Genomic DNA, 50,355 nt, shown 5'->3' on the forward strand with positions numbered 1-50,355 from the left:
TCCTTCCGGCGAAGAGACCGATCCGTGAGCACCACCAAGATGACGCGCGCTTGGCAGCGCATGCTCTCCGGGCGACGGCTCGACCTGCTCGACCCCTCGCCGCTCGACGTCGAAATCTCCGACATCGCCCACGGACTTGCCCGAGTCGCACGCTGGAACGGCCAAACACGTGGAGACCACGCATTTTCGGTTGCCCAGCATTGCCTGGTGGTCGAGGAGATTTTCCGCCGCTGCAACAATACCGACTGCCAGAGCCAACTGATGACGCTCCTGCATGATGCCCCCGAATACGTCATCGGCGACATGATCTCTCCCTTCAAGTCGGTCGTCGGCGGCGGGTACAAGAGCGTGGAGCATCGCCTCGAGGCGGCGATCCACCTACGGTTCGCGCTACCGGCCCACCCCAGCCGGGAGTTGAAGGCACTGATCAAGAAGGCGGACACCATCGCGGCCTTTTTCGAGGCGACAGTGCTTGCCGGATTTTCGATCGAGGAAGCGCGCAGGTTCTTCGGCCAGCCGCGCGGGATCACCAAGGAGATGCTGCCGCTGGAGCCCATGCCTGCACTTGAGGCACAGTCGCTGTTTCTCAAGCGGTTCGCCGAGCTTGAAGCCGAGCGCCTTCCGGCTGCGCTGCCATGAGCGCCATCATTGTATGTCCGCTGGCAAGCATTGCGGAACTGGCGGTGCGTCACAAGGCGAGCCACCTGATCAGCCTGATCGCCGAGAAGCAGGATTTTCATCGTCCGGGCCTCATTGCAGCCGACCGACATCTCACGCTCAAGATGAACGATATCTCCTTCGCCGGAACCGGAGATCTCGTTGCGCCAGCGGAGGAGCATGTGGAGCGCTTGATCGATTTCGTGCGCCAATGGGACCGGAGGGCGCCGATCGTCATCCATTGCTGGATGGGGGTCTCGCGTTCACCGGCGGCAGCCGCAATTGCCTCGCTGGCGGTCGATCCGGAAGAAGACGACATGGCGCTGGCAATGCGGCTTCGGGCTGCAGCCCCGCATGCCACTCCGAATTCGCGCCTCATCGAGTTCGGCGATCAACTCCTCGGACGGGAGGGCCGGCTGATCAAGGCCATCAAGGCAATCGGGCGAGGCAGAGACACCGACGGGAGGGCTTCGTTCGTGTTGCCGATCCGGATGAAGTCCGACGCTGTTTGACCTCTGATTTCAAGATGTTGCACTAACATCTGACACGATCTCTTCTGCTTCCTTGACCTCTGCAGCATACGCCCCAAATACCGGTCGCGGCGTCAAAGGAGCATCCAGGGACATGGAAGAAGCATCGGATTTCGTGGTCGCAACGCGCGCCGCACTGGCCCAGTTGACCGCCCTCGCCGTCCAGTATTCCTTCTCTATCCTGGGTGCCATCATCTTGCTTGTGGTGGGGTGGGTCGCCTCCGGATTGATCAGTCGCTGGGCCTATCGTGGCCTCTCCCGCATCCACGGTATTGATGCCACACTGGCGCAATTCTTCTCCAACACCATCCGCTATGCGATCCTCGTCATCGTCGTCGTCATGGTGCTCGGCCAGTTCGGGGTGCAGACGGCCTCGATCCTCGCGGCGCTTGGCGCTATCGGTCTTGCCATTGGACTGGCCCTTCAGGGCACGCTGCAGAACATTGCCGCCGGCATCATGCTTCTGGTCCTGCGCCCGTTCCGCGTCGGGGAATATATCGACACCGGTAGCATCAACGGCATCGTGCAGGACATCGGCCTGTTTGCCACGGAACTGAAAACCTATGACGGGCTTTACCGGCTGGCGCCCAACTCGCTTCTCTGGAACGTGCCGGTCACAAACTACAGCCGCCTGTCCACCCGCATGCACGACTTTAAGGTCGGCGTCGCCTACGAGGACGATATCGACAAAGCGATCGCCATCATGCTTGATATCGTGCGCAAGGATGAGCGTGTTTTGGACACGCCGGAGCCGTCTGCCTTCGTCATGGATCTCGGCGACAGCTCGGTGGTGCTTGCACTCCGCTACTGGGCCAACAGCTCCGTCTGGTGGATGACGAGCCGCGACATCACCAAGGCTGTCAAAGAAGCTTTCGACAAGCAGGGCATCACCATCCCCTACCCTCAGGTCACCTACCACGCCCCATCCGGCGAGAGCGGACCTCCGACATTGTTGCAGATGTCGGACGATCCGGATTCGGCGCGAACCTGATGGCGAGGACGCGGCGGAGCGGCTGCGCGAGGTTTCCGCTCCGCCGCCTTTTCTAATGCGACATGGTGGACCGGTGTGCCCAGCCGGTCATTCGTCGTTCGATCCAGGCCATCAACGCATACATAGCGATGCCTTCGACTGCGAGCATCAGCAGCCCCGCGAAGACCAGCGGCACGTTGAACTGGCTCTGCGCCGAACTCATCATATTGCCGAGTCCGTAATTGGAGGCCGCGGTTTCACTGAGGACCGAACCCACGAAGGCGAGCGTGATGGCGATCTTCAGGGACCCGAAGAAATAAGGCATCGACCGCGGGACGCCGACCTTCAGCATGATGTCGATCTTGCGCGCGCCAAGCGCCCGTAAAACATCCTCCGTTTCGGGCTCGATCGTCGCGAGGCCGGTTGCCACGTTCACAACGATCGGGAAGAAGGAAATGAGGAAGGCGGTGATAACAGCCGGGATCGTGCCGATGCCGAACCAGATCACCAAGATCGGCACCACGGCAACCTTTGGGATCGCGTTGAAGCCGATCATCAAGGGATAGAGCCCCGCGTAGATGGTCCTCGACCAGCCGATAAAGAGGCCGATCGCAAGACCCCCGACCACCGCGAGCGCGAAGCCGAGCGTCGTGGTGAACAGCGTCTGCAGCGAATTCTTCCAGATCGGCGACCAGTACTGCAGGATCGCCTGGAATATCCGGCTTGGCGCCGGCAGAATGGTTACCGGCATGGAAAGCGCTACCACCAGCAGTTCCCATGCGAGGAAAAGACCAATCGTATAAAGCCACGGGGCGGCTCTGACCCAATTGATCCTGAGCCGGGGTCTGTCCGGTGTCGGCGGGTCTTGTGCAACAATTGTCATGCCGCCTGCCTCGCCGTTGCAATCTCGCCGTGAAGCTCATGCACGAGGGCATTGAAGTCCTTCTCGTACATCAGTTCAAGGTCGCGCGGACGGGGGAAGGTCACGACGCGCTCACGCAGGATGCGGCCAGGGCGGGCACTCATTACGAAGATCTTGTCCGCCAGGAACGAGGCCTCGCGCAGATCATGAGTGACGAGAACGATCGTGACACCTTGTGCTGCATGGAGGTCGCGAATCACGCACCACAGTTCCTCCCGCGTAAAGGCGTCAAGCGCGCCGAAGGGTTCGTCGAGCATCAGTAGGTCCGGCTCGTGGATCAGCGCACGGCAGAGGTTGGCGCGTTGTTGCATGCCGCCCGAAAGCTGCCACGGGAACTTCGAACCGAAGCCCTTGAGCCCCACAAGTTCCAGCAGGTGTTCGGCCTGCTCCACATATTCCTTCTTGTTCGCACGTAGCCGGTGGCGGTGCTTTTCAACGATCTCAAGCGGCAGGAGCACATTCTCCAGCGTCGTGCGCCATGGCAGCATGGTCGGGTTCTGGAAGGCCATGCCGACGATAGAGACCGGTTTCGTGACCTGCTGCCCGGCGACGATGACAGTGCCCCGCTGCGGGATGTACAGACCGGTCACGAGCTTCATGAGGGTCGACTTACCGCAACCGGAAGGTCCCACGACCGCCGCGAATTCTCCCTTGGCAACGCGCATAGTAAGACCGGACACGGCAAGCGTTCCGTCGGCTCCGCCATAGCGCATGTCGACATCATCGATCGAAACGAGGTGCGACATGGCACTCTCCAATTTAACGGAACTGTCGGGAGGAGAGAGGGCCTCAGGCCCTCCCTCCTGCGGATCAGGGGAGCATCCGCTCTTCCTTTGGAGGCAGGTAGCTCGAATCGAACACCTGGTCGGCCGTGACATTGCCCTTCAGGCCCATGGATACCTTCAGCGTATCGATCGACGCTCCAAGCCGCTCCATGTCGACGCCGCCGAAGCCGTTCTCGGTGACATAGGGGGTCTTGATGTTCATCGAGTTTGCCATATTGAGGCGTTCAAGCTCGATGTCGGAATTTAGCGTCTCATTGCGCGTGAGTACGGCAGCTACGCCCTCCTCCGGATTGGCAACGGCGTCGGCGAAGCCCTTGGCGAGTGCCCTGAGAAAGCCCTCGACGGCCTCCGGGTTCTCAGCGGCGAAGTCGGAATTCACCAGCACAGCGTTGCCATAGAGATTGAGGCCATTTTCGGCCATAAGGATCGTGGCGATATCATCGTCTTCGATGCCCTGCGCCTTGAGGTTCAGGATCACCGAGAAGGCAAAGCCGAAGACGGCGTCTACATCCCCTTGCGCAAGCATCGGCTCGCGAACTGGAAATCCGATGGATTCGATCGTGATGTTGCTGTCGTCGATGCCGGCAACCTCCTTGAACGCTTTCCATTGTGCGAACGCGCCATCCGGTGGCGGCGCGCCGAGCGTCTTACCCTCCAGCGACTTCGGATCCTGCGTCACGCCCAGCGACTCGCGACCCACCACGGCAAAGGTCGGCCGCTCGTAGACCATCATCACGGCCTTGACCTTCTGCGACGGATCTTCGTCGAGGAACTTGATCAGCGAGTTGATATCGCCGAAGCCCATCTGATAGGTGCCGGTGGCCACGCGCGGGATCGCCTCGACTGAGCCATTCCCGCTGTCGATCGTGACATCCAAACCTTCGTCCTTGAAGTAGCCCTTGTCGACGGCCAGCAGGAATCCGGCAGCAGGACCCTCGAACTTCCAGTCGAGCGTGAACTTTACTGAAGTCTCGGCCAAAGCGGGCGTCGAGACCCCCACTGCAACAGCCAGGTTTGCCGCCATCATCAACTTGGTCAAGCTTCTGCGTGTGAACATGTTATTGCTGTTCCCCGTTATTTTTTAAGGACTCCAATCAAACGTGATTTCATCATTCGCGCAAGTCCCGAATGCACAGAAATTCACCAGCGCCAACGAAAGTCCACATTGTGTGCACTGCAGTGATATGAGCGTCACAGTACCCTCGTCTACACCACGCTGTTGCTGCGCGGCGTCGACGCTCGTTCCCTCTGGTCGCTGAATAAACCTGCACGTGTGTCCCTTTCCGAAATGGCAGGCGATCCTTTATAAGCGTCGCGTTCACCGGGGACGACTGCATGGATCTCTTGCTGCTCATCGTAATCGTGCTCGGCGTCGCCTGGCAGCGCAAGACGTCGCAAAGACTGGCGAGGGTCGAGGATGAACTGACGTCCCTGAGGAAACGGCTTGATTTAACCGCGCCCGCAGAACAGCAGGCTCCGTACAATCTCAAGGCGGATGATTCCCGGACGGACGTGAAGGAACATCGAGCAGTACGGCTGGAACCGGCGCCAGTGGAGGCGGCGGCACGTGAGACCGTTGCTCAGGACCATGTGTCAGCGGAGACCGAGGCAGCAACACCGCAGGTCCGGGAAACCTTCGAAAGCAGCCTTGGCGCGCGCTGGACCGTATGGGTCGGTGGGATTGCTCTCGCTCTTGGCGGAATATTCCTTATCCGATACTCGATCGAAAGCGGCCTTCTCGGGCCGGAGGCGCGGCTGTCGCTTGCCGCCGTCTTCGGGCTGTCGCTCTTTCTGCTCGGGGAGGTTGTCCGACGGCGGGCGTTGCCGCAGGTGGCAGCGCGCTACAGCAACGCGATGATCCCCGGTGCGCTGACCGCCGCCGGCGCTGTCACGCTTCTGGGCACAACCTATGCGGCTCATGGCTATTACGAGTTCATGGGAGCCGCCCTCGCCTTTGCCTTGCTCGGGGCGATATCCCTCTCGACCCTTGCCCTTTCCCTCCTTCACGGACAGGGCCTGGCGGCGCTCGGTCTTGCCGCGTCACTGGTTACACCGGCCCTGGTGGCCAGTACCGCCCCCAATGCTGTCGTGCTGTTCGGCTTCCTCGCCATCGTTTGGCTTGCCGTGGCGGCCGCGTCGCGCTTGCGCGGCTGGCTGTTGTTGCCGGCGCTGGCTGATCTGGGGCTCGCCTGTTGGACCATTGCCTATCTGTTCAACACAGATGGCATCGACCCGCTACCGCCGGTGTTTGCGCTGCTCGTCATGATTGCGGGCACGGGCTTCGTCTGGCCGGGGCTAACATATCCCATCGCCGAGGGAGGATGGCGGAACCTGCTCCGCCGGCGGCCACTCGGGATCGGGCTTGCCGTATCGATCGCGACGCTCTTGCCTGCCATCGCCCTGCTCGCCGTATGGGATACGCAGTCGATAGACGCGGCCTTCGCTGCAGCGGGACTGGTCGCGGCATTGGCGTCGCTGGGCGCCGGGCGGCGGTATGCGGTCTGGCCCATCCTTTTGTCCGCCACCGGTGCGGTGACTGTCGTTGGGCTCCTTGCGCTGACACGTCTCAACTACCTCCCGGTCGCGGCAGGAGAGGGAACTGCCGACGCTGCACCAGCCTTCATTGCCGAGATCGCCATCAGCCTCATTCTTGGCGCCATCTTCACCCTTCTCGGCCTGGTTTTCCTCAAGCGCCTCGGCCGGGAGGACGAAAAGCTCAGCGTCATCTGGAGCGTTTTGATGTCCGCTGTCCCGGTGACCCTGGCGACGATCAGTTTCCTCAATTTCGGCATGCTTTCCCGTGACTGGCTGCACGGGCTCCATGGGATCGTGGTCGGCGCTGTCCTCGTTGCCATCGCCAAATGGCAGTTCGCGCAAGACGAGGAAGAGGATCTGAGCAGCCGCCCCGCCAATCTGCTGGTTGTCGGCTCCTTTGCTGCCTTTGCATTTGCGCTGCACGCCGTGACCAATGGCCTGGTGACGACGGTGCTCTTGGCCTTCCTTGGCTTCGCCTATCTCGCCGCAACCCGCTGGCGCCGGTGGCCGGCACTTCCCTGGGCCATGGCCGGAGGCTTGCTGCTGATCTTCGCACGCATTGCCTGGGAGCCCACGATGGTAGGGCCAGAGCAACTCGGCACCACGCCGTTCTGGAACGCGCTTCTTCCCGGATACGGTATCCCGGCGCTCCTTGCCGTGCTGGCGGCATACGAGCTGCGCCATTGGCCGGATCTGCGTATCCGCAACTTTCTGCAAGCACTTGCATCTCTGATGGTGCTGATGACCGTGGCAATCCTGGTGCGACACGCGATGAACGGCGGCGTGCTGGACGACCGCCTGCCGTCTCTCGGCGAGCAGTCGATCTACACCCTGCTGACGATCGGATTCTCGGGTGCCTTGATGACCCTGGACCGCCGCGCGCCTAGCCCGGTCTTCCGCTACGGCTCGATGATCGCTGGCGCCATTGCGACCCTCAACGTCCTGTCCATGCACGTTCTCGCACTGAACCCCTACTTCAGCGGCGAAAGCACGGGCAGATGGCCCCTCGTGAACCTACTACTGATCAGCTATCTCCTGCCGGCGCTCGCTTATGCCAGTCTCGCCGCCTATGCGCGCGACAAACGCCCCCGGCCTTACGTTGCCATGCTGGCAGCATCCGGCGCCGTGCTCGGCTTCCTCTGGGCCACCCTATCCGTTCGCCGGTTCTGGCAGGGGGAAAACATCGCGGACTGGAAAGGCTTTCTTCCGGACGAGACCTATAGCTATTCGGTGGTCTGGCTTCTGATCGGCGTCGTGCTCCTGGTTCTCGGCTCGAGGTTAAACGCGCGCGCCATGAGGCTGGCGTCCGCCGGCCTCGTGATGGTCACCGTGCTGAAGGTCTTCCTGATCGACATGTCAAACCTCGAAGGCATCTTGCGTGCCCTCTCCTTCATCGGCCTTGGGGCGGTGCTGATCGGGATTGGCCTGTTTTACCAGAAGATCCTTGCTCGCGCGCCCCGCCTCGAACCATTCGATCCGCAGCCTCCGCAGGGGCAAGATCGATGATCGCCACAGCCTTTGCGCCCTATGGAGCCTTGGCACGTTCGCTTCTTCCACACGCAACGGAGGGCGATGATGGTTCCCATGATGTGGCTCACCTGCTTCGTGTCTTCCGCAACAGCATGCGCATCCACGCCAGCGAAGGCGGAGACGCAGAGCTCGTGGCGGCAGCAGTGATGCTGCATGACTGCGTGGCCGTTGAGAAGAATTCCCCACTGAGGGCGCAGGCGTCGCGGCTGGCCGCCGAAAAAGCAAAGGCGATCCTGTCGGCGCTCTCGTGGGAGGAGCAAAGAATATCGGCAGTTTCTCATGCGATCATCACGCACAGCTACTCCGCGAGTATTGCGCCGGAGACGCTCGAGGCGAAAATCCTCCAGGATGCCGATCGTCTCGACGCCATCGGCATGATCGGAGCCGCCCGTTGCTTCTATATTGCGGGGCGGATGGGCTCGGGCCTTTATGATCCCTCCGATCCACTGGCCAAGGCCCGACCGCTCGACGACAAGGCATTCGCCATCGATCATTTCGAAACCAAGCTGTTCAAACTGAGCGAGGGCTTTCAAACGGCTACCGGCCGCGCGCTTGCCGAAGCGCGGCATGCGCGTTTGAAACACGTTCTTGATCTGTTTCTTGACGAGATATGAGAGTTTTTTCCCATGCACATAGCCGCTTTGAACCTTTACCCCCTAAAGAGCGGCAGAGGCATTGCGCTGGACGAAGCTGCGGTTGGACCAGAGGGCATTCCTGGCGATCGGCGGATGATGCTCGTTGATCTTGAGGGCAACTTCATCACCCAGCGCGATTTTCCCGTGCTTGCGAGGCTGGATGTACGGCTCGCGGAAGGATCGGTCCGCTTGGCTTTCGATGGAGCAGACGAGATCGTGGTCATGCAGCCTCCGGCTGAACGCCGGACGGATGTCGTTATCTGGAAATCGCCTGTCAGCGCTGCCGTTGCCGATGACGCAATCAACCGCAAGATCACCGGCTGGCTTGGCCGCAAGGCCCGGCTCGTCTTCTTCGACGAACAGTCTCAGCGAGAGGCAAGCCGCGAGTGGGCTGGCGAGGGCACGCCTGTGACTTTCGCAGACGGGTACCAAATCCTCGTCACCACCACCGCCTCGCTCGCCGCTCTTAACGCGGACATGGTGGCCCACGGCGAAGGCGAAGTGGGCATGGATCGCTTCCGACCGAACATCGTGCTCGCCACGAATGAGGCCTGGGCTGAGGATGGGTGGGGAACGATCGAGATCGGCACCCTGATCCTAGATCTGGTGAAGCCATGCACCCGTTGCATCATGACCACGCAAGATCAGCGGACGGGGTCAAGGGAAGTGGCAAGTCCGATGCCGGCGATGGGTCGCATTCGCATGTCGGCTGATCGTCGCGTGCCCGGCCCGCTCTTCGGGTGGAACGCCGTCCCCAGAACCGCAGGCCGGATTTCCGTCGGGGACGACGTGAAAGTGCGCGCGATGAGGGAGGCGCCTTGGGCGATCAAGCGTCGCTGATTTCTGGCTTGCCTCTTCTTCGGGGAGCGCTATGTTCAGCGCCGGTTGTCAGACAACCTGCCAGCTCTCCTAGCCTGCCGACGAATCCGGGTCCGGTAGCCTTCTCAGGGACACATGCCGCATGACATCTCGGGCAACCGGCCTTGCATTTGCTCTTCTGGCAGTAACGATCTTTTCCATTCAGGACGGCGTCTCGAAGCATCTCGCCGACAATTATCCGGCAATCTTCATTGCCATGATGCGGTATTGGGCGTTCGCCGCCTTCGCCATCGTGCTGGCGAGCCGCTCCAGCGGCGGGCTCGTTGCTAACGCCACGACAAGCCGTCCGGTCCTGCAGATCCTGCGCGGCGTCCTGCTTGCGGTGCAGATCGTGGTCGCCATCATGGCCTTCGCGACCGTGGGCCTGTCGCAGAGCCAGGCGGTCTTCCAATCGGCGCCCTTGCTCGTCGCGTTGTTGTCGATGCCTCTCCTGGGCGAGCGCGTGGGATGGCGCCGCTGGACGGCGATCATGATCGGTTTTGTCGGGGTCATCCTGATCCTCAAGCCGGATGCCGGCGGCTTCGACCTCAATACGCTGCTGCCGATGGCAGGTGCGGTGATCTACAGCCTTTACTCTATCACGACCCGGCTCGCGAGCCGGACCGACACCGCCACGACGAGCTTCTTCTACACCGGCGTGGCGGGCGCAGTCGCGATCACCCTTGTCGGACCCTTTTACTGGTCGAGCTTTTCAGGCAACGACGCGTACTGGATGGCCGCTCTTTGTGCTTCCGGCATTGCCGGCCACTACTTTTTGATCCGCGCCTTCGACTATGTCGACGCGGTGATTGTGCAGTCCATGTCCTATCTGCAGCTCGTGCTCGTCACCATGATTGGCGTGTTCATCTATGGTGAAACGCTCGGCTTCAACATGGTCGTCGGCTCCATCATCGTCGTGTGCGCCGGCTTGTTCACGATCTACCGGGAGGCGCGTGCCGGAAAAAAGCTGCTGAAGATGTATCCGAGCGGAGACCTCTGAGCGGCTATCAATCTTAGTGATAGATGCCCTCTACAAAACTGATTTTGGCAATGGCTGGTGGAGCGTTATGGTCGAAACCTCGTGTCATCCCAGGAGGTACCGCCATGACGCAGGCTGCCAAGTCCCCCATGCCATGGCTGATCATCATCGCCGGCTGCCTCATTGCCTTACTGACCTTCGGCCCACGCTCGGCAATGGGGTTCTTCCAGCTCCCCATGCTTTCGGACACTGGCTGGGACCGCTCGACCTTCGGGCTGGCAATGGCTCTTCAAAATCTGTTCTGGGGGTTGAGCCAACCGTTTTTTGGAGCCCTGGCCGATAAATACGGTACCGGGCGCGTGTTGGTGAGCTCTGGCCTGATGTATGCGGCAGGCCTCCTGCTGATGGCGTACGCGGATGCGCCCGTCTGGCTGCATATCGGCGGCGGTGTCCTCGTCGGAATGGCAATCGGCGCCGGCTCGTTCAGCGTGATCCTTTCTGCCTTTGCACGGCACGTAACGCCGGAGCAGAGGTCCATGGCCTTCGGGTTCGGCACGGCCGCCGGTTCCGCTGGAATGTTTCTGTTTGCGCCCTTGAGCCAGGGACTGATCAATGCGCTCGGCTGGTCGGACAGCCTCGTGGCGCTGTCGATCATGATGCTGATCGTGCCGCTGCTCGCCTATCCGTTGCGCGGCAACGCCTCCTCAGGAACCCAGTCCCAGGCAGCATTCAAGCAGACGGTCGGAGAGGCCCTCAGAGAAGCGCTCGGCCATAAGAGCTACGTCCTGCTCACCACCGGCTTCTTCGTCTGCGGGTTCCAGGTGGCCTTCATCACGGCGCATTTTCCGGCCTATCTCGGCGACATCGGAATTGAAGCGAGCTATGCCGTGATTGCAATGGCGCTGATTGGCTTCTTCAACATCATCGGCTCACTCGCAGCCGGCTACATCGGCCAGCGCTATTCGAAACCCTACTTCCTTGCTTACATCTATATCGGCCGGTCAATTGCAGTGACTGCCTTCCTGCTCCTGCCGCAGACGCCTATCTCGGTCGTGATCTTCGCGATGGTCATGGGTCTGCTCTGGCTATCGACGGTTCCGCCAACCAATGCGCTGGTTGCGATCATGTTCGGCACCCGACATCTCGGCCTTCTCGGCGGCCTCGTCTTCCTGTCCCACCAGATCGGCTCCTTCTTGGGCGTTTGGATGGGCGGCTATCTCTACGACCGCTTTGGCTCCTACGATCCGGTATGGTGGCTCGGCGTGGGACTGGGAGTCTTCGCCGCCATCGTGCACTGGCCGATCCGCGAGCAGCCCGTTGAACGGCCTCAGCTTGCGACAGTGCCAGCCTGAGGCTCCGCCTCGGCGCCATTCCGCTGAGCAGCCGCCAGCGCCTTCAACGCCGCCTGGATGAAACCGTCGCGGGCGGTATTTTCCGTGATCCCGCGCGGCTCGTAGATGTGACGGTGCAGGAAGTAACCGGTCAGACGGAACGCGGCTGCCATGCTCTCTGTATCCGCAGCCGCCTTCGCACCCTCGTTCAAGAACGAGGGCAAGGTCAGGAGACGGTCAGCATAAGGCGCCCCCGCGGCACTGGAAACGGCGCGGCCGCTTTTCGGAGATACGTAAACAAGATCCTCGCGGGAGCCCGTTGCCGCGCATTCGGTGAGGTCGAGTCCGTAGCCGAGGTCATCCAAAATCGCCAACTCGAAGCGGATGAGGAGCTCGCCAGCATCCGCCACATCGTCCATTGTTTCGAGGATTACGTCCAGGGCCTCATAGAGATGCGGATGTGGGTCCCGTTCCGGTAGAAGGCGCAGGAGCGCGCCCATCGCCTGTACACCGTAGACGGAGGTCGCCGTTTCCATCAATCGGGCCGCGCGTAATCGCAAGGGCTCAAGCTTGAACTCGCCGAGGTGTTCGTCGAGACGTGCCCGCCACACAACCTCCACCCGGTTTCCCGGCTGCAAGACAGGTTGCATGGCCCGGGACCGGCCCGATCGGACCAGCCCGAGGTGCCTTCCGCGGCTGCGCGTCATCAATTCTGCGATGACGCTATTTTCGCCATGCCGCTTCACGCCGATGATGATCGCTTCGTCCTGCCACTGCATGGAGTGCTTTAGGTTCCTCTCGTTACGGTTCCATCTTAGCCGATAAGCGACTGATCCTGAATCACTCTTGCCGAACTGCAACATCTTTCGACAACGTGGCGAAATGCAGATGGCGTTGGAACAAAATGACCTTCTTCGGAATTGCACCGCCGACATCCCATCGAGGAGCTCTCATGAAGTATCTTCCGTTCGCCCTGCTTGTTCTGGCTTCTCCCGCAGCCGCCCAATCGCCGGACCTGGAGCAGGCCTGCCTTGCCGTCGCTCAGAACTTCCTCCTGACGCCAACAATCAAGACGGGCGTTGTCCAGTCTTTTCCCGAGCTTGATCCGCCAGGAGCGCGTCTGACCTATTCCACCCGCCCTGATCCGCAGCCCACGGATTTCACCAATGAGATCGAATGCCAATTCGGAAGCGCTACGCCCCCCTTCAATCTCACGCGCTTCTGCATTTCCAGTGCCTGCTACTCTGAAAACGAGCAGGAACCGGAGAACCGCCGCCGATACCTTGAGGTGAAGGCGTTGATGGATCGGCAGAATTAACCGTTAAAGGCTGCTTCGAGGAAAGACGCGGCAGCTTCCAGGGCGCGATTATCCTTTCGGGAATTCGAGGCCCATCTCGCGAAAGCGTTCCGGATCGTCTCCCCAGTTCTCCCGGACCTTGACGAAGAGGAACAGGTGGACAGGCTGCTCCAGGATCTGCTGGAGTTCTTTGCGTGACGCCGTCGAGATGGCTTTGATTGCCTCGCCGCCCTTGCCCAAGGCAATCTTCTTCTGGCTTTCACGCTCAACATAGATGACCTGCTCGATGCGAACGGAGCCATCCTTGCGCTCTTCCCATTTCTCGGTCTCGACATGCGAGGCGTAGGGGAGCTCCTGGTGCAGGCGCAGGAAGAGCTTCTCGCGGGTGATCTCGGCGGCCAACTGGCGCATCGGCAAATCGGAGATCTGATCTTCCGGGTAGTACCAAGGCCCTTCCGGCAAGCGCTGGGCCAGGAAGTTCATCAAATCATCGCAGCCTGAACCGGTCGTCGCCGATATCATGAAAGTTTGCTCGAACGAGACCGCCTCGTTTGCGGCAGCGGCCAGCGTCAACAAGTCCTCTGGCTTCACGCGGTCCACCTTGTTCAGGATCAGGATCTTCGGCTGATGAACGTCCTTCAATCCCTCAAGGATGGCTTCAGCATCGCCGCGAATACCCCGCTCGCTATCGACCAGAAGCATGATCAGGTCGGCATCCTTTGCGCCGCCCCAGGCCGACATTACCATCGCGCGGTCGAGCCTGCGGCGCGGCTTGAAGATGCCGGGCGTGTCCATGAAGACGATCTGCGCATTATCATGGATCGCGATGCCGCGGACGATTGCCCGCGTCGTCTGGACCTTATGGCTGACAATCGAGACTTTCGCTCCGACGAGCCGGTTCAACAGCGTCGACTTGCCGGCATTGGTCGCTCCGATGAGGGCCACGAAGCCCGACTTGGTCGGCCCCGCTTCCAGTTCTTCGACCTTGCTTTCGTTGTCTGTCATAGTTCCAATCAACTTTCGACGGTAGGCTTCTGCCATACGCCTTCGCGTTCAAGCATCTTCGCCGCTGCGACCTGTTCCGCCGCGCGCTTGGAGCGTTCGACGCCGGTCTCAGGTGCAACGCCCGTTACCTCGACGGTAACGGTGAAGCGCGGATCATGATCCGGACCCGTCCGATCGTCCACCCTGTAGGACGGCGTCACAGCGAAATTCGCATGGGCCCATTCCTGCAATTCGGTCTTCGCGTCCCGCCGGCCTCCATCGGCGCGGGTGGCACGATCCTTCCAGTGCTGAAGAATGAATGACCTCGCAGTCTCCAATCCGCCATCCAGGTAGAGAGCAGCAATAAGGCTTTCCACCACATCCGCGCGGACGTTCAGCATCCGCTTTCCGGTCAGCTTCTTCACATCGGCGCCGGTGCGGATAAAGTGATGCAACTCCAGCCGATCGGCGACCTCGGCGCAACTTTCAGCACTGACCAACTGATTCAAGCGAACCGATAGCTCCCCTTCGGCGGCGTTCTTGAATGACTTGAACAGCAGTTCGGCGATGCAAAGCCCCAGGACGCGATCACCAAGGAACTCCAGGCGCTCGTAGTTCGGTCCCTTGCCGGAGCCTGCGCTGGAGTGGGTAAAGGCACGGTCCAGCCACTGCTTGTCGGAAAACTCATGGCGAATGATCGACTCGAGCTTCGATCTCTCCTCCGCTGACAGCGCCCTCGGCTTCATTCAATCGACACTCTTGAACATACGCTCCCACCGCATGTTGGCCGGCCAGTTCCAAAACTCGCGGAATGACGTGTCGTTACCAAGGGAGAAGAAGATGACGCTGGCGCGGCCGATCAGGTTTTCTGCTGGCACGAAGCCGACGTCGAAGCGGCTGTCGAGCGAGTTGTCGCGATTGTCGCCCATGAAGAAGTAATGTCCCTCCGGAACAATGAACTCTCTGGTGTTGTCGCCGCGCGAATTCTCGACCTGATCCAGCGTGTCGTAGACGACACCGTTTTCAAGCGTTTCACGGAATACCGGGACATCCGCACCTGGGTCCAGGCGGTAATCGGAGGTGAAGGTGCCATTCGGCTGCTTGGGGACCGCCTCATCGTTCACATAGAGCACACCGTTTCTGACCTGGATACGGTCGCCTGGAAGGCCAATCAAACGCTTGATGTAATCTACATTGGTGTCTGTCGGCAGGCGAAAGACGATGACGTCACCCCGGTCAGGTTCGCTGCCAAACAGACGACCGTCGAAGAGATCCGGCGAGAACGGCAGGGAGTACTTCGAATAACCGTAGCTAAACTTGTTGACGAAGATGTAGTCGCCCACCAGCAGCGTCGGCATCATGGATCCGGATGGGATCGTGAACGGTTGAAAGAAGACCGTGCGGATGACCATGGCCAAAAGCAGCGCCTGGATGATAACTTTGATGTTCTCCCAAAGGGCGCTGTCGTGCTTCTTGTCGGCTCTATCGGACACGTCGGATCTTTCTGCTCGCTCGAACTTGAGGAAGTGCCGCTTTCTCTAGACGCTTCGTCCATCCGCGGCAATGCCTCAATCCGCCACGGGGATGGCTTCGATGATGACGAAGGCCTGGGCGTAGGGATATTCGTCTGTGATGGTTACATGAACGACCGGCTCATGGGCTGCAGGAACCAGGGAGGCCAGGATGGTGGCTGCGCCACCGGTCAACTGCATTGTTGGCTTGCCCCCCGGCAGGTTGACTACACCCATGTCCTTCCAGAACACACCTTGAGCCAAACCCGTGCCGAGTGCTTTGGAGCAGGCTTCCTTCGCCGCGAACCGTTTCGCGTAGGATTCCGCGCGATTGCGGCGGCGATCGGACTTGGCGCGTTCGACGTCGGTAAAGCAGCGTTGCGTGAAGCGCTCACCAAAGCGCTGCAGCGACTTCTCGATCCGGCGGATGTCGATGAGATCGCTCCCCATGCCGATGATCATGGTTCCCTCCTCCCGGGAGGGGTCCCGGCGGCGCGTGTGACAACTGCCCCATGAATGGAGTACTGCACGCCCAAAGGTCAAGCACGGAGCATCCTGATCCGTCACGACTCACATGACGAGCCGTCGATACACCAGTCCGACGTCGATTCTTAATTCGCCTATTCAGAATGTCTTGCGGAACATGCCGCGGTCGATCTGACGCTGGCGATACTCCAGGTCTACCCTGTCAGAAGCACCGTTGAGGTAGGCCAATTCCCGATCTTCAATGCTCTGGCCGCGTAGCGCGCGGGCAATTTTCTTGACCGATCCAAACATCTTGTTCTTCCTTTGCCGATCTGTTGCACCGCAACAAAGTAAGCTCGACGAAGGGGAAAAACCATGGCGCAATGAGCGACCCTGCCTTGCTCGCTGAGCATGACAGAATTCGAACGTTGCCTAGAATTCGGGCACAATCAGTCGTAGACGCGCTTGACGGTCGAGATGCTGTCGAGTTCTTTCAACTGCGTCAGCAACTGGTTCAACTGCCGAAGATCCCAGACCTCAACCTCCAGCCCGATTTCCGAGAAGTCGGTCGCGACGCGTCCCATGTCGAGGGTGTGGATGTTGATGTCGAGCCCCGCGATTGTCTGGGCCACCGTCGCCAATGTTCCCGGTTCGTTGAGCGCATTGATGACTATGCGCGCTGTGAATCGGGATTTATTGGCATCGTCGAGATCCCAGCGAACGTCGATCCATCGCTCAGGCTGATCGTCAAAGCGCTGCAGTGCCGGCGCCTGAATCGGATAGATGGTGATCCCTGCCCCTTCCTCCATGATCCCCACGATACGATCGCCGGGAACTGCGCCGCTTCGAGCGAAGCGAACCTGGGTACTTCCCGATAGACCTCGGATAGGCAGCGGCGCACCCCCTTGGCCCTCCGGCTCCACGTCGCGTGCTTCCGCAGATTGTCCGGGGATGCGGAACATCATGCCCGAAACGCTGCGGACATTGAACCAGCCTTCGTCCGTGGACGGTTTAACAGTAACGCGCTCGTCCTTGTAATCCGGGAAAACGGCGCGCATCACGTCCAGGGACGAGAGTTCGCCACGGCCGACGGACGCGATCGCATCCTCCACATCCTTCTGGCCCAGTCGATGGAGGACCGGTTTCAGACCCTCGCGCGAGAAGACCTTGCCTGCCCTTTCGAACGTCCGCTCCAGAATCCGGTAGCCAAGCCCGGCATATTGTTTGCGGATCGCCATGCGCGTGGCCCGTCGGATCGCAGCACGCGCCTTGCCCGTGACCACGATCTCTTCCCAGGCAGCCGGAGGAACCTGCACCCCTGACCGGATGATCTCCACCTCGTCTCCGTTGTTGAGGCGGGTGACGAGCGGCATGATGCGGCCGTTGATCTTGCAGCCCACTGTCGTATCGCCGATGTTGGTGTGAACGGCGTAGGCGAAGTCGATCGGGGTGGCGCCGCGCGGCAGCGCGATCAACTTGCCCTTGGGCGTAAAGCAGAAGACCTGATCCTGGAAAAGCTCCAGCTTGGTATGTTCGAGGAATTCCTCGGGATTATCGCCTTCCGACAAGGCCTCGATCGTATGCCGCAGCCAGGAATAGGCATTGGATCCCTTTGAGAGCAACTCGCCGCCCTCGCCGCTTTCGCCATCCTTGTAGAGCGCATGCGCGGCAATCCCGTATTCAGCGATCTCATGCATCCGCGTCGTCCGGATCTGCAGCTCAATACGCTGCCGCGACGGACCGACTATCGTCGTATGAATGGAGCGGTAGTCGTTTTGCTTAGGCGTCGATATGTAGTCCTTGAAACGCCCGGGTACGACGCGCCAGCGGGTATGAACGATACCAAGCGCCCGGTAGCAGGCGGGAATGTCGCCGACGACAATACGGAATCCGTAGACGTCCGAAAGCTGTTCGAAAGACAGAGACTTCGACTGCATCTTGCGGAAAACGGAATAAGGTTTCTTCTGACGTCCCTTGACTGCCGCGTCCACAAGACCATTCGCCACGAGCAAGTCTCGCAGTTCATCCTCGATCTTCGTAATCAGCCCGTCATTGCGGGCGGAAAGTTCCGAGAGGCGTTTCGTCACCGTCTCATAAGCTTCGGGATTGAGATAGCGGAACGACAGGTCCTCCAACTCGTCGCGAAGGTCCTGCATACCCATGCGGCCCGCAAGAGGCGCATAGATATCCATCGTTTCTTCCGAGATGCGCGCCCGCTTCTCCGGATTTACGTGCTCCAGCGTGCGCATGTTGTGGAGCCGGTCGGCAAGCTTGACCAGCAGGACGCGGACATCATCGGAAATGGCCAGGAGGAGCTTTCGTAGATTCTCCGCCTGCTTGGCTTTCTTGGTAACGAGATCGAGCCGCTTTAGCTTGGTCAGCCCTTCCACGAGCCTGCCGATATCTTCCCCGAAGAGTTCATCGATCTCTGCGCGTGTTGCGGTGGTGTCTTCGATCGTGTCGTGGAGAAGAGCGACGGCAATCGTCGACTCATCCAGGTGCATGTCTGTGAGAATCGCCGCCACTTCGAGCGGATGAGAAATATAGGGATCGCCGCTCGCCCGCTTCTGCTGCCCGTGCTTCTGCATGGCGTAGACATAGGCCTTGTTGAGCAGAGCCTCGTTGGCATCGGGCTTGTACTTCTGAACCCGCTCAACAAGCTCGTATTGCCGCATCATCCCGGAAAAGTTCCTCGGTTCAAGAACGAAAAAAGGCGCGCCAGTTTCAAACTGGCGCAGCCATCATAGTGCAACGGAACGATCTAGGGCCAGACGATGAAAGATTAGTAATCGTCGCTCTTTTCGGGCGGAACAAGGCCCTCGATGCCTGCCAGGAGTTCCTCTTCCGACATCTGGTCAAAGGTAACCGTTTCGGGCAGGTCATTATCATCTTCGCTGCGGTCCGCGGCTGTAACGGCACCTGCATTGGACGCCAGCAGGGACGCCGGATCGGGCTCCGGCTCATCCACTTCCACATGCTTTTGCAGTGAATGGATGAGATCCTCCTTCAGGTCGTCGGGAGACAGCGTCTCGTCGGCAATCTCGCGAAGCGCGACGACAGGATTCTTATCATTGTCGCGATCGATCGTGATCGACGAACCCTGAGAAATCTGACGTGCGCGATGGCTTGCCAGGAGAACGAGCTCGAACCGGTTGTCGACTTTGTCAATGCAATCTTCTACGGTGACACGGGCCATTGCCTGTCCTTTGCGGTCGTGATGTTCGGGAATCTACAGGCCCGATACAGCCATTGCGGCAGGAATTCAAGTTTTTCCTGCGGAACGCATGCGGTGCGCATAGAATGACGGCCTGTTTCGGCAACCAGACATCAACAGCAAAGTGCGTGGACAAAACAGATGCCCGCGTTAAATGCAGCTACATGAACGTTTCATAATGTAAGGTGGCTGGTGCAGTGTGAGTTCGCATCCGACCCCGATCCGTCGTGGTTGCCGGTGCCAAACCTGCTTAGCAGGCAATAATAAAGTGGGATGGAGGAAAAATGTTTGACCCAAGAGAGAAGATCGCGCTCTTCATAGATGGTGCGAATCTCTACGCTGCTTCGAAAAGCCTTGGCTTCGATATCGATTATCGAAAGCTGCTCAAGGCATTCCAGAAGCGCGGCTATCTCCTCCGCGCTTATTATTACACCGCGCTGATCGAGGACCAGGAATATTCCTCGATCCGCCCACTGATCGACTGGTTAGACTACAACGGCTACAAAGTGGTCACGAAACCAGCAAAAGAGTTCACTGACTCGCTGGGACGCCGCAAGATCAAGGGGAACATGGACATTGAGCTTGCCATCGATGCGATGGAGCAGTCGGAGACGGTAGATCACTTGGTCTTGTTCTCCGGCGACGGCGATTTCAGGACGCTTGTGGAGGCTCTCCAGCGGCGCGGGCGAAAGGTGTCGGTGGTTTCGACAATGGTCAGCCAGCCGCCGATGATCGCTGACGACCTGCGCCGCCAGGCGGACCATTTCATCGACCTGGCCTCGTTAAGGAGTGAGATCGGGCGAGAGCCGTCCGAGCGACCACCGCGCGGCGGAGAGCCTGCCGACAGCAGCGACATGAGGGTGATGAAGGCGAGGCAGTGTCAGCCGACCTTCTCTGCTACCGCAACGGAGGACGAGGATTGATGCTTGCGCGCCCTGAAGACTGCTTCCACGATCAATGCAAGTGGGATGCCTATCCCCATCGGAATGAAGAAGTAGATCACTCGAAATGCAACCAGCGAGCCAATGGAGGCCTGGTCACCCATGACGTGACGGACCGTTGCTTCCAGAACCCCTAATCCCCCAGGGGCGTGGGTGACGATGATGGCAACATTGGCCAGGACATATGCGGTTGCAGCCTTGAGATAGCTCACATCGGCTGCTGCACCCATGACCTCCCGTAGTGCGGCAGCAACAAGCGCGAAATTGATTGTCCCTATCACAACCTGGGCCGCAGCCAAGCGCAGCGTAGGCATCTGGAATGTCCACTTCCGTATCCGCACAGGCGCCCTGGCGAACTTGGCAAGCGCAAGGTAAGCGGCAACGGAAAGCAGGCAAGCGCCACCGATTGCGAGGACGGCGGCCTCACCCAGGCGGAGCACCTCGGCAGCGTCCGAGGGATTGATCAGCATGACGATCCCCGTCAGCGTTGCAAGCCCGAGCGCAACCGTGACTCCGGAGAGTAAAACGATCTTGGCGACATCTTCAGTATCCATACCCCAATGAGCATAGTAGCGGTATCGCAACCCACCGCTGCTCAATCCGGCAAGCCCTACACTTTGCCCGATCGAAAGGCTGATGAAGGATGCCAGCCCGATCTTCGGGTAGCTAAGATCGTTCCCGACATATCGTACGCCGCACCAGTCAAAGCCGGTTAGACAAACGTAGGACGCAAGGGTGAAGGCCAGCGCCGTCACCAGGTTATAGGTCGGGATTTCCGAGACCGAGGCGGTGATATCCGACCAGCTATATTCGCTGAAGATGTTCCAGAGAAGATAGGCTGCAAGGCCCAAACCCAGGACGAGAAGTCCATAGGTCAACAAGGTTTTACGCTTCATAGCCGGCTCGCGTGAGAATGCTGGCATCAACGGCAGGAACGTCGCTTTTGTTCCTCTTCATCAAGATCAACGGACGGTGTCAGACCTGCTGAATGACGCGTCTGAAGGAAGGATCTCTGCGATTGTATCCGGGAGCGGCCCTTAAAAACCGGCTGTTGGTGGGCTTCAGCTCCATCACCTCGTCCAGATGAAAGCGACGCCAACCGGCACCGGTCCCAGCAACCTGCCAAGCGCTGAGGGCAAGATGGTCGTTGCGGTCATAGCCGAGAATATGAGGCTCGATCGTTCGCTCGACATCATGATAGCGGGCAAACAGGACGCGGCGCTCTACGATGGCCTCCCGTATGATCCTTTCCAAACCTTCGCTGTCACTGACCTCTTCCATGGCTCGACAACGAGGCGGCCTGCAGAAGGTTCTCCGAACACGTAGAGAGGGTTATTCTTCAGACCGGAACAGGTCTTCGCTTAGAAGCGGGAGCCGGGCTTCAGTTTTCCTTGAGGAGTCGGCTCTTCTGGCGGTTCCAATCCCGCTCCTTTGCGGCTTCCCGCTTGTCGTGCAGCTTCTTGCCCTTCGCAAGCGCCAGTTCCAGCTTCGCCCTGCCTCGGTCGTTGAAATATATCTTCAATGGGACCAGCGTCATGCCTTCGCGATTGATCCCCGCACGCAGCCGATTGATCTCGCGCTTGTTGAGAAGGAGTTTTCTGCGACGGCGCGGTTCGTGGTTGAAGCGGTTGGCCTGCAGGTATTCCGGCAGATGGGAGTTGATCAGCCAGATCTCCTCGCCCTCGTCCGAAGCGTAGGATTCGGCGATGTTCGCCTTGCCCTCGCGCAGCGACTTCACTTCCGTACCCGTCAGCACGAGTCCGGCTTCGTAGGTGTCCAGGATCTCATAGTTGAAGCGGGCCTTACGGTTCTCCGCGACAACCTTGTTTACCGTCCGCTGGCTGCCTCTGGGGGCCATGGCTTCGTCTATCCTTCGTAAGCTTCTTGTTCGCTCCCCGGCTCCCGGCAGGGTTCTCAGTCATGTAAGGCGGCGAAGTCCGCAAGTGAAGCTCTTGGGGCCTTAGTTCAGCAATCCCGCGTGCCTGAGCGCAGAATCCAGTGCTGCTTCGGTTGCAGGTTCCAGCGCCGAGATCAGCGGCGAACGGACGCTGCGGTTAAGCCCGCGTGTCCTCCAAAGACCATATTTTGCGCCACAGACGCCCGGTTCCAGGAAGATTGCCCTGTGCAGCGGCATCAGCCTGTCCTGGTACTCCAGCGCCTTGGCATAATCCCCCGCAAGGGTCGCCGCCTGGAACTCTGCGCAAAGGCGCGGCGCCACATTGGCGGTTACGGAGATGCATCCAACGCCCCCGTGGGCATTGAAACCAAGGGCAGTCGCATCTTCACCAGAGAGCTGAATGAAGTCCTTGCCGCAAGTGATGCGCTGCTCCGAAACGCGCTCCAGCTTGCCTGTCGCGTCCTTTACCCCCACAATGTTCTTGTGAGCCTTGACCAGCGCGCCCATTGTTTCCGGCGACATGTCGATGACGGACCGCCCAGGGATGTTGTAGATGAAGATCGGCAGCGACACCGCTTGCGCAATTGCGGCGAAATGAGCGAAGAGCCCCTTCTGGGTCGGCTTGTTGTAGTAAGGCGTCACGACCAGCAGCGCATCAGCCCCTGCCTTTTCCGCATGCGTAGCAAGTTCGATGGCCTCGTGGGTGTTGTTGGATCCCGCTCCGGCGATGACCGGGACCCTCTTGGCTGCCACCTGGATGCACAACTCCACGGCGCGCTTGTGTTCCGCATGAGAAAGCGTCGGCGACTCACCCGTCGTTCCAACCGGCACAAGCCCGCTGCTCCCTTCTCCAATCTGCCACTCGATGTGGGACGCAAAGGCTTGCTCGTCGACCTCACCATTGTCTGTAAATGGCGTGACGAGTGCCGGCATCGATCCCTTGAACATGCAAAACTCCTGGCGGGCGGCATCCATGCTTCGGCCGCATTCCGTGAATAAGGTGGCGCACAATAGAGCGGCGGACATGCCACGACAAGCGGATGCTGTCGGGAATTATCCTGATGCCGCCACGCCGAAGTGGCGCATTTTAATGATGTTGATAACGCTTCGTTAATTTCCGAAGCAGCTAATACGAGGTGGGATTGTCTCATATCGCGAGTCGTCGGATGAAGAAGCCCGTGCTGTTGATTACCGCGCTGGCTTTGAGCCTTTCTAGCGGCGTTACCATGGCCGGCCCTCTTCCGGAGAGTGCTGCCCCCCTTCCCTATGTAAAGCCGGATAACCCGACGGCTGCAGCCTTTCCCATGCCGCTTGCTGGTAGCACGTTGCCGCGCACCGGTCGACTGATGGCGGCGCCCGTCGTCAAGGCAGGGCTGGACGCTTTGTCCGACCGGAACGCCAGCCGCGCCAGATCGGTACGTGACGCATTGCCGGAAGGCTCTCTGGATCGTCAAATTCTGAGCTGGGCCCTTGCCACATCCGGATTGCCAGGCGTCTCCTTCCGCGAAATCGTGGCAGCCGAACAGGATCTCGTCGGATGGCCAGACCTGGACCGGCTTCGCGAGCAGGCCGAACGGGCGCTTTTCCTGGAGAATGCGGACCGGCGGACGGTGGAGAGTTTCTTTGCCGGGGAACCGCCCGCGACGGCTGAGGGTCGATTCGCCCTGGCACGCGCGCTCAAAGAGGCAGGAGAAGGTGCCAAGGCGCTCGACATGATCCGCGAGCTCTGGAGATCCCAAGCGCTCGACACGGCGTTGGAGAACCGGGTGCTTGCGCAATTCGGCGATGACTTAGCCGCCTCAGATCACAAGTCGCGCATGGACTACCTCATGTACCGGAGCCGCGTAGCACAAGCGAAGCGTTTTTCCGAATTGGGAGAAGCTCACTCGCTCTACAAAGCGTGGACTGCGGTCCTTCGCGAGGCAAAGAACGCCGATGCCTTGATCAAGGTGGTGGACAAAACTTGGGCCAATGATCCAGCCTATCTGTTCCTCCGGATAGACCGACTGCGCCGGCAGGACAAACACGAGGATGCAGCGGCTCTCCTGAAGAAGGTGCCGCGGGACGCGGACCGTCTGATAAACACATCCGAGTGGTGGGACGAGCGTCGCATCGTCGCGCGCGGTCTCGCAGACGAAGGCAAATACGCGGCCGCTTATGAGATCGTCTCGGCGCATGAGGGGGAGCGACCGACCGAGATCGTCGACGCGGCGTTCCATGCCGGCTGGTACGCGCTGCGGAACCTGAAGGATTTCGAAGCCGCAGAACGTCACTTTCTGCGCATAATCAATGTCGCCAATGGGCCGATCTCGGCATCACGTGGCTGGTACTGGCTTGGTCGAACGGCAGAGGCGGCCGGCGAAGGAGAGACCGCGAGAGGTCAGGCGCGATCGTACTTCGAGAAGGCCGCCACCTATACCGGGAGCTTCTACGGGCAGTTGGCAGCGGCCCGTATCGGGGTCGAAAGACTGAACGTTGCCGCGCCGCTTCCAAGCGAGGCTGACCGACTTCGCTTCTCGAGCAGGGCTCCCGTCAAAGCAATGGCCGTGTTGCAGGCGGCAGGGCACCAGAAGCGTGCGGATGCCCTGATGAAGTCGCTGGCCAAGGAGATCAGCAGCCCCGGCGAACTGGCGCTGCTTGCGTCCGAAGCGGAGAAGCGCGGCGAACACAATCTTGCCCTGCATCTTGGGAAGACCGCCTTTGCCGAAGGCCGGGATGTCGCCGCCCTGGCCTTCCCCACGGGCGTCATCCCTGCAAGCGCCAACATAGCCGGCTCGGGCACCGCACTTGCCTACTCCATTGCCCGCCAGGAAAGCGCCTTCAATCCGGCTGCGGTCTCGCCGGCCAATGCGCGGGGTCTGTTGCAGCTTCTTCCGGGAACGGCAAAAGCCGTGGCAAAGAGACACGGCCTGACCTATGCGCCAGCGCGGCTTACGGAGGATCCGGGCTACAACGCCACACTCGGCGCCCATTACCTCGGCGAGCAGATCGCGTCGTTCGACGGTTCCTATGTCCTCACCTTCATCGCCTATAATGCCGGTCCACGCCGAGTAGGCGAATGGATTGATCGCTACGGCGACCCGCGCGGCAAGAGTATCGATGATGTGGTGGACTGGATCGAGCGGATCCCCTTCCCCGAAACCCGCAGCTACGTTCAGCGGATCATCGAGAACTATCAGGTCTACAAGACGCGACTGGGTCAGAAATCTGACATCGTGGCGGATCTGCGGTTTGGCCGACGATAACGGCTCCGATCTCACCTGAGCCTCCCGGCCCCTCGCCAACTGTCAGAAAATTGCCACAAATCAACGCGGAACCATCCGCGCCCCTCCCGTGTTATCGCCCCGTGACGAAGGCTTCGGATATCTCGAAGCTCCCCAACGGAGGTAAACGAATGTACAAGAAACTTCTCGCAGTATCCGCTCTTTCGCTCGGTCTCGCAACTGGTGCGATCGCCCAGACAAGCGGCGGCTCGATCGGCACCGGCTCGGGCACATCGGTATCTGGCTCATCCACGAGCGGTGACACCGTTAACAATCGGACCGATGGCGATGACTGCCAGTCCCGCGGCGAAGACAAGACCGCGATGAACGACACGGCTTCTGTTGCAGGTCAGGCGAACACGACGGGCGAAACCGTTGTCGCCGACTGCGAAGATTAATTGACTACGTGTAACGAAGAAAGGGCCCGCACTCGGTGCGGGCCCTTCCTATTTTTCTGTTCAGATTAGAACGAACGCTGCAGGCGAACGAAACCGAACCACTCGTCGTCGTCGGTAGCTTCGTCGTCCTGGTACTGAACGCTAACCTTCGACGTCAGACCTTCAACGATCTTGTAGTCGAGGGTGACGCCAGCGCGCCATGCATCGTCAGAGCCAGCTGCGTCGAGGTTGGTATCCCAGAAGTACTGGAAGCCCGGGGTCAGCTTGAAGCGATCCGAAACTGCGAAAGCGTATTCAGCAGCAACGGTCCACTCGGAAGCAGCGTAGTAGGAGTTGAAGCCGCTCGACCATACACCAGCGATACCGAGGGTGCCCGGACCAACGTCAGCCGTTACGATACCACGAACAGCACCGTCTTCAGCTGCAAAGTCGTAACCACCGAGGATCTGAGCCTTGGCTGCACCAAGTGCAAAGCCAACCTGACCTTCGACACCAACTTCGCTGTCAGCATAGAGAGCGTTGTCGCCGAGTTCGTCAACGAAGACGCCAACGGTGAAGGCATCGCCAACCCACTCGTAACCAATCATGTTCAGACGGTTCGAACCGAGAGCGTCCGTCTCACCCGAGAGACCGATATCCCAGTAGTTGTAGCCGTAACCAGCCTTGAAACCGCCGAGCTTGATGTAAGCTTCGTCGAGCTCAAGGTCGTTGAAGTCGTTGTCGCCTTCAGCCCAGGTGCGGATGGCGATGAAGGACTGCAGAGCGCCGAGTTCGGTGTCGGAGCGAGCGTCGAAGCTTACGTAGCCACGAGTACGAGCATTCCACTCGTCACCGCCGAAGTCTTCGTCATAGTGAACTTCGAAACGAACGTAACCGCCGACCTTGAGGCAGGTTTCGGTGCCCGGGATGTAGAAGTAGCCAGTGCCGAATGCGTCGCAAACGCGAACGTATTCCATGGGCTCAGGCTCGGCAGCGATGATAGCATCGGCAGCCTGTGCGCCAGAGACTGCTGCGAGGGCAGCAGCGGAGCCGAGAAGAAGGCTCTTGATGTTCATTTTTGACCTCCAGTCAAAGTTTCGTATGGGTCTGGGTTCTTTTGCTGAAGGACAGCGTTCCCTGCCCCATCCCCGTCGATTGCCAGAAGACGGACGATCCACCGCCTCGCTTCCGAGAGTGAAAATACAAGACGGGATCGGTCATGCAATCGGGAACTTGGAGCAATGGTCGTTCGCGCAGTTGCTTACGGCGATCCTGTTGCTGAAAGGCCACAAATGTGGCGACCACCCCCCAGGAATGTTTAGAGTTGGTTAAGAAAGTGAGGCTCGACAGGCACTTAGGACGAGGTTACGGGCGCCGAAAGTGCCGTGTTCGCCGAGGCTGACGCCCGAATCGCGCCGCAATGCCGCCGCTTCCCGCGGCGCCGCCGGTCTGCGGTCGGCCCTAGCTCATCCTGTTACTGCTCTTGAAGAGGTTCAAATCAGGGGACTGATTCTGTCGCGCATCGCCGCCTCCCATCGCCGCGAAAACTGCAAAGTTGTCAGCCATAACCCGGCGTGCTTCTGCAAAGGCTGCAGCACGCGAGGAGGATTGGGTATCGGATCGACATTTACCGCCTGCATCGGCCTCGCCATCGCGCTGACGGTCGCAAGCTCCGCGTTTGCGAATGGCGACGCGTCTGCTGCAACTAAGGAAGTCGCTCCGGGCAGTTCTCTACGGCTCGCTGTCGAAAGTAGTTCCTGTGGCCCCGGATGGTATCGCACCTCTGCCGGTACCTGTCGGCGAACGATGCAGCCACCCCCTCGTCCGCCGCAATGGAGGCCGTCTCTCGACCCGCTCGATCCTGCGCCGCCACGTGTTTCGCCACATCGGGACAAGCAGCGATGGGCGCCGAGCGAACTGCCGGGACCACCGCCGCCTCATCTTCGCTGGACGCCGCCGCCGCCCCCTCCCCGCTGGCAGGACATGAGGCGGACGTTGCCGGATATCCGGCAGAAGTAGCTGCTCTTCGGACAGCTTGGCATCACGTGTCGTTGGGTCGGTGGCACCTAGCCTCTGAACTTGCTGGGCGCTGGCCAGTTACGGAGCGGGCGTCTCTGCCTCGGTTCTCAGTAGACGCTGCCGTTGCCTCGTGGATGCTGGTCAGCACCGATACCGACCGGGGAACACTTGAAACGCGCACACTTGGTTTCACGTTACCTCCACTGAGGCATATCGCATGCAGAAGATACCGGTGAAGGCGGACCTTTGCTCCGCCGCCGATGGCTAAGAGGTGACAATGGCTGTTCGGATCGAAGACTACGCAATGATTGGAGACTGCGAGACAGCCGCCCTGGTTTCCAAAAGCGGCTCAATCGACTGGCTCTGCCTGCCTCGCTTCGATTCAAGCGCCTGCTTTGCGGCCCTGCTCGGGTCCCAAGATAACGGACATTGGTCGATCACCCCTCGGACACCCTACAGCGTCCGACGCAGCTATGTTCAGGATACGCTGGTACTGGAAACGGAATTTGTCACTGACACCGGCACAGTCGCTCTCCTGGATTTCATGCCCCCGAGGGACGGCTCCAGCAATATTGTCCGGATCGTGGAGGGACGGCTGGGCAAGGTGGAGCTCGAGATCGATCTCGTCATGCGATTCGATTATGGACGCAGCGTCCCGTGGGTGTCGCATGACCAGGAGGGTCGGCTCACGGCAGTGGCGGGACCGTACCGGCTGACGCTGCAGAGCCCCGTCCACCTGAAGGGCGAAGACTTTCACAGCAAGGCTACAGTTACCGTTTGCGAAGGAGAGCGCTTTCCCTTCACCCTCATCCACAGCGCTTCCCACGAACAGCCGCCAACGGCTCAGGATGCGGAAGCGGCCCTGCAGCAGACGGTGTTCTTCTGGCGAGATTTCGTCAGCCGCGTTCCCGACATCAACAGCTATACAGAGATCGTGAAGCGTTCATTGATCACGCTGAAGGCGATGACCTACCTGCCGACCGGCGGGATCGTCGCCGCAGTCACAACTTCCCTGCCTGAAAAGATCGGCGGCACCCGCAACTGGGATTACCGCTACTGCTGGCTACGCGATGCCACCATGACGCTGATGGCGTTCATGAACCTCGGTTATCTCGAGGAGGCCGCAGCGTGGCGAGAATGGCTGATGCGGACGATCGCGGGGACACCGGAACAGATGCAGATCATGTATGGCGTGGGGGGAGAACGTCATCTGCCGGAATGGGAGGTCGACTGGCTGACGGGTTACGAGGGCTCATTGCCGGTACGAGTGGGAAACGCGGCGGCAGGACAGTTTCAGCTCGACGTCTACGGTGAAGTGGCTGACGCACTTGCTCAGGCGCGTCGTCAAGGGCTTGCCGCTCATCCCCGCAGCCCAGCCATCTCGCGCGTGCTCCTCCCGTTTCTCGAACAGGCCTGGCGACGTCCGGATGAAGGCATATGGGAGGTACGTAGCGGCGCTGCCCATTTCACACATTCAAAGGTCATGGCATGGGTGGCCTTCGATCGTGCAGCACGGCTGGCAAAGGATTTCGGCGCCGACCCCGAGGCGGTGGTACGATGGCGTTCGGTTGCAGACGAGATCCACGCCGAAGTCTGCCGCAATGCCTATAACGAAAGACTCGGCAGTTTCGTCCAGTCCTACGGATCGGAGGCGCTCGATGCCAGCCTTCTGCAGATCCCCCTCGTGGGCTTCCTTCCGCCCGACGATCCTCGCGTCGTCTCGACTGTGGAAGCTATTGAACGCGGCCTGGTTCGTGACGGCCTTGTTCTACGCTACGAAACCGCGGTCTCGGACGACGGACTTCCCGGCGACGAAGGCGCGTTTCTCGTCTGCAGCTTCTGGCTTTGCGACGCCTTCGTGCTGATCGGGCGCTATGCAGATGCAAAGCGCCTCTACGGAAGGCTTGCCTCCCTATGCAACGATGTCGGGCTTCTTTCTGAGGAGTACGATCCTGTTAACAACCGGATGCTCGGAAACTTTCCGCAGGCCTTCAGCCACATCGGGCTCATCAACACCGCGCTGAACTTGGCACGGGTAGAAGGTCCCGCCGAAGAGCGGTCCGAGAAGGATGATGCCTAAGGGTCACCCGGCGATGGTATCCACACGTTCTTTGCGCACGGTGGCGATGCGTGATCAGCGGGATACCCAACCAGGCGCGCTATACTGCCGCTGCGAGGGCCACACGATCGGAACAGGATTGGCCCCGCCGTGTTCCTGCACGAGACCTCCCACGGGTTCGGGGGCGACCGGCCTGGAGGACGTGGCGCAACCTGCAACCGTCAGACACAGCGCTGACATGCTGAGAATCCTCGTGATAGCACCCATTATTTTGCCTCCGTCTGCCGAATGATCGGCCTATACATCTTCTGACTTTTTCATCACGGTCGTGACAGGTTCCGCAGTCTATCCGTGTAGATAGCTTCCCAGACGCATTCGTCCAGCACCTGGGAAGCGCCTGAACAGGCACCGGCAATGTGCCGGCGCCCGTGTCAGCCGTCGATTATCGGCCGTTCCCTTGGTTGTCGCCCTTTTCCTGGTGGAACCACTGATTATCAGCGGCAGCGGCCGGCGAAGTGGCGGCTACACCTGCTGCGGAAACGACGGCAGCCATGACAAATGCTTTGATGAACTTGGACATAGTATCTCCTTTCCGTGAACGTCCGGCCCATGGCGGGAGGTTCGCTTATCAAAAAATGCGGATGATATTCCGCGACCGAGCTAACGTTATCGGTGGCCCGGTGTCAGCATCTGCCGACAGCGTGGAGATGGGTTGCGGAACGCCTGGAATAAAGGCGCCAAAACGGAACGCAGTGTTAAGCAGATCAACGCTCAAATCGACGTGACTGAGGTTGTAGGTCAGCGAGTCTCTCCACAGGAAGAGGCCAGGAAGCTGGTCGGCAGTGCGCTGAAAGACCTCTTTCCATCAGAGATGGTCACGCACCGATCTCCCGAACGTCCTCCGAGGTAGCAGTACAGGTTCGAACCGACGATCAAAGGCACCCTTCCTGCGCCCCAATGCGGGCGACCGGCGTGGAAGCGGTGAGCGATGAGACGCGCCATATATTGTATTGCCACCTGTCAGCGTCTCTCCGGCAACCCATAGGCGATGATTGCGTCGCTGATCGGCGTCTCCATGAAATGGTGGCCGCCGGGATAGATGATCACGAACTGCCGTCCGGCGACTTCCACCACCAGAGGATTTGCCTGGCCGCCGCCCGGAAGCGCGTCACTCCACAGTGTCTCACCGGTCTCGATGTCGATCGCCCGGATCAGGTTGTCCGTCGTGGCGGCGATGAAGATCAGCCCGCCTGCGGTGACCGCCGGACCTCCATTGTTCGGGGTACCGATGGTGAGCGGCAGCATGGATGGAATGCCGAAGGGGCCGTTGCGGCGCGCCGAGCCGAAGGGATGATCCCAGACGGTGTCGCCGGTGGCCAGATCGATCGCCCGAATTCCGCCATAGGGCGGCTCCTTGCATAGGAGCCCGGTATAAGGAACGCGCCAGCCAGCATTCACGTCGATCGCGTAAGGGGCGCCGATCTGCGGCCCGGCTTCGCCGAGCGGGCCTTCGTCGTCGGATGCCGGCTCATAGATCGGCCTCACGTCCGCTTTGTCCGCCTCCTCGCGCGGCACCAGCCGGTTGTGGTTCGGCATGTTGTTATAGTTGGCAATCAGCAGCCCGCGTTCCGGGTCCACCGCCACGGAGCCCCAGTCATTGCCGCCATTATAGCCCGGATACTGGATCCAGTGCTGGTCGCTTGTCGGCGGCGTGTAGATGCCGTCGTAATGGGACCGGCGGAACTGGATGCGGCACCAGAGCTGGTCGATCGGTGACATGCCCCACATGTCCGCCTCCTCCAGACGCGGAAAGGCCAGCGTGTGATAGGTGGAGAAAGGCTGCGTCGGCGAAAGATAGTCCGGCTCGACGCCGCCCTGCGGCACCGGACGCTCCTCGACCGGGAAGAGCGATTCACCCGTCTCGCGGTTGAGAATGAAGATATCGCCCTGCTTCGACGCGAGGATGACGGCGGGCACGGTGCCGCCATCTATCGGGAAGTCGATCAACGTTGGCTGGCTGCCGAGATCGTAGTCCCAGACATCGCGGTACACTGTCTGGAAATGCCACGCGGGCTGCCCGGTCGTCACGTCCAGAGCAACGAGCGCGGTCGAGTATTCGTTCTCCTGTTCGCTGCGGTTGGAGCCGTAGTAGTCGACGGCAGAATTGCCCATCGGCAGAAAGACGTAGCCGAGTTCCTCGTCGCCAGCGGCGATGGTCCACATGTTGGGCGTTCCACGGGTGTAAACTTCCTCCGGCCCCGCCTGGCTCGTATCGCCGGGGCGGCCCAGGTCCCAGGCCCATTCGAACTCGCCGGTGACGGCGTCGAAGCCGCGGATGACGCCGGAGGGGGAATCTTCCGCATTTCCGTCCGTCACCTGTGCACCGACCACGACGACGCCGCGCACGATGGTGGGCGGTGAGGTCATGGCGTACCAGCCGGGCACCGTTTCACCCAGGCCGCGCTCCAGAAAGACCATGCCGTTTTCACCAAAGCCGGTGCAGAGCTGGCCGGTCTCGGCGTCGACGGCGATCAGGCGCGCATCGAGCGTACCCCAGATGATGCGGGTTGCGCAGAGGTCATAAGGATCAACGTCCGGCACCTCGAAATAGGATACGCCGCGGCAGGTTGCGCCGTAAGGGATCGCGTCCGCCGGCACCTGGGGGTCATAGCGCCACTCCTCCTTGCCTGACTGCGCATCGATCGAGATGATCTTGCCCATGGGGGTGCAGGCGAAGAGCTTTTCACCGATTTTCAGCGGCGTGTTCTCAGGCGAATACTTTCCCTCCGCCTCGGGTGACGGAAGGTCACCGGTATTGAACTCCCAGATGCGCTCGAGCTGGCCGACGTTTTCGGGCGTGATCTGGGTCAATGGCGAGTATTTCGTGCCATGCAGGTTGCCGCCCCAGGCCGGCCAATCGGCGCCAGTTTCGCGCATGGCAAGCGCCGGCCGATCCTCTTCGGCGGACTGCCCTTCGGGCGCGGGGTCACGGGGAACCTCGGGATTGATGACGATACCACTTTCCGTATCGAGCGCTGGCTGACGTCCCGGAATCTGGTCAGCCAGAGGCTCGGCAGGCTCTGCCGGAGCGACAGTACCGCTATCGACGGGGGGTGCCGGAGCAATGATGCCGCTGTCCGCAGGTGGCCGCTCCGGACTTTGCGGGGCGGGAGCCGTCCCCTCCTCCGTCTCGGCCTGCGCCAGGACGGTGGTCGGCCGAATCCAGGGCGCAGCGGTTAAGCCAATCCCCAGGGCTGCCAGCACGGCCATGGCGGTCGCCATTCCGTGGCGGCGGGTGCCTGGGTGCGGGTCGCGACGGCGCAGCGCCGGAATGGCGAGGAGCACCAGCAGCAGGATGACGGTGGGCGCGACCAGTCGGGGGACGAGTGGCCATCCCTGAAGTCCGACCTCCCAAAGCGCCCAGAATACGGTGAAAATAAAGGTTGCCGCGTAGACGAGCACGCTGGAGTGGCGCCCCATCACCATCAGCACACCCGACACCAGCAGGCCAGTGCCGGCGACAGCGTAGTACCACGAGCCGCCGAGGACGATCAGCCAAATCCCGCCTCCGCCAATCACGAGTCCGAGCAGCACCAGGAGGATGCCGAGTGCCATGGAGTACCATCGGCTGACGCGATGAGATTTGTCGTGATGCTCCGTCGAGTTCGTCATGAGCGGCTCCCCAATGCTGCAGATGTGAAAACTCAACAAGGGCGGAAACCGAATGTTCCAGTCAGGGAGCATCAGAATGCTCACAAAGCTGCGCCGGGATCTTTTCATGCGGAGCAGCAAGTTTCCAAGATGCCGCTGGAGATTAACGGAACCCCGCGCTGCGTTTCCGATTCTCCAAGGGTGGATTGCATTAGGCCCTGGGCGCCTCGTCCAACCCGCAAGCCGGATGGGTAGGAAAGCATCATCCCCACCATCCCGTTTCAGTGTATAGGAGAATAAAAATGCATCAGATTTCGTCGGACATGAAAAACTGCATCGACCAGTGCCTGGCGTGCTATGCCGAGTGCCTGTCGTCCGCAATGGGCCACTGTCTGGAACTCGGCGGAAAGCATACCGGGCCCGCCCATTTCAAGCTGATGATGGCCTGTGCCGAGATCTGCCGGACGTCAGCACACTTCATGCTGATCGGCACGGAGCACCACAAGCACACCTGCCGCGAGTGCGCAGAAATCTGCAGACAGTGCGCCGAAGACTGTGAGCGTATCGGGGAAATGCAGGCATGCGTAGATGCATGTCGAAGGTGCGCGGAGAGCTGCGAGAAAATGGCCGCCTGACGTGTCGTGCTTTTCGGGGGGTTCCATGGCGGGGAGGATGGGACTCTTCCCCAATTAACGGAAATCAGGGTTTTGGCGTAAGGTTCTGGCAGACCAGCCGTTCTGCGATACTTCGAGCGATACATTGCACGATACATTCTGAAAAGTCGACCACGTCGACGCAACTTTCGGCTGCGCGCTCGACGCTCATCCTGGTGCTGCACGCAGCCCGTCTCATGCCCCTATTCCGCGAAGCGGACTGAGCCCAGGACTGGCTGGAGGTGGCCGCCAACGTCGCGGTTGATCTCTCCGCCTTCAACGAACACCCGGTTCCGTCCGGCAGCCTTGGCCGCGTAGAGTGCCCGGTCCCCACGTTCGAAAGCAGCCTCCAGACGGGTATCATCCGCTCCGACGGCGGCAACGCCACAGGAGACGGTGAAGTGCTCCGTCACATCGAAGGCCACCCATGCCCTCTCAAAGAATGCGCCCCTCAGTGCCTGCGCCAGATCGCGGGCTTCGACGAGGTCGAGACCGGGAAGAAAGGCGACGAACTCCTCACCTCCATATCGTGCCGTACATCCGTGGGGCCCGACCACCTGACGCATGTCTTCGGCCAGCCCCCGGATGACCTCGTCGCCGAAGGAATGACCGTAGCCATCATTGATGCGTTTGAAGTGATCGATGTCGCACACGATAAGCGCGCCATGCCGCGTCGAACCGCGTTGCTGTTCGATTGCCTGTCGAAGGCCTCGGCGATTTAGCAACCCCGTGAGTTCATCCGTCTCCGCCGCCCTTCGGTAACGCTCGAGCGCGGTATGACCTATGGCGGCGAGAGCGCTGACCGGGAAGAACATACAGACGGTAATGGTCGTGAGATGGACTGCGAGGTTGTAAGCGGAGTCCGCAAAATCGGCGAAGTCGTTACTCAACCCCGTGAAGAACGTGAAGTAGGTCGCGCGCGACACGGAATCCAGCACGACGATGCAGCTCGTCATGACGAGGCCCTTGTCGATCGCGCCATTCGTTTGTCGCCTCACCTTGATGATTGCCCACGCGAGCAGGAAGGCGAACGCCATGTCCGTGAGGAACAGTTGGTAAGATCAGGCTCTTCTCAACGAAAACGAGGTAAGCTAGCGCCAGCGTATACAGCGCGACGAAGGACAGGCGCTGCACCGTCTGCATGGGCATCTTGAAGTGAGACAGGAGCCCGCTGCCGTAGCAATAGGACGCCCCCATGAAGATCAGCCCCGACGCGAAGGCGTCGAAGGTCGGCTGGATCGAGAAGGTCGAAATCACGAACCCTAGCGCTGTCTGCGCGAAACCGGCGCCCCAATACCAGGTGTCGCTCAGCTTCAGATGCCACAACAGGAAGAAACATCCTGCCACCAGGCTGAAGAGCACCGGCGGCACGTAAACGATCAGATTGCTCGTCTCCATCCAGTGCAGCCCCCCAGCCGCCGTAGGTTGTCGATCTCACCCGGATGTAACTCTTCCGAGTTTAACGGTTGCTGAATGTCTTCGGTCAAGGGTCCGCCGCTGAAGCACCAATGTCCCCTCTCCCAGGCCCGTCCTGGTTGCCGCTCCAGACGAGGAAATTATTTCCGCCCACGGGTATCGAAGCGCACGGAAGGCAACGGCTCAGGTTGCAGCTTGCCCACAGGCCACGGCGATAGCGCGGGCGCACTTTCCGGCATGACACCATGTTTCTACCGGTGGTTCTTCCGTCCGGAATTAGCATACATGACTGTTGAAGAATCTGATGTCGGATCGCTAGGCTCACGCGAGAGACGCCTTCCGTTAGCCGCCGGTATTCAAAAGACGCTGGAACCATGGGAGCCCAAATCATGCCTGAACCACGCTCGCCTCGCCTCGCGGTCCTGATCGACGCCGATAACGCCTCGGCCAAGATCGTCGACGGTCTGTTCGAAGAGATTGCCAAGATCGGAGAGGCGAGTGTGCGCCGGATATATGGCGACTTCTCCAGCGCCCGTTCGAAGGCATGGACGGACGTCCTTGCAAGGCATGCAATCATCCCGCAGCAGCAGTTTGCCTACACCACTGGCAAGAACGCCTCCGACATCACACTGGTGATCGATGCGATGGACCTGCTTCACAGCGGACGTTTCGACGGATTTTGTCTCGTCTCCTCCGACAGCGATTTCACGAGACTTGCATCGCGTATCCGCGAGCAAGGCATCGACGTCTTCGGGTTCGGGGAACAGAAGACACCCGAGAGCTTCCGTCAGGCATGCCGGAGGTTTATCTACACGGAGAACCTGCTGCCTCAAGAGCCGGCGAACGGCAACGGCGAGGTACAACAGGCACCGTCACTGCAGAAGCCGAGCGCCGCGACGCCGATCATCAAGAAGGTCATAGCTCAGATGGAAAGCGAAGACGGGTGGGTACCGCTTGGGGCTGTCGGCACCCAGCTCGCGAATCTGGCATCGGATTTCGACCCCCGCACTTACGGTTCCCGCAAGCTCAGCGATCTCGTCAAGAAGACGAATGCCTTCGAGATCGACAATGCAGAAGGGAAGCCACTACGCATTCGGATGAAGCAACCGGCCAGCAAGGCAGGTTGAACCCGGTGAGGCTCTCGAAGCTCGGCCTACACAAGCGTTTCCTTAGGAGCTATTTTCGAGCCCTGTGGCAGACGCTGCGTGAATTCGAGGACGATCAGGAGTAGCGATGCTGATCACGTTCGCAATCGTCTATGGCGTGTCGCATCGCGTCCTCCCGGCCACACTCGTACTTCTGCATATAATAGCTGACGAGCGACTGCCGACGAGGCTCATCCATGAGCGCGAAGACGTTCCGGAAGTGACGATCTATTGCAGATAGACGCGGCTGACTGGATCGGGGCCTCTCCACGATATACGTGAGAAGTCGATACACGATGAGGCCGACCGCCAAGGCCATCAGAAGAGTCCGCCGCAATCTTTTGCGCACGGGGTATGGAGACATTCCGGTCTTGTTCGCCCAGAAACATCGTCACAGGCGCGCCGGTCGTGGTCGGGTCTTCCAACCGTGGAATCGTGCAGCCGTAGTAGGAGACATGGGTGGCAAAGCGAGGACCAGCCGGCAGGAAGAGCTCCGCGATCTGGCTATAGGACGTCAAAACCGACACCATGCCGCCATAGGAAAACCCGACAATTCCGATCCGCCCCTGATCGACGTCGGGATGGGCTGAAAGGTAGGCCAGACCCGCAAACGCGTCGGCCAGCATCATGGCTTCGGTGACGGTATAAGACCGGATGAGGTCTCCGTTGCGTCCGACGCCTCGTGACGTAAAGCTGTCAATGACAAGGACGACGTATCCTTCCGCTGCCAGCCGGCGCCCATATCCACGCTCACGGCTGTCTTGCAAGCCGCCCAAGCCTTCCGAGACAACGACGCCTGGTGCCGGGTCGTTGCACCTTTTGGGGAGATAGAGCTCCGCCTCGACCTGATATCCGAGGTTGTCTCGATCTTCGAGGAGATCGGAAAGCAGCACAGGATTGCGGGAAGGAAGGACGATCTGTTCTATTTTCTGATCCTCTCTCGGTCTGATTGGCGGCTGACGCAGGCCTGTGCTCTCACTGATCGAGCCGATCACATCGGCCCCTCAATTGTGCAGCACCTCAGATGCCGGCATACCAATAATAGCCTCGGTCCTCCCAATAGCCGCCTTGGCCGCCACGGAAGTCGGCGAACGACTCCACCATCTCGATGCGCATGATGTACTTCGCCATCTTGTATCCGAGCTGCCGCTCGATACGGACCCGAAGCGGTGCGCCGTACGGCACCTGCAGTGGCGCATCGTTCATCGCATAGGCGAGGATGGTTTGCGGGTGATAGGCGTCAATGAGATCGATGCTCTCGTAGTAAGGTTCTCCTGCGAGCTCGTCGGCGCAGTGAAAGACCACGAACCGCGCGTTTGGCCCGGGACGCGCCCGCTCAAGCACCGAAGCGAGCGGCACGCCGGTCCACTTCCCGATGCAGCTCCAGCCTTCCACGCAGTCGTGCCGGGTAATCTGCGTGCGTGCCGGCATTGCCTGAAGCTCCCCGAGCGAGAGCTCGAGGGTTCCTCGACCAGCCCGCCGACGCGCAGCCGCCAGTTGGCAAAACCCTCGCTCAGCATCGTCATGTATTCCGCCGTACGCGGAAACTGCGTTCCATTGCTCTTGAAGGTCTCGGAGATCGCCGATTCAGGAAACTCGCGAGCAAGCGCCAAACGCGGCGTGACGAGCCGAAAAAACTGTCGGTTGAGCTCTCCGGTCCGGTCGAGGATGCTGGAGAACTAGGGTGCGCGCGAAAGCCGATCGGCGTTCGCGACCATCAGTGCACCCGCCCCAATCAAGCCACCGGTCAGCAGTCCTCTCCGATCCCAGCGGGGCTTCGGATCATCACTCATTCTTCCCTCCTTCCTTTGAGATCATACCGCCCGGTCAGCATCGAGCGCAGGTTGTTAAAGGCCCCCGAAAGAAGCACAGCCGCGACGTGAATGATGACGAAGGCCACGAATCCGAACGCGCAAAGAAAGTGGATCGTCCGGGCGGACTGCCGCCCACCGAATACATCAAGCAGCCCGGGGACTGCCGCGTTGACGTTGGGCGACATCGTCAGCCCCCGTCAGGATCATTCTGGTCCCAGCACGAACAATGCCAGCAGATAAGTCAGCTTCTGGAGCACGTTGTAGTGGCGAGCCTCCTCCCCTTCGGGAAACCGTAACCGGGCATGTTCGCGTATCGTGCGCCCGATGTTGCGGATCTGCTCGCCCGTCGGAAAGATTCCACGCCGCAGGTGTCCGCTCCAAAGTCCGTAGCCGAGATAGAGACAACCGTTGAGGACGAATAGCCAGGCGAATGTGAAGTGCCAGTGGCGCCCCATGGCCAGCCACTGTGGGCTCGGCAGGGTCGCCCATGCAGGAAAGGCGCGACCACTGTTACCCGACAGCCCCAGCACGCCGGTCGTCTCGAACATGTACTGGTCCAGTATGCGAACCGCGCCGATCTGCTCGCCACTGTCTGAAACCTCCGGGCCGATGACGAGGAAAGGATTTGAGAAGTCGGAGGTGCTGCCCCAGTAAAGCGCAGGATGGGCGTTGAAGATCTGCAAGCCGCTCATCAAAAGGACGATCAGGCAGGACACGTTGATCCAGTGCGTCAGCCGGATTGGCAAGGAATGGCGGTAGATCCGGCTGAAACCAGAGCCGGCATTTCGCCTCGCCGCTGATCTCGCCTCGCCTGCGCTGTTATCCTGTCTGGTCAAGTACGTGTCCTTGATCTGCGACGCTTCGCCTTCTGCTCTTAAGGCAGTCGTACTGAACAAGGCGACGTGGGTTCCAGGCCGTCGTCACGTCTGACATTCTTGTGATGCTGATCCCGAGCCCGGCGTGGCTGCTGCTCTGCGGATCACGCTATTGCCGTAACCCGTCCTGCTGAAGGGAGAGCGATGTCGGAAGCTGAGAGTACCAGGCAGCGACTGCTGCAATCTGTTCGTCCGTCATGTTTCGCGCAATCTCATCCATGACATGCGCATAGGCCGTGCCGCCCCGCTGCCCTTCCTGCCAAAGTTGAAGATGCTTGGAAAGATACCACTCTGGCTGCCCGGCCAGATAAGGATAAAAAGGATTGCCGCCTTCCGGTTCAATGGCATGGCAGCTTTGGCAGGCCGGAATCTTACGTGGCCCGATGCCCTCAAACGCGATACGTCTTCCCAACTCCAGCAGTTCCTCTCGAGTGGACGGCGGTCCGGCACTCGCAGCCATCGGCACCGCTGCGTAAGAGAGATCTCCCTCACCTTCCAGTATGCCCGCCTCGTCTTGCCAAGAAGGAGTCGAGGTGACGCCCCCTGCCGTTGCTCTGTCGGAGGCCGGGTCTGCAACTGGAGCCTCGCGAGCTGTAGCAACTGCGCCCTCCGGCAACGAAGACCTCGTCTCGGCCTCGCCGAGTTTCGGCTGTTCGGAATAATGGCGCGCCAAGGCTTCCAGCACTTGTGCATCATAGCGACGTGCAGGCGGCTCCATGAAGCCGCTCTGCCTTTCGCCATGTGAAAAAGCCTGAAGCGTCGCATAAAGATAGGGAGCGGGTTGACCGGCGATGATCGGAAACACGTCTTGCGTCTGGCCGGTCCCTCGGCCAAGTCCATCCAACCCGTGGCAACGGGCGCAATCGTTCAGGGCGTTCTTGACGATGCCGTCAAGCGCCGCGGTGGTTTCACCACCAGCTTCCAGGTCATCGTCGACCAGCCCGCCGCCAAGCGCCAGATCGGCATATTCCGCTCGAGCCATCTCCGGCAAAGCGCGCAGGAAAGCCACCTGAGCCCAGACCTCATCGTCGCGCTCTTGTGCCGGCCATGCCGGCATTCCGGAGAACTTGATTCCGTTCTTGACAATCCAGAAGAGCTCCTCGTCACTCCATTCCGCCACCTTCTCCTCCAGGCGGGGCGGGCTGGGAACCATCTCCTCCACAACGGGAGACTGCGGGACGCCGGGCGCCCCGTGGCATGGGGCGCAGCCGGTGGCGTAGTGGCCTGCGGAACGGCGGATGAGCGACGGATCATCGAGATCCAGATCCTCTGGTTTTGATACAAGCGTGGACTGTGTCTGGACGGCATTCTCCATGGTCCAGCCGAGAAACCAACGCACCACACTGAAGTGTCCAGACGAGGCGGCAATAGAGACCAACCCGGTCCAGCCGACGAACAGGGCTCCCGCCAAACCCAGCCCGGCCAGAGCCGCGAGCCTCTTCCAGGTCAGCACGATCCTTATCCGCATCGTGTTCCATCCCCGCTGTTGACTCCTGGACTCATCGGCAATCCCCGATCAGGAGAACCGGCATTGTTTCGAAGATCACGGCGGTAAACGACAGGCCCGCTAGAAGGAGCGTTGAAAACTCGAGAAAGCGCTCTCGCGCTTCCGGCGTATCCTGATTGTTGCGAGTGCCACCGCCATCGACCCGCCACTCCCGCCACGAGCGGCGCACGATGAGCCCGATCAAGACGAGACACACCACGGTCACCACCCCGATGGCAAGCCGCGTGCCACCGATCCGTGTGAAGGGATCCGCGTTTGGAGCACATTGATAGGCCGCGAGGAAATAGCAAAAAAGGAAGTGAAAGGCCCAAATCGTCGGTGCGGCGATCAGCGTCCAGAGATTGTCCTGTGTCTTGCCGAAGATCTGCATTCAGGCCTCAAACCGACATTGGGAAATAAGCGAGGGTTGCAATGGTGAAGAAAGCGGTAAACGCCATGAAGTGCCAATAGAGGGCCACGTTCGACAGGTCGATATCATGTGCCGGCGTCATTCTCTTTGTTATGGAACGCGCCAGGCAGTAGCCAAACATCACGCTCCCGACGGCGCCGTGAACTGCCGTCCATATCGCCAGTACCCAGACCGTCGCGGGATAGACATGTGCCGAGGGATCAAGACCGGTTGTGTAAGGCCCCCACAGCAGTGAGGCACTTGCACATAGGGAAAGAACGACGCCTGCAGCCATCAAGAAACGCGCAACGCCCACATGCTCCGCACGGTTTGACCATCGCGCCAGAAGCGCGGATGCCCAAGCTGCGGCAAACAGCATCAGCGCCACAGTTGGCCACAGCACCCCCGGACCGACGGTGGTTGGCGGCGGAAAGTCCACATGGATGGTGAAGAAGTAGAAGTAACCGAAGATCAGGCCCATAAATGCGGTGGCATCGCCCAGCATGGTGATGAACATCGCCCACCAGCCGATTGACTGTGGACCCGACTCGTAAAGCGGCAGTTTGAGGCCGAGACCGACCTCTTTTTCTCGCACCTCGGGTATCTGAGCCGTACCGCGCCATAGCCAGACGATGATCGAAACGAGCGAAAGCACCATGGCGCCGATCGTTGCCGCCCACCAGTGAAAGGTCGCAAAAATGAACACTGCACCGGTGAAAATCGCTGCCCACATCGGCATGAAGCTTGGGCCTGGCACGCGCAGGCATTGAAGCGGAGAGCCATCAAGGACGGACGTGATGAGGGTCTCGCGTTTCATGTCGGTGGCATCGGGAAGATAGAACCGCCCCTTGTCGACGTCGTCGATGAAGTTCGGCTGCTCCCAGATTGGATAGCGAGTGGTCACGATCGGCACCGAGCGCACGCCCCAACTTTCTCCGGGCATCTCCGAAAGCCACTCCAGGGTCCCGGCGTTCCAGGGGTTGCGCTTGGCGTAAGGCTCCTTGCTGCGGGGGCGCAGCACGTCCCACACGATGACCAGGAAGCCGGCCGCGAACACAAAGGCGCTGATGCTTGAGACCATGTTCGCGGCCCCGACGCCCATGCTCTCGGGATAGGTCCAGACGCGTCGCGCCATGCCGGCAAGTCCGGAATAATGCATCGGCATGAACGCCACATTGAAGCCGACGAACATGAGCCAGAATGCGAGCTTGCCGAGCCGGTCTGACAGCCGTCTGCCGCTGACGATCGGCCAATAGTAGTAGATCCCCGCCGACAATGGGAACAGCATTCCGCCGATCAACACATAGTGCAGGTGAGCGACCACGAAGTAGGTGTCATGCGCCTGCCAATCGAAAGGCACCAGTGCCACCATCACGCCGGTGAGACCTCCGATGACGAACGTGGCAAGCGCCCCAGACACAAACAGCATCGGCACGGAAAAGATGACGCGGCCGGTTAGCAGCGTGGCGATGAAAACGAAGATTTGTACGCCCGTCGGAATGGCGACGGCCTCGGACGCCGCTGAAAAGAAGCCGAGAGAAATCGATGGCAGCCCCGTGGTGTACATATGGTGCACCCAAAGCCCGAATGAGATGAAGCCTGTGCCGACGGCTGCGAGCACGATCCAGGAATAGCCAAGGATCGGCCGCTGCGCGAACGTGGGTATGATCATCGCAACGAGCGCGATTGCCGGAAGGAACACGATATAGACTTCAGGGTGGCCGAAGATCCAGAACAGATGCTGCCAAAGAACCGGGTCGCCACCGCGACTGGGATCGAAGAACGGCCAGTCGAACAAACGCTCCAACTCGAACAGGATATCGCCGGCAATCAGCGGAGGGAATGCGAACAGGATCATGCCTGCGACTACCAGAACGTACCAGCCATAGAGCGGCATGAGGTTCAGCCGCATCCCGGGCGGCCGGCATTTGAGCGTCCCTACGATCAATTCTACGGCGGCCGCAATCGATGCAACCTCGATGAACGACAGGCCCAGCAGCCAGATATCTGGCCCGTAGCCTGGCGTATACTGCTCCCTCGTGGTCAGCGGCGGGTACATGAACCAGCCGGCGTTTGGTGCTGCGTCGAAGAAGATCGAGCCACACACGAAGACACCACCGATCACGAAACACCAGAACCCGAACGCCGATAGGCGTGGGAATGGCAGATCGCGGGCACCCAGCATCTGCGGCAAGAGAATGATGGCGACCGCTTCGAATATCGGGACTGCGAAGAGGAACATCATCGCCGTGCCGTGAAGCGTGTAAACCTGGTTGTAGAAGGTGGCCGACAGGAAGTCGTTATCGGGTACGGCAAGCTGCACCCGCATCATCAGCGCAAGTACGCCGGCAAACAGCATGAAGCCGAACGCCACGGCTGTGTACCAGATCCCGACTTCGGTGTTGTTGACAGCCGACCAGTAGCGCCACCCCTTAGGCGCAGCCCACACCTTTCGCAGCCTCTCTTCCTGGCCGCGGCGGACTTCCTCGTCATCCTGGTTCGGCGCGTCGGATGGATAGAGCGTGGCTTGTGTCATTCGAGGCTCCCCAGCCATTCCGATATCTGCTCAATTTCTGCATCCGGAAGCACACCGAAGGCCGGCATCTCCACGCCTGGCTTCAGGTGGTCCGGCGCCGCGATGAAGGCAGCAAGATTCTCCTCCGTCATGGGCAGAAGACCGGCCGCAATCGTGCGGCGACTTGCAACATGCGTCAGGTCTGGCCCCACGTCTCCGTCAGCGGGGGTGCCCCTGACACTGTGGCACCCGCCGCAGCCGTTCTGCAGGAAAAGGCTGAGACCCACGCTTTCGTCGACCGCTGCAGGTTCGGCTTGCGCTCTGACGTATCGCGCGAAATCCTCCTCGCTCGCGACGACCACTCGAAGCCCCATCTGGGCGTGTGCCGTTCCGCAAAATTCCGCGCAGGCGCCGTTGAAAATCCCAAGCTCGGTGGGTTCCAGAATAAGTCGATTTACCCGGCCAGGGATCGCATCCATCTTCCCAGCCAGAGACGGAACCCAGAACGAGTGGATCACATCCGGGCTGCCCAGAAGAATCTCCGAGCGCTTGTTGACCGGGATCCAGATCTCGTTGGCGCTTGGGACACCGCCTTGCGGGAGGTTTCTGACGGCACCGGGGTCCCCGTCGACGTCATAGGCAACCCGCCACCAGAAGCGCTCCCCGGCTACAGCAATCGTCGGGCCATCTGCCGGGCGCCGGAGCTCCGGCATCATCTTGAGGCCCCAAAACAGCAGCGCCGCAAGAACGACCGTCGGGAACACACATCCACCCCAGATGATGAGGCGCAAGCCGGTCTTCTCAGAATGCTTGGCCGGATCTCCTTTGGTAGCGTAGTAGCTGAGGCCAATGACGAGGAGCCAAATCGCCACCGCTCCGGTCAATAGAACCCAAAAGAGTGCCAGAACGCGCTGCGCTTCGACTCCCGCCGCGTCGAAAGCGGTCTGAGGTCCAGTGCAGGAGGACAATAGGGCGATCACAGAAAATATGCTGCTCGCCTGGCCCCTTCTCATAACGATTGTGTCTCCCCCTGCCCCTCAAGAACAAACCGTTGCATTTGGTGGAGCAGATACCCCATCATCACTCTGGCAGCCGATATGCCACAACCTGGTCCGAGACCTCCGGCTTCAGGATCGAGTTCCCGCCGACGGCAAACACCACGTAATCCGCCCCTTCGTGGGTGAAGACAGCAGGGATAGAAACGGCCGGGGCTTCGACGAGATCCGACCACAGTTCCTCGCCTGTCGCCGCGTTCAATGCACGCACACGGGAATCCATGGACGCGCCAATGAAGACGACGCCGCCCGCAGTCACCACAGGGCCGCCGAGGGTAGGCGAGCCCCAGGATTCAAAGCCATAGAAGCCGGAGAGCTGCGCTAGGCCGAATGGCGTCTCGTAGAGCCGCTCGCCAGTGCGTAGATCGATAGCTGAAAACGTTCCGAAAGGTGGCTTCCAGCAAGGCATGCCGAGCCAGTTGCTCCAGTCCGTCAGGTGGATGCCATAGGGTGCACCCTCCTGGGGATAATAGCCTGCCTCATTGCCGCTCTCTTTGCTCTGGAGTTCTTCGTACTCCTGCCGTGGGATCAGGCGAATGGTTTGAACGATGCGTGACGCGTTGACATAAAGGATGTCATTTCGCGGATCGACCGCCACACCGCCCCAGTTGGTGGCGCCAGCGGTTCCAGGGTAGAAAAGTGTCCCCTGTTCGGATGGCGGCGTGAAGATGCCTTCGTACAGATATTTCTCCCGATCCCGCGAGCACTGGCCGAAGCTGACGATGTCAGCAAGCGTCCAAACACCGGGGAATTCGAGCGCATTGCCCAAAGGCGGAGGCGTCATCGCGAAAGGCTGTGTGGGCGCCGCAACCTCACCCTCTGCAGCGCTTGCAGGCACCGGGCGCTCCTCAACCGGGAAGATCGGCTTGCCGGTGCGGCGGTCGAGAACAAACAGGAAGCCTTGCTTCGTTGCCTGAACGAGGGCGGGGATGGTCTCGCCATCTCGCTCTATATCGACAAGCGTCGGGGCAGACGGTGTGTCGTAGTCCCAGATGTCGTGGTGAACATGCTGAAAGCTCCAGACGATCTCGCCCGTTTCAATGTCGACCGCACTGACGGTAGTGGCATGCCGCATGGGTTCCAGACGCTGACCGCCCCAGTAGTTCGGACTGGGAGAGGAAACCGGCGCATAGACCAGTCCAAGTTCGGGATCCGCTGTCATCGCGGTCCAGATATTGGCGGTGCCCGTGCGGGGGATCATCTCCGGCGGCACGAAGCCCGTGTCCCAAAGCAGCTCGCCTGAACGAGCGTCGATGGCCATCAGGTTGCCTGGCGGTGCAACGCTGTAGGCCCAGTCATTGCCCGCCCAGCCGAGAAGAAGCGTGTTTCCGACAACGAGTGGCGGCTGTAGCAGCGAAAAAGGGAAGACGTCGTTGACGTCGTTCCACTGATTGACGTTGAGGACGCCCCCATCTGCAAAGTCGGTGCAACGCTTGCCCGTGTCCGCATCGACGGCGTGCAGTTCGGCATCCATGGTGCCGAGGAACACCCTCTTTTCACAGACACCCTCACGGCCGCTCTCCCAATAGGAAACCCCGCGGTTCTTCAGGGCGGGCTGCGTCAGCGCCTCAAGCCTTGAGTCACTGCTGTAGCTCCAGCGCTCCTCACCGGTCGCGGGGTCAAGAGCGACGATGCGATAGAAGGGCGTGCCGAGATAGAGAGTATCGTTGGCATAGATGGGTGTCGCAGACCAGACCGTCTGCGGGAGCTCTCCTGAACCATCCGAAACGTCGCCTGTATGATACTCCCAGGCGCGCTCCAGGTCGCTTACCGTCTCTGGAGTAAAGCTCTTGACGTTTGAGAACTTCGTGGAGGCAACATCACCATGAAACGCCGTCCAATCCGCCTCTTGGGCGCTGGCTGTAGCGGATGCGGCGACAAGAAGAAACGGGAGAAAGTTTCGAAACATCAAGCGGCCTTCTTGCGCAAGTTCCAGACAAGGGCGAAGACCAGTGCTACGCACGTCAAAAGCATCATGACGGCGAAGGCGTACTGCATCAGGAAATAGGCAGCGACGGTTGTCAGTCCTGCGCCGATCAAGAGAATGAGATTCAAGCTCACCCAAAGGCGGCGCCCCACCCGCAGGACCATCACGAGGACCGTTCCCGCTACCGTTGCAACGGCACCGATCAGGGCAAGAAGCGCACCGATGGATCCGTTCACCCCTGTGTTTTCGAAGGGCGCCGCATAAGCGATCACGGCTAGCACCAGGGCCACGAGCGAGGGGAGCAGTGCTGCATTGTAGGTTATCCGCATTCGCGTTAAACTAACCACCTTCGAATTTGTTCCAAGCAACATGCATCGGCACCGCCGCAGCCGAGTGGCCTCAGTGGGTGAGATCGCAGCGCTCAACGACAAGATGCTCCCAAAGTCGTGAACCTGATGCCACCTCACCTGGCTCTGCTCACGGAACATTCCCGTTCGTGTCCTGTTGGCCTGCTGTGCGTCAGACGATCTGACGCTTCAATCGAGACACCAAAGAGGAGGTCCAATCATGATCGACAAGATCAAGACCACGCTCGCCGCTTCCACCTTCGCTCTGTCGCTGATCGCTGCACCTGCATTGGCACAGGAGTATGGCGACTGGGATACGGATGGCGCAGCTGGCATCAACGAAAGCGAGTTCCGGACCGGGTTCGAGAACAACACGGCATTCGACACTTGGGACGCCAACGATGACAGCGCGCTCACTGAGGACGAGTTTGGCACCGGCATCGGTGACAATGAAAGCGCCTTCAATGACCGCTTCGGCGACGGCTGGTTCAACGAATGGGATGCCGATTCCAACGATTCCATCAGCGAAGATGAGTACTATGACGGCGTATATGCCGGGTACGACGCCAACAACAACAACGTCATCGAAGAGCCGGAGTTCGGCGACGTTGGCGACGACATGGGCGATGGCGGCCTGTTCGACATCTAAGCATGGCACAAGCTTGTCAGGAGAGTGACCGGCGGCGGTATCCGCCGGTCACTCCGTTCAAGGAGGACCGACATGGGGATGAAAAAGATCAAACCAGCCTTCGTGCTTGGCAGCTTGTTATCAGCGGCAGCCATCGGTGCGCAGACAACTGCTGCGCAAACACCGGCCGGCGTCTTCTCAGAAGGTGCTGACGAGGTGCGTCGGCTGAGCGACGACATGTTCTCCCGATGGGACACCAATGAGAACAGGATACTCGAAGGCGACGAATTCCTGATCGGTCTTCACCAGCGCTGGAGCGGGCAGGACGGGACGCTGAACAAACCGGAATACGAGGAAAGCTGGAATGACTGGTTCGTCGCCCAGGCTCCCGATTTCCTGGCGCTTGATCAGAATTATGACGGCGAGATCTCGGTAGAAGAGCTCAAGGTTCCGCTGACGGATGCCGATCTTCGCGGCGAATGGCAGGGCGTCGATGATGCTGCGCTGACCCCTGAGGAGTTCTGGGCGGGGCTCAACAAAGTAAGCGATGTCGATCGGAGCGGCGATCTGGATGATCGGGAACTCGAAGCGCTGGGGATCGTGGTGGCTCCCGTCCCGCATACGGCCGATGAATAGCGGGCATGGAGCGAGGATTCAACGGAGCTAAGGCTATTTCTCTAGGTCTTCCACCCGAGGAATTCTTTCGACTCCGTGGCTCAAGGTAACCGGCGGCTGCGGCGCCTGCAGTCCATGCTGCCGATGGGTCAAAGCAACTTGAGCCTCGGAGGGCCTCCAACCTTTTGAAAGACTGCGAGGGTTGGTCCTTCATCGTCAGCGGGGCAGCCCTTGAAGTCATCGACTCCGTCCCCCGCCAACTCGGGAGGCTGGACGTCAAAGCAACCTTCGTCGCCTCTTCAATCAGCCCGTTCCTGTCGTCTTGGTAGCTGGCATGAACGCCATGATACTCATCTTTCCAGAGTGATGCGTCGGGTCGCCAAAGTTTTGAAGGCTTCTCTCCCCTGCATCCAGATCAACGAAGAGAGGATGAGGTCCTCCAACCCGGACAAGCTGGTTGCTGACTTCGAGGATGATCCGAGCGCTCGACGGTTCTTGCCAGATCATCCTTCATCCGGCACGTCTAAGACGAGCGAATCGAGAAACACCGCGACTGCCTGTGTGCCGACCACTGCTGTGTTGCCACGGCTTTTGAAGCGGAAGGGATGCGTTTTGCAGCCCACAGGCGCGCGAAGCATCCGACCATCGTCCTGTCTGTGAAATCACTGCCGGACGTCAACTCCACGGGCGGGCGGAATTGGTGGCAGCATTTGCGCTGCCACCCGTCGTATCAGGACGACATCGGCGGCATGGGCTTTTTCGGTGTGCCGTGAAGCCGCGGATCGAGCTGCGAAAGCTCCGTCACCTCTTCGCCGAGCGGCTGCGGATCGGCGAGGTATTCGAACTGCCCCTTGCCATCCGGCGTCGGGCCTTCGGCCCACTGTCCCTGGCGGCTCTCGGTGCCTTCCGAGCAGTTCCAGAACTGGTAGGCGACCTTGGACAGTTCCTTCTCCTGCGGGAAGCTCATCGGCGCTGGCGTCTGGTCAAGACCGTCCTGCTCGAGCTCCTTGATGGCCGCCAGCCACTGGTTCTGGTGCATGGTGTCACGCGCGATCAGGAAAGACAGCATGTCGCGCACGCCCGGATCGTCTGTCATCTCGTAGAGGCGGCACACCTGCAGGCGACCTTGCGATTCGGCCGTCACGTTGAAGCGGAAATCGGCAAGCAGGTTGCCCGACGAGACCGTATAGCGCGAAGTCCAGGGATAGCCGACGCTGTCGGTCGGGGTGGCACCCATACCGGCGACGATTGCGTGTTGCGGGTTCATGCCCCCGACGATGACATCCTCGACCCGAGCACCGCCCATGACGGCACCGATCACCGAATCCTTCGCGGCGTCCTCGCGGGCTTCCACCGGAGACGTTTCCAGCAGGCGGGCGATCATGGTTGCCAGCATTTCCACATGCGCGATCTCTTCCGTGCCAATGTCGAGGATCATGTCACGGTACTTGGCCGGCGCACGGCAATTCCACCCCTGGAAGAGGTAGGTCATCATCACGCTGATCTCGCCCCACTGGCCGCCGAGAACCTCCTGCAGCTTCTGTGCATACAAAGGGTCCGGTGCCGACGGCTTGGCGTTGTATTGGAACTTGTTGGTTCGAAAGAACATGAAAATCTCCTTGTGGTTCTAGTGGATTGCACCGCGCGAACTGGAGAAGTGTCATCAAGTTCCAAAATCTGTCTCGCGACGGGAAGTGGTGCCTGGATTGGATCCGTCCGCGTCGGAAGGGTTGCTGACATCCAGCGTACTCGCCACAAGGTGGGCCGCTCGCCCTTCGACCAGCGAAGCTGTCTTCCAGGTGCCTGTCAGCCACGCCTCCGCAGTGGGGACAAGGTGATCGCCCGTGTCCCGCAGCCTGACTACGGCCCTACATTCAGGAACTTTGCGGTTGCTGTCGCTGTTCCAGTCCCTCTATCCCACTTGGACCACACCATGCATTCGCCCTCGTGAAAACGGTCCGTTGTCTCTCGGGTTGACTGACCGAAGCCCGGACCCACCCTACAACTTGAAGGGTCCACGCAGGGCTCTGACCGAAGCGGCTTACAAAGCTCGCTCCTAT

Annotated in this window: 46 protein-coding genes and 2 pseudogenes (1 of these 48 running past the window's edge); 18 read left to right on the forward strand and 30 right to left on the reverse strand. The window is 60.2% G+C overall.

Annotated features, from left to right (window positions below; translation table 11 throughout):
• The 4 genes from ygfZ to LXM96_RS17530 all read left to right on the forward strand — a co-directional run.
• Nucleotides 1-28, forward strand: the 3' end of a protein-coding gene (ygfZ, locus tag LXM96_RS17515) for a CAF17-like 4Fe-4S cluster assembly/insertion protein YgfZ (protein ID WP_239999850.1). 812 nt of this gene lie to the left of the window's left edge; 28 of the gene's 840 nt are visible here — the last part of the coding sequence; the start codon falls outside the window, past its left edge; it ends in the stop codon at nt 26-28.
• A gap of 11 nt (nt 29-39) precedes the next feature.
• Nucleotides 40-639: a YfbR-like 5'-deoxynucleotidase gene (locus tag LXM96_RS17520; protein WP_239999902.1), complete on the forward strand. Its 600-nt coding sequence runs from the start codon at nt 40-42 to the stop codon at nt 637-639.
• Nucleotides 636-1,169: a tyrosine phosphatase family protein gene (locus tag LXM96_RS17525; protein ID WP_239999851.1), complete on the forward strand. Its 534-nt coding sequence runs from the start codon at nt 636-638 to the stop codon at nt 1,167-1,169. Before LXM96_RS17520 ends, LXM96_RS17525 begins: the two co-directional genes overlap by 4 nt.
• 112 nt (nt 1,170-1,281) lie before the next feature.
• Nucleotides 1,282-2,178, forward strand: coding sequence for a mechanosensitive ion channel family protein (locus LXM96_RS17530; protein ID WP_239999852.1), 897 nt, complete (start codon nt 1,282-1,284; stop codon nt 2,176-2,178).
• 52 nt (nt 2,179-2,230) lie between these two features.
• Here the strand turns inward: LXM96_RS17530 and LXM96_RS17535 are convergent, their stop codons facing one another.
• The 3 genes from LXM96_RS17535 to LXM96_RS17545 form a co-directional block, all read right to left on the reverse strand.
• On the reverse strand, nt 2,231-3,040 hold the full coding sequence (locus tag LXM96_RS17535) for an ABC transporter permease (RefSeq protein ID WP_239999853.1): 810 nt from the start codon (nt 3,038-3,040) through the stop codon (nt 2,231-2,233).
• Nucleotides 3,037-3,825 (reverse strand): ABC transporter ATP-binding protein, encoded by a 789-nt coding sequence (locus LXM96_RS17540; RefSeq protein ID WP_239999854.1) that lies wholly within the window; start codon nt 3,823-3,825, stop codon nt 3,037-3,039. The genes LXM96_RS17535 and LXM96_RS17540 overlap by 4 nt, the downstream gene beginning before the upstream one ends.
• A 64-nt stretch (nt 3,826-3,889) precedes the next feature.
• On the reverse strand, nt 3,890-4,891 hold the full coding sequence (locus LXM96_RS17545; RefSeq protein WP_239999903.1) for an ABC transporter substrate-binding protein: 1,002 nt from the start codon (nt 4,889-4,891) through the stop codon (nt 3,890-3,892).
• Nucleotides 4,892-5,199: 308 nt separating this feature from the next.
• On the opposite strand from LXM96_RS17545, the gene LXM96_RS17550 reads away from it, so the two are divergent.
• The 5 genes from LXM96_RS17550 (at nt 5,200) to LXM96_RS17570 (ending at nt 11,753) form a co-directional block, all read left to right on the forward strand.
• Nucleotides 5,200-7,905: a DUF2339 domain-containing protein gene (locus LXM96_RS17550; RefSeq protein ID WP_239999855.1), complete on the forward strand. Its 2,706-nt coding sequence runs from the start codon at nt 5,200-5,202 to the stop codon at nt 7,903-7,905.
• A complete protein-coding gene (locus LXM96_RS17555) occupies nt 7,902-8,543 on the forward strand; it encodes an HD domain-containing protein (RefSeq protein ID WP_239999856.1) in 642 nt (213 codons plus the stop codon). Before LXM96_RS17550 ends, LXM96_RS17555 begins: the two co-directional genes overlap by 4 nt.
• 12 nt (nt 8,544-8,555) lie before the next feature.
• Entirely contained in the window at nt 8,556-9,404 is an 849-nt protein-coding gene (locus LXM96_RS17560; RefSeq protein WP_239999857.1) for an MOSC domain-containing protein, read from the forward strand.
• Nucleotides 9,405-9,525: 121 nt separating this feature from the next.
• Nucleotides 9,526-10,422 (forward strand): DMT family transporter, encoded by an 897-nt coding sequence (locus LXM96_RS17565; protein ID WP_239999858.1) that lies wholly within the window; start codon nt 9,526-9,528, stop codon nt 10,420-10,422.
• Between the two features lie 104 nt (nt 10,423-10,526).
• Nucleotides 10,527-11,753: an MFS transporter gene (locus LXM96_RS17570; RefSeq protein ID WP_239999859.1), complete on the forward strand. Its 1,227-nt coding sequence runs from the start codon at nt 10,527-10,529 to the stop codon at nt 11,751-11,753.
• Here LXM96_RS17570 and recO read toward each other — a convergent pair.
• Nucleotides 11,729-12,511, reverse strand: coding sequence for a DNA repair protein RecO (gene recO, locus LXM96_RS17575; protein WP_239999860.1), 783 nt, complete (start codon nt 12,509-12,511; stop codon nt 11,729-11,731). The genes LXM96_RS17570 and recO overlap by 25 nt on opposite strands.
• A 173-nt stretch (nt 12,512-12,684) precedes the next feature.
• On the opposite strand from recO, the gene LXM96_RS17580 reads away from it, so the two are divergent.
• On the forward strand, nt 12,685-13,050 hold the full coding sequence (locus tag LXM96_RS17580) for a hypothetical protein (protein ID WP_239999861.1): 366 nt from the start codon (nt 12,685-12,687) through the stop codon (nt 13,048-13,050).
• Nucleotides 13,051-13,098: 48 nt separating this feature from the next.
• Here the strand turns inward: LXM96_RS17580 and era are convergent, their stop codons facing one another.
• The 7 genes from era to rpoZ form a co-directional block, all read right to left on the reverse strand.
• A complete protein-coding gene (gene era / locus LXM96_RS17585) occupies nt 13,099-14,046 on the reverse strand; it encodes a GTPase Era (RefSeq protein ID WP_394801990.1) in 948 nt (315 codons plus the stop codon).
• On the reverse strand, nt 14,043-14,759 hold the full coding sequence (gene rnc, locus LXM96_RS17590; RefSeq protein WP_239999863.1) for a ribonuclease III: 717 nt from the start codon (nt 14,757-14,759) through the stop codon (nt 14,043-14,045). The genes era and rnc overlap by 4 nt, the downstream gene beginning before the upstream one ends.
• Entirely contained in the window at nt 14,760-15,506 is a 747-nt protein-coding gene (gene lepB, locus LXM96_RS17595; protein ID WP_239999864.1) for a signal peptidase I, read from the reverse strand.
• A gap of 75 nt (nt 15,507-15,581) precedes the next feature.
• On the reverse strand, nt 15,582-15,986 hold the full coding sequence (acpS, locus tag LXM96_RS17600; protein ID WP_239999865.1) for a holo-ACP synthase: 405 nt from the start codon (nt 15,984-15,986) through the stop codon (nt 15,582-15,584).
• A gap of 162 nt (nt 15,987-16,148) precedes the next feature.
• Nucleotides 16,149-16,301, reverse strand: coding sequence for a DUF3563 domain-containing protein (locus tag LXM96_RS17605; RefSeq protein WP_239999866.1), 153 nt, complete (start codon nt 16,299-16,301; stop codon nt 16,149-16,151).
• 137 nt (nt 16,302-16,438) lie between these two features.
• Nucleotides 16,439-18,667, reverse strand: coding sequence for a RelA/SpoT family protein (locus LXM96_RS17610; protein WP_239999867.1), 2,229 nt, complete (start codon nt 18,665-18,667; stop codon nt 16,439-16,441).
• A gap of 104 nt (nt 18,668-18,771) precedes the next feature.
• The gene (gene rpoZ, locus LXM96_RS17615) at nt 18,772-19,185 is read right to left on the reverse strand and encodes a DNA-directed RNA polymerase subunit omega (protein ID WP_239999868.1); all 414 of its coding nucleotides are present in this window, start codon (nt 19,183-19,185) and stop codon (nt 18,772-18,774) included.
• A gap of 302 nt (nt 19,186-19,487) precedes the next feature.
• Between rpoZ and LXM96_RS17620 the strand changes: the two genes are divergently transcribed.
• Nucleotides 19,488-20,126: a LabA-like NYN domain-containing protein gene (locus LXM96_RS17620; protein WP_239999869.1), complete on the forward strand. Its 639-nt coding sequence runs from the start codon at nt 19,488-19,490 to the stop codon at nt 20,124-20,126.
• Here the strand turns inward: LXM96_RS17620 and LXM96_RS17625 are convergent.
• From LXM96_RS17625 to dapA, 4 genes are all read right to left on the reverse strand, one after another.
• The gene (locus tag LXM96_RS17625) at nt 20,084-21,040 is read right to left on the reverse strand and encodes a lysylphosphatidylglycerol synthase transmembrane domain-containing protein (protein WP_239999870.1); all 957 of its coding nucleotides are present in this window, start codon (nt 21,038-21,040) and stop codon (nt 20,084-20,086) included. The two genes, LXM96_RS17620 and LXM96_RS17625, sit on opposite strands and share 43 nt — an antisense overlap.
• A gap of 79 nt (nt 21,041-21,119) precedes the next feature.
• On the reverse strand, nt 21,120-21,425 hold the full coding sequence (locus LXM96_RS17630) for a WYL domain-containing protein (RefSeq protein ID WP_239999871.1): 306 nt from the start codon (nt 21,423-21,425) through the stop codon (nt 21,120-21,122).
• A gap of 100 nt (nt 21,426-21,525) precedes the next feature.
• Nucleotides 21,526-22,002: an SsrA-binding protein SmpB gene (gene smpB / locus LXM96_RS17635; protein ID WP_239999872.1), complete on the reverse strand. Its 477-nt coding sequence runs from the start codon at nt 22,000-22,002 to the stop codon at nt 21,526-21,528.
• Nucleotides 22,003-22,104: 102 nt separating this feature from the next.
• A complete protein-coding gene (gene dapA / locus LXM96_RS17640) occupies nt 22,105-22,989 on the reverse strand; it encodes a 4-hydroxy-tetrahydrodipicolinate synthase (RefSeq protein ID WP_239999873.1) in 885 nt (294 codons plus the stop codon).
• A 218-nt stretch (nt 22,990-23,207) separates the two neighbouring features.
• Here dapA and LXM96_RS17645 point away from each other — a divergent pair, with 218 nt between their 5' ends.
• Entirely contained in the window at nt 23,208-25,286 is a 2,079-nt protein-coding gene (locus LXM96_RS17645) for a lytic transglycosylase domain-containing protein (protein WP_239999874.1), read from the forward strand.
• Between the two features lie 149 nt (nt 25,287-25,435).
• The gene (locus LXM96_RS17650; protein WP_239999875.1) at nt 25,436-25,702 is read left to right on the forward strand and encodes a hypothetical protein; all 267 of its coding nucleotides are present in this window, start codon (nt 25,436-25,438) and stop codon (nt 25,700-25,702) included.
• A gap of 65 nt (nt 25,703-25,767) precedes the next feature.
• Here LXM96_RS17650 and LXM96_RS17655 read toward each other — a convergent pair whose 3' ends face one another.
• Nucleotides 25,768-26,757, reverse strand: a complete 990-nt coding sequence (locus tag LXM96_RS17655; protein WP_239999876.1) for a porin — start codon at nt 26,755-26,757, stop codon at nt 25,768-25,770.
• A 1,220-nt stretch (nt 26,758-27,977) separates the two neighbouring features.
• On the opposite strand from LXM96_RS17655, the gene LXM96_RS17660 reads away from it, so the two are divergent.
• A complete protein-coding gene (locus LXM96_RS17660) occupies nt 27,978-29,780 on the forward strand; it encodes a glycoside hydrolase family 15 protein (RefSeq protein ID WP_239999877.1) in 1,803 nt (600 codons plus the stop codon).
• 421 nt (nt 29,781-30,201) lie between these two features.
• Here the strand turns inward: LXM96_RS17660 and LXM96_RS17665 are convergent, their stop codons facing one another.
• A complete protein-coding gene (locus LXM96_RS17665; RefSeq protein ID WP_239999878.1) occupies nt 30,202-30,339 on the reverse strand; it encodes a hypothetical protein in 138 nt (45 codons plus the stop codon).
• A 440-nt stretch (nt 30,340-30,779) separates the two neighbouring features.
• Nucleotides 30,780-33,431, reverse strand: coding sequence for an outer membrane protein assembly factor BamB family protein (locus LXM96_RS17670; protein WP_239999879.1), 2,652 nt, complete (start codon nt 33,429-33,431; stop codon nt 30,780-30,782).
• Between the two features lie 281 nt (nt 33,432-33,712).
• Between LXM96_RS17670 and LXM96_RS17675 the strand changes: the two genes are divergently transcribed.
• Nucleotides 33,713-34,045 carry a four-helix bundle copper-binding protein gene (locus tag LXM96_RS17675; protein WP_239999880.1) on the forward strand — a complete coding sequence of 111 codons (333 nt, stop codon included), beginning with the start codon at nt 33,713-33,715 and terminating at the stop codon, nt 34,043-34,045.
• Nucleotides 34,046-34,266: 221 nt separating this feature from the next.
• On the opposite strand, the gene LXM96_RS17680 is transcribed toward LXM96_RS17675, so the two are convergent.
• Together LXM96_RS17680 and LXM96_RS17685 are read right to left on the reverse strand one after the other, a co-directional pair.
• On the reverse strand, nt 34,267-35,019 hold the full coding sequence (locus tag LXM96_RS17680) for a GGDEF domain-containing protein (protein ID WP_239999881.1): 753 nt from the start codon (nt 35,017-35,019) through the stop codon (nt 34,267-34,269).
• Nucleotides 34,946-35,461, reverse strand: coding sequence for a hypothetical protein (locus LXM96_RS17685; RefSeq protein WP_239999882.1), 516 nt, complete (start codon nt 35,459-35,461; stop codon nt 34,946-34,948). The genes LXM96_RS17680 and LXM96_RS17685 overlap by 74 nt, the downstream gene beginning before the upstream one ends.
• A gap of 407 nt (nt 35,462-35,868) precedes the next feature.
• Here LXM96_RS17685 and LXM96_RS17690 point away from each other — a divergent pair, with 407 nt between their 5' ends.
• The gene (locus LXM96_RS17690; protein ID WP_239999883.1) at nt 35,869-36,606 is read left to right on the forward strand and encodes an NYN domain-containing protein; all 738 of its coding nucleotides are present in this window, start codon (nt 35,869-35,871) and stop codon (nt 36,604-36,606) included.
• A 209-nt stretch (nt 36,607-36,815) separates the two neighbouring features.
• On the opposite strand, the gene LXM96_RS17695 is transcribed toward LXM96_RS17690, so the two are convergent.
• From LXM96_RS17695 to LXM96_RS17735, 9 genes and pseudogenes are all read right to left on the reverse strand, one after another.
• Nucleotides 36,816-37,619: a dienelactone hydrolase family protein gene (locus LXM96_RS17695; protein ID WP_239999884.1), complete on the reverse strand. Its 804-nt coding sequence runs from the start codon at nt 37,617-37,619 to the stop codon at nt 36,816-36,818.
• Nucleotides 37,620-37,644: 25 nt separating this feature from the next.
• Nucleotides 37,645-38,417, reverse strand: a pseudogene (locus LXM96_RS17700) (molybdopterin-binding protein).
• Nucleotides 38,414-39,334 (reverse strand): annotated as a pseudogene (locus LXM96_RS17705) (cytochrome b/b6 domain-containing protein). The pseudogenes LXM96_RS17700 and LXM96_RS17705 overlap by 4 nt, the downstream one beginning before the upstream one ends.
• An 88-nt stretch (nt 39,335-39,422) precedes the next feature.
• Complete coding sequence (locus tag LXM96_RS17710) at nt 39,423-40,781, reverse strand: c-type cytochrome (protein WP_239999885.1); 1,359 nt, start codon at nt 40,779-40,781, stop codon at nt 39,423-39,425.
• 31 nt (nt 40,782-40,812) lie between these two features.
• Complete coding sequence (locus tag LXM96_RS17715; protein ID WP_239999886.1) at nt 40,813-41,190, reverse strand: hypothetical protein; 378 nt, start codon at nt 41,188-41,190, stop codon at nt 40,813-40,815.
• A gap of 7 nt (nt 41,191-41,197) precedes the next feature.
• On the reverse strand, nt 41,198-43,744 hold the full coding sequence (ctaD, locus tag LXM96_RS17720; protein ID WP_239999887.1) for a cytochrome c oxidase subunit I: 2,547 nt from the start codon (nt 43,742-43,744) through the stop codon (nt 41,198-41,200).
• Nucleotides 43,741-44,703 carry a cytochrome c oxidase subunit II gene (coxB, locus tag LXM96_RS17725; RefSeq protein ID WP_239999888.1) on the reverse strand — a complete coding sequence of 321 codons (963 nt, stop codon included), beginning with the start codon at nt 44,701-44,703 and terminating at the stop codon, nt 43,741-43,743. The genes ctaD and coxB overlap by 4 nt, the downstream gene beginning before the upstream one ends.
• A 100-nt stretch (nt 44,704-44,803) precedes the next feature.
• Entirely contained in the window at nt 44,804-46,687 is a 1,884-nt protein-coding gene (locus LXM96_RS17730; RefSeq protein ID WP_239999889.1) for a pyrroloquinoline quinone-dependent dehydrogenase, read from the reverse strand.
• Nucleotides 46,687-47,034: a hypothetical protein gene (locus LXM96_RS17735; RefSeq protein WP_239999890.1), complete on the reverse strand. Its 348-nt coding sequence runs from the start codon at nt 47,032-47,034 to the stop codon at nt 46,687-46,689. The genes LXM96_RS17730 and LXM96_RS17735 overlap by 1 nt, the downstream gene beginning before the upstream one ends.
• A gap of 238 nt (nt 47,035-47,272) precedes the next feature.
• On the opposite strand from LXM96_RS17735, the gene LXM96_RS17740 reads away from it, so the two are divergent.
• Together LXM96_RS17740 and LXM96_RS17745 are read left to right on the forward strand one after the other, a co-directional pair.
• A complete protein-coding gene (locus tag LXM96_RS17740) occupies nt 47,273-47,701 on the forward strand; it encodes an EF-hand domain-containing protein (RefSeq protein WP_239999891.1) in 429 nt (142 codons plus the stop codon).
• 72 nt (nt 47,702-47,773) lie between these two features.
• Complete coding sequence (locus LXM96_RS17745; protein WP_239999892.1) at nt 47,774-48,316, forward strand: EF-hand domain-containing protein; 543 nt, start codon at nt 47,774-47,776, stop codon at nt 48,314-48,316.
• 709 nt (nt 48,317-49,025) lie between these two features.
• Here LXM96_RS17745 and LXM96_RS17750 read toward each other — a convergent pair.
• Nucleotides 49,026-49,904: a manganese catalase family protein gene (locus tag LXM96_RS17750; RefSeq protein ID WP_239999893.1), complete on the reverse strand. Its 879-nt coding sequence runs from the start codon at nt 49,902-49,904 to the stop codon at nt 49,026-49,028.
• Nucleotides 49,905-50,355 lie beyond the last annotated feature (451 nt).

Source organism: Rhizobium halophilum, from assembly GCF_021648825.1.
Classification (GTDB): domain Bacteria; phylum Pseudomonadota; class Alphaproteobacteria; order Rhizobiales; family Rhizobiaceae; genus Neorhizobium; species Neorhizobium halophilum.

Coding starts and splice junctions, on each gene's coding strand:
- LXM96_RS17520 (WP_239999902.1), top strand. CDS start 40: ATGACGCGCGCTTGGCAGCGCATGCTCTCCGGGCGACGGCTCGACCTG.
- LXM96_RS17525 (WP_239999851.1), top strand. CDS start 636: ATGAGCGCCATCATTGTATGTCCGCTGGCAAGCATTGCGGAACTGGCG.
- LXM96_RS17530 (WP_239999852.1), top strand. CDS start 1,282: ATGGAAGAAGCATCGGATTTCGTGGTCGCAACGCGCGCCGCACTGGCC.
- LXM96_RS17535 (WP_239999853.1), bottom strand. CDS start 3,040: ATGACAATTGTTGCACAAGACCCGCCGACACCGGACAGACCCCGGCTC.
- LXM96_RS17540 (WP_239999854.1), bottom strand. CDS start 3,825: ATGTCGCACCTCGTTTCGATCGATGATGTCGACATGCGCTATGGCGGA.
- LXM96_RS17545 (WP_239999903.1), bottom strand. CDS start 4,891: ATGATGGCGGCAAACCTGGCTGTTGCAGTGGGGGTCTCGACGCCCGCT.
- LXM96_RS17550 (WP_239999855.1), top strand. CDS start 5,200: ATGGATCTCTTGCTGCTCATCGTAATCGTGCTCGGCGTCGCCTGGCAG.
- LXM96_RS17555 (WP_239999856.1), top strand. CDS start 7,902: ATGATCGCCACAGCCTTTGCGCCCTATGGAGCCTTGGCACGTTCGCTT.
- LXM96_RS17560 (WP_239999857.1), top strand. CDS start 8,556: ATGCACATAGCCGCTTTGAACCTTTACCCCCTAAAGAGCGGCAGAGGC.
- LXM96_RS17565 (WP_239999858.1), top strand. CDS start 9,526: ATGACATCTCGGGCAACCGGCCTTGCATTTGCTCTTCTGGCAGTAACG.
- LXM96_RS17570 (WP_239999859.1), top strand. CDS start 10,527: ATGACGCAGGCTGCCAAGTCCCCCATGCCATGGCTGATCATCATCGCC.
- recO (WP_239999860.1), bottom strand. CDS start 12,511: ATGCAGTGGCAGGACGAAGCGATCATCATCGGCGTGAAGCGGCATGGC.
- LXM96_RS17580 (WP_239999861.1), top strand. CDS start 12,685: ATGAAGTATCTTCCGTTCGCCCTGCTTGTTCTGGCTTCTCCCGCAGCC.
- rnc (WP_239999863.1), bottom strand. CDS start 14,759: ATGAAGCCGAGGGCGCTGTCAGCGGAGGAGAGATCGAAGCTCGAGTCG.
- acpS (WP_239999865.1), bottom strand. CDS start 15,986: ATGATCATCGGCATGGGGAGCGATCTCATCGACATCCGCCGGATCGAG.
- LXM96_RS17605 (WP_239999866.1), bottom strand. CDS start 16,301: ATGTTTGGATCGGTCAAGAAAATTGCCCGCGCGCTACGCGGCCAGAGC.
- LXM96_RS17610 (WP_239999867.1), bottom strand. CDS start 18,667: ATGATGCGGCAATACGAGCTTGTTGAGCGGGTTCAGAAGTACAAGCCC.
- rpoZ (WP_239999868.1), bottom strand. CDS start 19,185: ATGGCCCGTGTCACCGTAGAAGATTGCATTGACAAAGTCGACAACCGG.
- LXM96_RS17620 (WP_239999869.1), top strand. CDS start 19,488: ATGTTTGACCCAAGAGAGAAGATCGCGCTCTTCATAGATGGTGCGAAT.
- LXM96_RS17625 (WP_239999870.1), bottom strand. CDS start 21,040: ATGAAGCGTAAAACCTTGTTGACCTATGGACTTCTCGTCCTGGGTTTG.
- LXM96_RS17630 (WP_239999871.1), bottom strand. CDS start 21,425: ATGGAAGAGGTCAGTGACAGCGAAGGTTTGGAAAGGATCATACGGGAG.
- smpB (WP_239999872.1), bottom strand. CDS start 22,002: ATGGCCCCCAGAGGCAGCCAGCGGACGGTAAACAAGGTTGTCGCGGAG.
- dapA (WP_239999873.1), bottom strand. CDS start 22,989: ATGTTCAAGGGATCGATGCCGGCACTCGTCACGCCATTTACAGACAAT.
- LXM96_RS17645 (WP_239999874.1), top strand. CDS start 23,208: ATGAAGAAGCCCGTGCTGTTGATTACCGCGCTGGCTTTGAGCCTTTCT.
- LXM96_RS17650 (WP_239999875.1), top strand. CDS start 25,436: ATGTACAAGAAACTTCTCGCAGTATCCGCTCTTTCGCTCGGTCTCGCA.
- LXM96_RS17655 (WP_239999876.1), bottom strand. CDS start 26,757: ATGAACATCAAGAGCCTTCTTCTCGGCTCCGCTGCTGCCCTCGCAGCA.
- LXM96_RS17660 (WP_239999877.1), top strand. CDS start 27,978: ATGGCTGTTCGGATCGAAGACTACGCAATGATTGGAGACTGCGAGACA.
- LXM96_RS17665 (WP_239999878.1), bottom strand. CDS start 30,339: ATGTCCAAGTTCATCAAAGCATTTGTCATGGCTGCCGTCGTTTCCGCA.
- LXM96_RS17670 (WP_239999879.1), bottom strand. CDS start 33,431: ATGACGAACTCGACGGAGCATCACGACAAATCTCATCGCGTCAGCCGA.
- LXM96_RS17675 (WP_239999880.1), top strand. CDS start 33,713: ATGCATCAGATTTCGTCGGACATGAAAAACTGCATCGACCAGTGCCTG.
- LXM96_RS17680 (WP_239999881.1), bottom strand. CDS start 35,019: ATGACGAGCTGCATCGTCGTGCTGGATTCCGTGTCGCGCGCGACCTAC.
- LXM96_RS17685 (WP_239999882.1), bottom strand. CDS start 35,461: ATGGAGACGAGCAATCTGATCGTTTACGTGCCGCCGGTGCTCTTCAGC.
- LXM96_RS17690 (WP_239999883.1), top strand. CDS start 35,869: ATGCCTGAACCACGCTCGCCTCGCCTCGCGGTCCTGATCGACGCCGAT.
- LXM96_RS17710 (WP_239999885.1), bottom strand. CDS start 40,781: ATGCGGATAAGGATCGTGCTGACCTGGAAGAGGCTCGCGGCTCTGGCC.
- LXM96_RS17715 (WP_239999886.1), bottom strand. CDS start 41,190: ATGCAGATCTTCGGCAAGACACAGGACAATCTCTGGACGCTGATCGCC.
- ctaD (WP_239999887.1), bottom strand. CDS start 43,744: ATGACACAAGCCACGCTCTATCCATCCGACGCGCCGAACCAGGATGAC.
- LXM96_RS17730 (WP_239999889.1), bottom strand. CDS start 46,687: ATGTTTCGAAACTTTCTCCCGTTTCTTCTTGTCGCCGCATCCGCTACA.
- LXM96_RS17735 (WP_239999890.1), bottom strand. CDS start 47,034: ATGCGGATAACCTACAATGCAGCACTGCTCCCCTCGCTCGTGGCCCTG.
- LXM96_RS17740 (WP_239999891.1), top strand. CDS start 47,273: ATGATCGACAAGATCAAGACCACGCTCGCCGCTTCCACCTTCGCTCTG.
- LXM96_RS17745 (WP_239999892.1), top strand. CDS start 47,774: ATGGGGATGAAAAAGATCAAACCAGCCTTCGTGCTTGGCAGCTTGTTA.
- LXM96_RS17750 (WP_239999893.1), bottom strand. CDS start 49,904: ATGTTCTTTCGAACCAACAAGTTCCAATACAACGCCAAGCCGTCGGCA.